Source organism: Pauljensenia sp. UMB10120 (genome assembly GCF_030212035.1).
In the GTDB taxonomy this organism is placed as follows: Bacteria; Actinomycetota; Actinomycetes; order Actinomycetales; family Actinomycetaceae; genus Pauljensenia; species Pauljensenia radingae_A.
In genome coordinates, this window is record NZ_JASODH010000002.1 from 115,343 (window position 1) to 173,013 (window position 57,671).

Sequence of the window (57,671 nt, forward strand, 5' to 3'; positions counted from 1 at the left end):
TTGGCATCGCCGCCTCCGGTGCCGCCCCCGGAACAGCCTGCAATAAAGGCTAGGGAAATCAATGCGCTAAGAGCAATTGTTCCTGTGCGCCGGTGACCTGCATGTGCAAAATGTGGGATAAACATTGCAATTGTCCTTCACAACGCTCTTTTTCGCATACTAACAGGCAGGGAACAGCATTGTGATGAAGATAAGGACAATCACCGACTCTGGTGGTTCAAGTGACTCTGAGGTGTCATCAATGAGTTCCACAGCGTTCACGGCAGCTTTACGAAGCAGGTTTGTGCCGGCGCCGTTCGGGACGTGTTCGATGCCACCATCGGAGGGGGCGTGAGAATTTTCAGGTCCGGCGTGAACTCTGATAGAGTAAGCATTCGTTGCACCGGTCGGTGCGGCAGTGGTGGCTGTAGTTCAGCTGGTAGAGCACCTGGTTGTGGTCCAGGACGTCGCGGGTTCGAGCCCCGTCAGCCACCCCACAGAAAGCCCCGTAGCCTTGAGGTTACGGGGCTTTCGCTTGAATACGCGGAGTCTTCACCTGTTGCAAGCGGTGAGCTCGTTTTCGACCTGACGGATCGTGTCCTCAGGAAAACGGTCGGGTGCCTGTTCGAACAGGATGCGTGCAGACATGTGCGCTGACGCCGGATGTGCTTCCACGAATGCCAAAAGCTCAGGTGCCAGTTTCTGCAGGATCGCGCGTGCCTGAGGAACTGCCAGGAGGCGATCGACTCGCATGTCGATCCCCACTCGGCGTGTATCTGTATAGGACTTCCACGTCATCGCAGCACCCTCGAGCGGGAAGGGGGAGAAAATGCGCCGCAGGAATGTAACGGAAGCTTGGAACCACTGCGCAACCGCCTCATCTGTGCTTCCCGCTTGCCCGTTAGCCGTGTGAGCCTTCGCCAGGCTGAGGCCGTGAGCACCCAGAAGGTACATGTGCGCCTCCACGGGCACGTTGTGCGCCATCAGCGCGCTGACCAGATCAGTCGTATTGGAAGCGGGAACCAGGCCGTCGCTTTGAGTGGTGAACACGAATGTGGGAGGAGTGGATTCGTCAACTGAATCGACCACATCGAGGATCTCTTTACCCATCAAAGGGCCGAACTCGGCTCGCGTGACGGGGTAACCAAGGACGAGGGCGTCCGGCCGGTCACCGCGCGTCGTTGCAATGGATGCCGCCAGGTGGCCACCCGCCGAAAAGCCAACTGCAGCGATCTGATGAGGGTCGCTGCCATACTTGCGTGCGTGTCGACGCACCCATTGCATGCATTCCTGCCCATCGTTAAAAGACTGCTCCCACGGTGCGTCCTGACCCACTGCGTAGCGGGCGACGAATGCGTTGAATCCTTCAGCTGCGTAGGCGAGCGCTACTGGCTCTGCTTCCCGGTCCGAGCAGAACTGGTAACCGCCGCCAGGGAAAATCAGGACTGCAGGGCGAAGACCTGTGGACAGCTCCTCGCTTGCGGACAGAGCGTAGCCGGTAATTGTGGCACTGGGAGTGATTGCTTGAGTAAAGACATCCATGGTGGTTTCGCATCCTTGGGGTACAACGTGTGAACTGATCATACGCCGACTTTGTGTCAGCCAGTCGAGTCATTGGAATGCTCTGTGTGTGATAGAGCAGTCCAGATGAGGGACATCTGCGTATTGAATGAGATAGCTGAAGCGACAGGTGTGCCGGTTGTTTTCACCGAAAACACTTGTATTGTCTAGAGTTTGTATGATAGTGTGATGTGAGACATGATCCACCTCAGTGTCGTGACGGTAGAGCCAGTGCAACCGGACAGGATCGACGATGACTTTTTCAATGTCCCCCGAAGAAATGAAACAGCTGTCGAACGATCTGAACCAGCTGTTTTCTGCGTTCTCCACTGTCAAGACGCCAGCTCACCCTGGGATCGGGGTGCTTGGTCAGCCGGAGCTGAGCGATGCATACGAAGCATTTTCCCAAGCCGCACAGACACGTGTTGGGGAAGTCGGGCAATGGTGTAACAAGACATCTGAGGCCGTTGCGACTGCCAGGAAGCAAAGTGAACAGACGGACGGGCAATGGGCCCGGAGTTTCAGATATGACCCAGAACGTCAACACAAATTCAGGTCGTGATCGCCATGCCGCTCTTTTCTCTTCTTATCGGTGATATTCCGGGAGATGCCGCCGCCATTAACGCAACAGCCTCAGGTGTGGAAACCACCGCACAAGTGATGGAAACGAATACTCAGGAACTGGAAGGAATTCCTGGCCGAATACGTGCATGGGAAGGGGAAGCGCGCGAATCGTTCGACAGCGCGCATCAAGAGATTCGAAAACAGGCGTTGCATGTGGTGGACGGAATCGGCCAGGCAGGCGATGCCTTCGTAGGATATGGAGCCTCGGTTTCAGCGCTTCAACGAAAAGCCGACGAACTCCATCACCAGGCGCTCACAATCGATGCGCAAATTGATGCGGCTCCGCCCCTGGAGAAACTGGCAACGATCGTAGCTGTTGCGCGTCAGGGGAACGGGCTGCTGTCGGCATTAATAGCTCTTAATGACTCGACAGAAGGGCGTGAGCATCTTCGGAACATGATCAAGCCCCATTACGATGAAAATGGAAAACTCGACGGCTATTTTGTGACGATCTATGATGATCCGCTTCATCCTGACGAAAGTCGGAAACGAACTGAATTCGTTGATGACGTATATGCGAGTGGAGCCCGTGGAAAAGACGGGAAAGCGAATGTGTATTCGCTGTTTGAGTCGGCCTATGGGCAAATGCATCAGGGCGGAACGATGCCTGGCAACAATGGCGGCATCACCGGTGGATGGCCTGGCCCTGCCACGAAGGAACTGTCCGGCGGGGACTATCACGTCATCGATAAGTCGAACGGCTTCCTGTTCTTCAAAGAAGGATATAAGCCCTGGGATCAGATGGAAGTCAGAGGTGCGCTTGAAGCTGACAAGCCTGTTACTGCGGAGACAGCAACGACAAGCGGACAATTCCATCCGGACAGGCATACCGCCGTGGTCCATGCCACAGACTCCAGCGGACGGGACGTCAACGTCGAACTTGTGGGACAGCACGCCTATCAGGTCAAGAGCGCGACAGCGGATACGGTCACGATTGTGAATCCATGGGGCCACAACTATCTGGAAGGTGGAGGAACAACTCCCACCGGTGAAATCACCATTTCCTGGGAAGACTTTGGAAAGTATTACGGCTCGATCGCGGTTGGAGATGGATATGCGAAGTAGATATGGGAGCAGGGGACAGGCCCTCCTGGCATGCGCTTTCGTAGTCGCGATGGGTGCCCTTGCCGGGTGCTCTGATGGAGAAACAGGACAAAGCGAGAGCACCCATCAGCAGTCGAAATCAGACTCAGAGCCAATCATCGGTGGAAATCACGGACAAAACGGGAGCAAGACTATAGTGTGTGACAACGGAATTGAACTGACGATCGGTGAGAATGCGCCGCTGTGGCTGGACAACGCCGGCAATTACACCGCGACGATCACTGCGCCGCAGGTGCAGGATCACTTTATGAAGACATATCTGAATGCCGGAAGCACACAGGGCGGTATCCAGGTAGTGCTACTGGCTGGAGAATCGGCAACTCTGGAATCCGTGGGGACATTTACCCTGATCAGCGTTGAACCGACCACGAGCATTGGCGTAGACCCCAATGGCAGTGCCACTTTCTGCTTTGAATCCGACGAAGGATTCGCCCTGGCTGACGACCTGCGCGAGCTCGAACGCAACCAATCGGAATAACCCATACAACCACGTGCAGCCTGTCGTCCGCGATCGCTTAGCGGGCTGCAGATGATGCGGGCACGCGGTCTCGCGCGCGGCGGCCTGCCAGCCCATGTCGCGGAGCAAGAACCCACGCCACAACAAAAACAACTGTCAGCGTGACAACAATCGTCGCCCCCGTCGGCAGATCACTGCTCCACGACAGATACACGCCGATCAGCGAGCACAGCGCCCCGATGGCAGGGCCAAGAAGCATCATCACGCCTAGGCGATCAGTGAGCAGACGTGCGGTGGCTGCCGGCGTCACCAGCAATGCCAGCACCAGAACATTTCCGATCGTCTGCACCGAAATGACAACCGTCAGCGAAATCACTACAGCCAGCAAGACGTCCACAGCCAGCGTCTGCATCCCGGCTGCGCGAGCACTTTCCCGATCCAGCCCAACCGCCAGGAAACGCTGATGCATCAGCGCAACCACAACCATGATCCCAGCGCTCACACCCAGAACAACGGGAACATCGGATGCAGGTATTCCGGTGATGGAACCGAATAGGAACTGCTGGAGCGAACCGGCGTAGCCAGGCGCCCTCGACATGATGAGCAAACCCAGAGCGAACGCACCAGCAAACAGTACTCCGATGACAGAATCTTCCTTCAAACGCCGATTGCCTGACAACAGAGCGACCAGCACCGCTGTGACGATGCCGGCGATCGCACCTCCCAGTACCAGAGATCCCTGAAGGACGAACGCGATGGCAAGGCCGGGGAACACAGAGTGGGCAACTGCATCACCCATGAACGCCATCCCTCGCAGCACAACGTAGGACCCGACCACACCGCAGACCACGGCGCAGCACACACAGATCAGAAGCGCCCGAGGCAGGAAAGCCAACAGGGGATTGTGCAGATCCTGCCAAAACTCGCTGAGCGTCAGCATGCGTCCTCCAGTCGTTCTGTCGGCAACAGGCGCAGCAGCGGGTTGTCGGAGCGAATGTGGAAGGCCTGCACCCACAACGTCGGATCAGCAAGCTCAGCGGCAGTGCCGTGCGCAATCACCGTGCGATTGAGCAGCAGCAGCTGATCGCACGTATGGAGCGCGGAGGCAATGTCATGCGTACTCATCATGATGGTGCGGCCTTCGCCGGTCAGCCGCTGAAACAGATCAGTCAGGAGTTCCTGGGTGGGCATGTCCAACCCCGTGAACGGCTCATCGAGGAACAGTAACTGCGGATTACCGGCGAGCGCCCGGGCAACCAGGACGCGCTGGCGCTGCCCGCCTGACAACTGTCCGATTGGACGGGAAGCCAGATCCGACAGCTCGACTCGATCCAGGGCGCGCGAGACGCGCTCATGGCGCTCGCGGCGTGCGATGGAATCGAAACGCCGCATCATGCGGAGCGTGCGCGATCCCTCGCCGGGGTGGAGGCGCGCAGCCATATCGACACATTGGCGCACGCTGATGGGGTACTCCCACGCGAATTCATGGCGTTGAGGAACGTACCCGATCATCGGCGCACTCAGATGCGTCCCTCCGGCTTGAACGCTGCCGGAGCTGATCGGCACCAATCCGAGCAGCGCGCGCATCAGTGTGGTCTTGCCAGCACCGTTCGGGCCGATGAGGCCGATCAGGCAGCCGGGAGGAACAGTGAAGCAGACATTGTGCAGAACCGAACGGCCCGCCAGTGACACATTCAGGCCCGACACGCTCAGCGCATCGCCTGCCGGTGACCTGTCCGCCGCAGCAGTTGGTACCGTGAGAGTCATGCCTATCGAGTGGTCCTTTCTGAATCCTGTGGATTGACGAGGGATGAGCCTGCGCGCTGCTTCCTGTGCGCCCTGCTCACAAGCCACGCCACGCCCGCACCCATCAGCACGACGGCTGCAATGATGGCGATCCACAGGGGAACGGACGTATTCGAATCAGACACGTCCCGCGGCCCTTTCAGAGCCGACTGGTCCTGTGAGGAAACACCGGGCGGCGCCGATTCAGCAGTGGATGCAGAATTGTCGCCAGCTTGTTCGCCTGCTCCAGACTGGTCGGAAGCGCCCTGAGAATCGGCAGGATCTGCAGTTGAGGGCACAGCACTGAGGGCGTCGTGCGGATCAGTCTGGCTGCCGACAGCGACACGCATGACAGCCTGAGCCGTCGCGTCAGACGACGCGTTGCCTGCACCGTCGTCAGCTGCCACACGCAGATGAACCAGGTACACGCCCGGCTCAGAAAATACCCAGTTGGCATGGACATGAGTATTGGCTTCCATCCATACCTCACCGGCAGGTGTGCTGCCCGCTGATCCGTCAGCGCTGTTCGCCCCCGAATCCGCCAGCACACGCGGCGCTCCGAACGTACCGTCCTGCAGGAACAGCCACATGCGGCCCGGCCCCTCGACACGTTCAACCGTCATCGTGGCGCCCGTTCCCATGCGCTTCAGTGCCGCCGAATCCTGCGTGTTCCACCCGACCCAGGGCACATCGACCTGCTGAGTTTGCGGGATCACCCAGGCGCGCTTACCCTGCGCGCCTTCGAGGAAGGCGTAATCGTCTGTATCCGGCACATCCATCATGGACTCATCGCTCACGTGGATGGCAACCGAATCCAGGGTGCGCCACAGTGGTGTGGCAGCCGAATCATCGCGCGCCAGGATCTGCCACGTGCCGTCGATGACGCGCGGACCGATGTCAACGTGTCCGCGCGAAATCACGGTCGGATCAGTGGAAACGGGTTCATCTGCCTTAACCGTCTGATCCAGGGCAGGGTCAGCCTCGTCCATCGGCGCAGACAAGGCGGGCAGGGCCAGGCAGGCAGTGGCGGCGAGGGCCCCCAGGGCGGCACTGGTCAGGCGTGAAATCAGGGATTGTGTCACGGTTACTCTTTCGTTGAATCAGCAGGGCAGAGGCATGTGCGCAGCGAATCGGCATTCGCGCGCATCATGTCGATGTAGGTCGGGGCGCGTGAATCCAGCGTGTCGCCGTACAGAGGGCAGACTTTCACGCCTGATTCCTCTGCAATCGTGCGCAGCGGTGAGCGCCCTCGGGCCAGGTTCGGCTCCAGGAAAACGGCGGGAATCTTCAGGTCACTGAGCGCTGCCTGGAGTGCTTGGCGGTCAGCGAGGGATGGCTCTGTGGCCGGATTGGGAGCCAGGAAGCCCGCCACGTCCAACCCGTACGCGTCGGCAAGATAAGCGAACGCATCAGTAGTGGTGACCAGGTGGCGTCGCTCGGGCGGGATCTGCTCAATCGTCTGGGCCATATAGGTGTCCAGGTCAGCCAGCTCGTTGAGGTAGGCGGCGCTGCGGCGCTGGTAGGTTGCGGCCCCTTCGGGATCAGCGCGCATCAGTTCGTCGCGAATGACCTGCACGTATGCGCGCGCATTCGATACGTCGTGCCACAGGTGCGGGTCGATCTCGCCGTGTGCATGCTTGCCGAGGACTGCCTGCGGCAGCAGATAAATCGGGTCGCCTGGATGGCCGAGGAATCGGAAGCCATCTGCCGGAATTGAGGTCAAAGTGGAAGCTGGAACTGACAGGACGGCGCGATCCAGGTTGATCCGCTCCAGGCTCGAATCCCCGCCCGCGTGTGAATCAGCCATGAGGGTCACGTCACCGCGTTCCAGGTCCACGGTCACATCCGCATGGCCAGAATCGACGACGGTGCGCCTTTCGCGCGCGGCAACTTCACCGGGGTCAATGCCCACAGCCACGACCAGTGTTCCATTGCGCAGGTTGCTGTCAGGCAGGCCGCGCCCGGGGTGGATGGTCGCTCCCAGCGTGAGGCGGTAGATCCCTGGCTTTGTGAAACCCCAGCTCATGTGCTGGTGCGCCTGGGCGGGAAGGCGCATCTGATCATCTGAGCATGCCTGTGTCTGTGAAGTCTCTGTCTGCCCGCCCGCAGTAAAGGCGATGCTGGGTGCACCGAACGTGGTGGTCAGCCACGCGCTCGCCACCGATCCTTCGGGTAGGTCTGCGCCGGTGCAATACAGGGATATTTCCGATGCTCGATCCGCTCCGTATTTCTCCCCGCTGCCGCTTACCCGCATGCCGAGCCACACCGTATCCAGTGCGCGATCTTCGACCAGCGGGCGTACTTTCGCACCGTATGCCGCGGCAACTTCCGCGATGGACACCGAGCGCGCCTGGGAAGGCAGGTTGGCGTCGAGCGCGCGGATTATGGCATGTTCTTCGAGCAGCAGGTAGTTCGAAAATGCCACGTCAGCGTAGGCGACGTCGCGGATGTCGCGCAGTGAGGGCTCATAGGTATGCGGATCTGCCCCATCGGGCACCAGTGCATTAACCGACACGCGCTCACCGCCGACCTGACGCACCAGGTCAGCCAGGATTCCTGTGGTTGTCACGACTTTGAGCGCGCCGGTTTGATCGGCACCTGCTTGCGCGCGTCCGATGCCGCTGCACGCGCTTATCGTGGCGACAGATGCCGCAGTGACGAGGGCGACCACCGTGCGTGTCAGCAGTGCGCGACCTGTGATGCGAAAGGTGTGTGCTGCAGCATGCAGGTGGGCTGGCCACCCTCGTCGTAATGTGTGGAACATGGCGATCAGCGGCATCTAGCGATCGCAGCGTGTGCGACGAGCAGCGTGGTGCATGCCCAGACCAGCCAGGCCCGCGATGAGCACGAGGCCGGCAAGAGCCAGAAAGCTGTTGGCGCCGGTTGACGCTAGACTGGTGGCGTTTTCCGGCAACTCACATGCTTTTCCGGAGGGGGTGCGGCCCACGATTTCTGTGACGACGTGCTGGCCGTTCTCATCCACATGGACGCCTGAGGCTGCGAAAGCTGCGGCATTGGTGGGGGTGAGTGTCTGGCTGATGGTCACGGAGTAATGGCCAGGAGCTGTGAAGACCCAGTTCGGATGCGCGTGAGTGTTGGCTGGCAGTGTGAAGGAATCACCGGGAGCGGTGAAGATTTTTTCGCCTACTCCGCCGCCAAGTCCTCCGGAGAAGAAGACGCCCAGACGGCCAGGACCTTGCACATCCTCGAGTGTCCATCGCACCTGACCGGTTGTGGCGCCTGACAGTTCGGGGCGCTGTGAGTTCATGCCGAGCCACGGCACACCGTGCTGCTGTGTGGAGCCGATCATCCACACGGGCGTTCCTGCGGTGGTGAGAAATGACAATGCTGAGGGTGCTTTGAGATATGCGGCGCCTCCCACGGCAAACGTCAGGCTCGACGGATTGACCCACGATGCGGGCTGACTGCGATCGTCTTTGAGCAGTGCCACGGCACGCCCGTTGGAGATGCCGACGCCGAGGTCGAAGTGTCCATCGGTCGCATCTCCTGAAGCGTTCGGGCCTACCGAAAAGTGCAGGGTTGTTGTGGCGACTGTGGAATCACCGTGGGGAGCAGATTGTGCCTGCGCAATCTCCGCTTCGGTGGCGGGTCGGGTGATTTCGGTGGCAATGCACTTCTCCGGTTCCGCTTTCGGAGTTGGTTGTGCTGCTGAGCCATTGTGTGCTGGTGAGTCTGCGTGCGGTTTCGAGACGGCTGCTGGCGAGTCAGGCTGTGCCTGTGAGCCAGTGCCCGTCTGTGAACTGCTTTCCGTTTGCGTGCCGTCGCCTGACTGCGTGCTGTCACCTGTCTGCGTGCCGTCACCTGTCTGCGCGTCGTCACCTGCCGGGGAGGTGCTTTCGTCCCCTTCAGGGGTTGCAGGTGTCGTGGCTGCCTCGCCCTCGCCCGGCTTCGAGCCAGGTTCATCAGTGCCCTGTGAATCTGAGGCAGGCTGTGCATGTCCTACGACGATCGTGTACGTATGTGGGGTGCTGTGAACCTGAGAGCCATCGGTGCGCGTGGCACGCGCGGTGACCTTGAGCATGTAGGTACCGGCATGTGTAAACAGCCAGTTGACGTGCGCATGCGCCAGATAAGGCTGCTCGATAGTGGAGCCGGCAGGATCCAAAGCGAGGGACTTGTCGGTCAGTACTGACTGAGGCGCACCGAAGGCTGGTGTCATCCACGCTGCGATCCGACCTCCCTGGGGACCTGAATACGAAATGTCGAAGTTCGCGCCCGTGTAGGAATCTCCCAACGCCAAAATGTCCCATCCCGGCCACAGCAGGTTGAAATCCTGCTTTTGCGGAAGCACATACGCCTCTGGTGCACCGGGCACACCCGCATCGGATGGAATCGCTGTTCTTGCAGCTTCCTTGACGACGAATGTGACATCTTCAGGGGCGTGACGGACGCCTGCGCCCGTAACGTCTTCTTTCACGTCGAGGTCGATTCCGCCTGAGGAGGCGGCACTGAGGTGAAAAATATCGACGTGACCGTGATCAAGGGTGAGTGTGTCGGATGCCGGCGACGGCATGGCGTTGCTGAGTGAGGCGACCACACTGAGCAGTGCTGCTGCCGCAAGGGCTTTGACGCCGCGGCGCCGAGTGAACGTGTGTGAATGGCGCATCAGACCTCCTGTTAAGAACGATTATCAATATGTATCAACACTAACATAGTGAGAATCAATCTCAAAAGGGTGGGGCGTCTAACAGAGCACACAGAACAGCGCACACAGAACAGCGCATAAGGAATCGGCCTCGCGTCGAACGCGAGGCCGATTCTGTTAGGACAGGGAACGGTGGAACTACTGCGCTGTCCGCGACAGGTCGGCATTCATCGGGTCAACTGCGCGCGAGCGCGTCACCAGTTTATGTCCGCCCCAAATGGCGAGGAAGAAGAACAGCCCGATATAGATACCGATGAACTTGATGACGGAGAATTCGCCGGCAATCACGTCGAGGGACTGACCTACCACGACGATCGCACACATCGCCAACGCAATGAGCGGACCTGCAGGATAGAGCAGAGCGCGGTAGGGCAGATCCTTCGGGTCCTTCCCTTGAGCCTTATATGCGCGACGGAAACAGAAGTGTGACCATGCGATTCCCATCCACGTGATGAAACCGGCCAGGCCGGACGCGTTCACCAGCCAACTGTAGACAACGCCGGAACCGACGCGAGATGTGGCGAAACATGCTGCGCCGATCAGGCACGTAGCGGCCAGAGCAGCCAGGGGAACACCGTGTGAGGTGACACGACCAAACAGACGAGGCGCCTTACGCTCCTTCGCCATTGAGTAGAGCATGCGAGTGGCGACGTAGACACCGGAGTTTCCTGCAGACAGAATCGAGGTCAAAATGACCGCATTCATTACACCTGCAGCACCGGCGATGCCGGCTCGCTCAAAGAGCAACGTAAAGGGTGACTTTGTGACGGCTTCAGTGAAGCCTTGTGCGGTGGAATCGTCTGCACTTGCGCCCTGCAGCAGCGACGGGTCGGTGTAAGGGATGAGGAAGGCAATCACCAGGATCGCGCCGATATAGAACAGCAGGATGCGGAAAAAGACCGCTCGCGTAGCCTTGGGAACGTTCTTCTCCGGATCTTCAGTCTCGCCGGCTGCGATGCCGATCATTTCTGTTCCCTGGAATGAGAATCCGGCGATCATGAAGACCCCCATGATTCCCCAGAAGCCGTTGACGAAGGGCGCCTCGCCAATCTGCCAGTTAGTCAAGCCGGGCGAATCGCCTCCCAGGATACCGACGATCATCAGCACACCCAGCGCCAAGAAGATCAAGACGGTCACGACTTTGATGGCGGCGAACCAGAATTCAGATTCACCAAAACCGCGCACACTGAACGCGTTGAGGGTGAACAGAATCAGCAGGAAGACGCCGGACCAGATCCACGGTGGAACTTGATCCGGCGGGAACCAGTACTGCATGACGATGGTGGCGGCAACGAGTTCGGCTGCCACCGTGATCGCCCAGTTGTACCAGTAGTTCCATCCCTGCGCGAAGCCGAAAGACTTGGAGACGTAGCGCGTCGCGTAAACCTCGAACGCACCGGAGGAGGGGCAGTATGTGGCCATCTCGCCCAGTGACTGCATGAGGAAGAAGACCATGACGCCGATTGCGCCGTACGCCAGCAGTGCGCCACCTGGCCCTGCGCCGGTGATGGTGCCACCTGATGCGACGAACAGGCCCGTTCCAATTGCGCCTCCGATGGCGATCATGTTGAGGTGGCGAGCCTTGAGGTTGCGTCGAAGGCGTGGATCGGCTTTGCCGTGGCTGCCAGTTTTTGGCGTCGCAGCAGAATCAGACATACGTTCCCCCTCGTTGAGTAAGCAGTCAGTCGAGAATCAGCAAAGAAGTCGACTGTCACCAGCATGTGAACACGGTAGGCCAAAAATCGCCCTCGTGGAAAAGTGTTCGTATGGTGGATACCTTGCGCAAGGTCGGATGAACGGCATCCAAATAGCGAAACTTACTGATAGGTATGCATAATCATGCGGACGTCGAGGGTTGCGCACGCTGGCGCCGTTTGAGGGTGGTAGCAATGCTTCGCGCGCCGTGAATCTGGCGTGATCGCTTGCAAAAGTGGGAGAGTACTTGACAGGATAAAGGCATGAAAACCACACGAAAACTGGCATTTGTCCCTGCGATCGCGTTGGCATTCACTCTCGGAGCCTGCAGCTCCCAAAATGACCCCGCACCAGTTGAATCTGAACCCACGTCAACTACTGCGACGAGCGAGGCAACTCAGTCTTCCTCGGACGATGACCGTGATGATGATGCTGATGACACCGCCGAATCTGGAGATGACGATCAGGCCTCTGCGGCATCAGGTGTTTCATCCAACGAGCAGGCTCTGGCGGCTGTGGCGGCTGCTGAGGGTGTGAACGGTGGCCGCGCCTATTCTCTGGAAACCAACCACCAGCGCTCCGAGTGGAAAGTGAAGGTTGTTGAGGGTAATGAAGGCCGTATCTACGTCATTGATCAAAGCGGCAATGTCGTGCGAAACGAGATCGACGACGACTTTGATGAAGATGACAAGCATGTCACGGATGCTGGAATCATCTCGCTGGCAGATGCGGTCAAGGCTGCTCTGGCCGAGCGTCCCGATGGTTACCTCGAATCCGCTGACTTCGACGACAATGACGACAACAAGTTCTACTTCGAAGTTGAACTCGAAAACGAAGCCGGCGGAGACTTGGCCGAATTTGACATCGACGCTGAAAGTGGCGCTGTGACAGTTGAGGGCTGATGCAGGTGAGCTGGAGATGATCCAGCGCATGTAGTCTGCGGAAAGTATGAGCTCGGGCCCACCGCTGTTGAAGGCGGTGGGCCCATTTCATGCCTCATTGACGAAGTGAGGCATGCAGCGCCCGTTTAACGATGAATTCATGATCGCGGTGGCAGCCGACTTTGAATCGGTATTCCCCCGCGTGCGTGAAGCCGAAACGCTCATAGAATCGCTGCGCGCGGTCGTTGCGTGACCAGACGCCCAGCCATAAGGCGTCCGGCTGACGCTCAAGAAGCCAGTCGACGGCGATGGACATGAGCTGTGTGCCCAGGCCTGAATTCTGCAGGCCTTGCCTGACATAGAGCCGCTTAATCTCCCCGTCGCCGGAGCGCACATCAGGGTGGGGAAATGAGCATGATCCGGCAAGCACATACGCGACCGGTTGAGAGGTCTCCTGCGCGTCGGGATTAGTGTCTCCACCATCGCCAGCATCGAACGCCAGCCAGACGGCGCATTGGGGGCCAGTGAGCAGCGTTGTGAGCGCGTTGGGCGAATAGGTCGATTCGAGGAAGTCCTGGAGGTCATCGGGCGCGTACAGATAACCGAAGGTCTGTGTAAATGTCGTGATGGACAGTTCCTGCAGTGCGGAAACGTCAGCGCGTGTGGCCTTGCGGATCGTGAATGGCCGGGACTGGGGCGTGTCGGTAGGGATGCTCATGTTCCCACGGTATCGGCCATAGCTTCATGCTCGCGCGCGTCCGTGACTGCGCACTTTGGTGCTCCCTTGGGGAGCTACTGTCCGTCGATCTTGTCGAGCTGGGAGTTGAGTCGCTGCACTTTCCCGCTCATCTCATCTGAGTGACCGGGGCGCAGGTCTGCTTTCAGCACCAGTGAGACCCGAGGGCTGACTTCGCCCACTGCTTCGCAGGCGCGGCGAATCACTGGCATGCATTCATCCCATGTGCCTTCGATGGTGGTGAACATCGAATTGGTTTCGTGGGGTAGGCCGCTGTCACGAATGACTTTGACGGCGCGCGCTACGATATGCGCCATCGAACCGTCAGGGCTGTCCGTCGTGGACGGGGAAATTGAAAAGGCAAATAACATGCCTTGAGGATATCGTGAAGTGCCACTCGAAGCATGCGAATTGCCCGCTTCAGAAGACCGCGTGCTTTCCGTTTTTGCCGCAGCGTCAGTGACGCCTTCACGCACCGAACGAGGGGGTAACCCTGTTTTTCGTTGTTTGTCTGGTTTCAATACATAGTTGACAGGTGTGTCGCGTCATCGTTGACACATGATTGAAACAAATAAGAACGAAGTAATCGTGTTGAGCGATGTTGAAGCAGGTATGAGCATCAGCGAGGCCGTGAAGTGTTTCGGGGTTTCACGTCAATGGGTCTATACCCTGATCCGGCGCTACCAACAAGACGGCCTGACAGGCCTGCAGCCCCGCTCACGTAGACCCCACCGTCGCCCCCACCAATGCCCACTCCACGTGGTGGATCACGTGCTGGGTTTACGCGCCACGCTGATCGAGCAAGGTCTTGATGGTGGGGCTGAAAGCATATGGGCGCGTCTTGACGAACACGAACGCCCCAGCGTGAGCACGATCTGGAGGATTCTCAAAAAGCACAACTGTGTTGTGCCGCAGCCCCACAAGAAACCACAGCATGGAAACGATTCGAAGCCGCAGCACCTAATGAAATGTGGCAATCCGGCTTCACGCACTGGCACACTCAAACCGAGCAAGTTGAGATCATCTCCTGGCTTGATGACCACTCACGGTTCCTCCTGCACGCAAGCGCACACCCGCGCATCACCGGCCCCATCGTGGTGGAAACCTTCACCACCACCACACGCACCTACGGGTACCCGCGCTCCACACTGACCGACAACGCCATGGTCTACAGCACGCGCCACGCGCGCGGAGCACGCGCCCAAAACCGCCAGCCCAACGCGTTTGAACAACTCCTTCACGACCTGTGCATCATTCAGAAAAACGGGCTCCTCGGCCATCCCACCACATAAGGAAAAATCGAACGTTACCACTACACGCTCGAAAAATGGCTCGCCGCCCAACCACCAGCCCCAACCATCACCAGCCTGCACAACCAACTCGACACATTCACCCGCATCTATAACCACGAACGCCCCCACAGAGCCTTCAACAGGCGCACCCCACACACCGTGTACACAACCACACCACCAGCACACCCCACCACCGAGCTATTCGAGAGGATCTGGCGAATACGACACGACACGGTCGACACCGCAGGCAAAGTCACCATGCGCCACTCAGGAAAACTCCTCCACCTCCTCGGCATCGGCAGACCCTACGCACACCACCCAGTCCTCATCCTCATAGCAGGCAACGACACCATCACAATCGACCGCACCACCGGAGAAATCATCGCCGAACACACCATCGACCCCACACACAACTACCAGCCCAAAAAAACACACCAGCACCGTCACACCTGTCAACAATGACGTGACACACCCACACACAAAAAGACCGGGACACCGTCAACAAACTGTCAACGATGCCCCGACACATCACAAAAACCGCCTACTCCCAGCTAGCCGGCAAACCCATCGAACATTTCCAGTCCTGTCAATGGAACGCCCTAATCAACCACGCTGTATTGGCGCAAACCAGATCCGGTTCATCTTTAGAACCGGGAAAGAAATCACGGTGGGGCTTTGAAAAGAAGGCAGGGTGTCAACATTGGATGCAAAATCGGACTCTACTAACTTAGAATTCTTTACCTGCCATGATCTTTCGACTTATCCATAGGGATACTGCGGTAAGTACGATCGTCGCGGTCAGTAGTATTCCTGCGTTTGTGAGTGGGGGTAGGGTTAAGGCTTTTGCTACCCATTCGAAGATTGCTTGTTTGTTGGAACCAACAAAGGATGATCCGGCGAATACCACGATGAATACCGCGACCAGAAAAAGCTTGGCTTTTTCCGGACCAAATTTGTAAAACAGTGGTAGCTGAATAATGGTCAACAACAAAGTGACCGCAAAGGCAAAGCTGGCCACCAAAACAGTATTTTTCCAAGGCATCTCAACCATTAAATAGGCAAGAACACCTGTAACCGCGAAAGCCACTACCCCAAGAGCGAGTGTAATCAGAAAATTTAAATTAACGAGTTCGTTTCTACTGATAGGTCCGGCAAGAATCGTTCGGTGCACCTTGGATTCAGCATCACGAGCAAAGGTGGCCGTAAAATAAAGCATTCCAATCATGCCAAAGATGAACGGAAAGATAATCAACTGGTTCGCATATATTCCTAGAGCGCAGGTTACGACTAGCACCAAACCTAAAACAGCTATGTACGTACGATTGGCAATAAGATCTTTATAAAAAGCGGCCCTCACTGATCTTCTCCTTTAATCGTGTAAACCATGATGTCCTCAATCGTCGGTCTAGTAGCTTGTACACCAGCAGGAACGGCCCCGGTGCGCACGATGACTTCTTGACCAAAATCATGACGGCGACGCCCTAATACTTGCGCGGAGTCAAGCTGGTTTGCTTGTTCATTGGTCAACGCCGCGATTCGCCAAGAATCTAAAAGTTCGTCTTTTTGTTCCATGAACTTCAATTTGCCCTCACGGATAAAAGCCACGTAGTCAGCGGCTTTTTCAATATCAGAAACAATGTGGGACGAAAACAGGATCGAATGGGTTGGATCTTCGATAAATTCGAGCATAATATCAAGCACTTCATCACGAATCACCGGATCTAGACCACTGGTAGCCTCATCAAAAATCAGCAAATCCGCTGCATGGGAAAGCGCCATCGCTAACCCCAGCTTCATCCGCATACCACGAGAAAGGTCACCAACTCGCTTAGACGAAGCGAGATCAAAACGTTGCTGATAACTAGCGTATGTTTCTGATTCCCAACTCTTGTACAGGCGCTTGCCAAGCTCGCCAGCATTCTTAACAGTAAAACTATCTGGCAGGCTAATATCGTCAAAAACTACCCCCACCCGCTCATGCGCTTGTGGGTTACCCATACCTGTAGGCTGCCCTAGCAGATCTATTGTGCCGGCATCAGGGTGAGCAAGACCTAAAATCAAACGCAGCGTCGTAGATTTACCAGCACCGTTCTCGCCCACGAAACCCACAATTGCCCCCTGGGGAACTTCAAGGTTAAGCGGACCGAGCGTAAATCCCGGATACTTTTTAACTAGTCCGTTGATTTCAATCACATTCATCGGATTCTCCTAATAAATCAATCAGCTCTTTCAGATCAGAAACAGACAAGCCAGCAATCCGAGCCGAGGCGAGGGCGGATTTCAAGTAGTCTTCGACTTTTTTACGCTGCTCTTCCTTGAGTAATTCAGTGTTTTTAGAAGCGACAAAGCTACCTCGCCCCTGTACGGAATCAATGAAACCCTCTAGCTCTAGCTCGTCATAGGCGCGCTTGGTAGTAATCACCGACACGCGAAGCTGTGATGCCAAACGCCGGATCGACGGCAGCTTGTCGCCGGGCGCTACCTGATCGTTGATTATTGCCGCCTTGAGCTGATTCTTAATCTGAGCGTAAACCGGATCAGAACTTGCATTACTAACGATGATATCCACGAACACCTCCTAGTGTTTATAGTGTACATGAACACTAGGATGAATTAGGTAGAACACTCCACATTCAGAGAAACATTTCAAACGCCATAACGCTCAACAGGGAAAACACGATACTCGGTAACGCAAAAGAGCACTTATCAGACCTGAAGTCCTAGCGAAAAGTAGTTGCTAGCCTTTTAGACACGCGGTAGTATGTTATACAAGGAACATGGTTAAGCAAGGAGGGGTTGTGTCTGAGTCACAGTTACGCAAGGGCGCTGTTGAACTGATTGTCCTTGGATTACTTTCGTCTCGTCCTTCTTACGGGGGGCAGCTTGTAGAGCGTTTTCGTGAAGAAGCGGGGTTGGAGATTTCTACGGGCACGTTATATCCGCTGCTTGCACGCCTCCGTAAATCAGGGTTGGTAGTTACGGCTTGGGAGGAGTCTCCGGTAGGGCCGCCGAGGAAGATTTATAAGCTCGCAAAATCTGGGAAGAATCGCTTATTGCAGATGCGCTCTGAGTGGGAGGCGCTTGATTGTGCTGTGAAGCGTACAACGCGGAAAGGAATACGGTGATGAAGTGGTTCGGTAAGGACATAGAAGGGCAGGCGCGAGTTTTGGGGATACCTGTCTCCGGGCTGTGGTTGGGGCGCTCTGATGCTGCGCTGGATGGTTTTGAACCAGAGAATCCGCGCTTGTTCATTCCTCGAAAATACGGACTGGGTTGGGACGTTAATCTGGGTGCTGTTGGTGTGCGTTTAGGGCTAATTCGACCCGATGATTCTCTACCGGACTTGGCCAGCTACGTCCCCACACGTCTAAAGCGCGGCATTAAGCTCACCACTATTGCCGGTGGGATTGGGGTTGGGTTCTTGGCGGTACTGCTCAGTCGCAAAGATCAGGTTCTCCTCCAGCGGTCAACACTCGGAGGGTCTGAAAGATTTATTAGCGGCAAGCAGGCTGCGCTAGCTCCAGTGGTTTTAACGACTGTTGCAGCACTAGCGCCACAGGTCTTTCGGCGCGATGACCCAGAATCCGAAGATGCCGTACGTTTGGCCAATCAGGCTGATTTGTTGGGTGTTGAAGCCTTGTCCATAGCCTGGCTTGCAGCAATGCGCCGGGCTGGTGACAAGCAGGAAATGAGCCGCCGGTCGATGGTGCCCATTGTTGCTTTATGGCCCCTCGTTGCTGGCGCTTGCCAACTCGCTTATATAAAAACCGCGTTAGCTAGGGTAAAAACCCGGCTACATAATTCAGGAGACAAGTAATGAACCCTATAGATAAACTGTTGGATTTGCCGACCCCAGCATTGATAGGAGTTTGCATCCTTATAGGATTGCAACTGGTAGCGGTGGTCTGGTCTTTGATTTGCTTGCTGCGTGATAAGCGAACTCACATTGCCGGTTTAAATCGCCTAGTGTGGCTCCTGGTTATCATCTTTGGCCAAGTGATTGGGCCAATCGTCTTTTTGGTTATGTACTTTCACGAACAAAGACAGCTTAAGGTGCAGCGTGAATATGAACAGAAAGCTACAGCCAAGCATCACCAGGTTGATGCGAGTTCAGTGGTGAGCAAGCTGTATCCGAAGGAATGAACATGGATTTAGCAGTCTGTACTAAAGATTTGTCCAAAATCTTCGGTAAGCACCAAGTACTAAACAACATAAATCTTCGAGTTCCTACCGGCTCCTGTTATGGGTTTGTGGGAGCGAACGGGGCTGGTAAAACCACCACCATGAGGATCCTTGCAGGACTGGCCGGAGCCAGTAGTGGTAGCGCCACCGTGCTGGGAGTTAGTCGAGGCAAACTTCCGGTCAAACCGATCCCTGGCGTGTCTTACCTGACTGATGTCCCCCAGATTAGCCCCTGGCTTAGAGCCAAGGATGCGCTCATCACTCTCGCCTGCCTTGGTGGAATCTCCCCAGACCTTGCAGCCGAAAGAAGCGACGAACTACTCAATCTGGTTAACCTCGACAAAGCCCCCGGAAGAATTGGCTCCTTTTCTAGAGGCATGAAGCAACGGATGGGAATAGCAGCAGCACTCGTTACTGCCCCGAAACTACTACTGATAGACGAACCAACCAGCGCTCTTGACCCGATCGGGCGAGCAGATGTTCTGGGGCTGCTACGCGAGTTAACCGGGCAGGTAACGATAGTATTTTCCTCCCACATCCTCAGCGATGTCGCTAAAGTCTCTACCCACGTGGGGATCTTGCATCGCGGTAGCCTGCTAGCTCAAGGACAGTTAGGCGAGCTGGTCAATCAGCAAACTAAACACGTTACGCTTGATGTCACGGTGCGTTCAGACGTTGCCACCGCCGTGGCGGAGGCTATCTACAGCCTCGACTCTGCCGCAAAGATTCACCCCACCTTTAGCGGCTTAGATGAACTTTTCACCAAACTGACTAAGGATGGCGGTAAAAAATCGTGAATACCTCGAGTTTCAGATTGATCTGGCGCTATCAAGCTGTCTGGATCCTACGCTCTTATGGGACATGGATGATAGGTGGGGTATTCGTTATCCTTGCTCTCACCCAAGGATTGTTTACCCAATACACGCCGCGAATCATCAGATTTCTGGCCGGATCAGAAGTAACCACGCTAATAGAGTCGCTACCTGAACCTTCCTGGCTGCAAGCCTACGCGGGATGGATAAAGAACCTTACCCAAATTCTTACCGTAATCCTCGTTGCAATGAACTCTTTTCGTTGCAGTGTGCTTACCGGCAATGGTGACATTCCTTTTATTTTCCCTGGTAGCGTGCAGCGCTCACACTACCTCATCAGCTTTGCTATCAGCAGCTGGCTATCTACCCTATTCCTTGCCGTCTTCAGCGCTACCCTAGCCTGGGCAGGAACGTCACTGTTATTCCCAGGCGCCAATCCCGCCCCGATCATATTGGCTAGTTTGGTATGGGCGCTACAAATCATTCTCATTCACGTAATACAGACTGCCGCAGCCACTGTTAAACCAGGCATCGGCATACCCCTTGCGGCCGGATTCGGAGCCTACCTACTAATAACGATGTCAGCGATATTTGTCCAGGAGGGCGACAAAACTCCCCTTGGCCTCGCACCCATAATAAACAACCTCGCTCAGGACACACTCGAGGCACCGTGGATCTGGCCAATCACCAGCAGCCTACTGCTAATCATTGCGCTACTTTTCATCGCCACTTACATATACAACAGAGCAGAACTAGACTAAGAGCCAAGCACGGGCGACGCAAATAGATCCAATTAAAAATAGAAATAGAACCACCATCGCAAGCACTACAGCGAACGCCACCTGCCATCCGTTAGCTAGTTAACCCCCAAAACCCTATTCGAACAGGGAAAACACGATACTAGGTAACGCAAAACCCAAACCCGCTAACGCAAGCGATTTTTCGCACCCCCCTAAGCGATACTCGCTAACGCAAAGGGGTGCTTATCAAATCCGATGTCTAAGTGGAGCGGGCGACGGGAATCGAACCCGCATGACCAGCTTGGAAGGCTGGGGCTCTACCATTGAGCTACGCCCGCGATGCCAGCGCCGATGGGCGTGACTGTTCACGTGAACGAATCGATCGTAACGTGCCGGGGCTGAAAAGTGAAATCGAAAAACCACGATCTATCCCACAATCCGGATTGAGTGCGAGAATTGGTTTTCGTTCAGCGGATGCATTATCATTTCCAAGCGGTGAGAAACCGACCGGGGTGTAGCGCAGCTTGGTAGCGCATCTGCTTTGGGAGCAGAGGGTCGCAGGTTCAAATCCTGTCACCCCGACCATTTTCGATTTATTGTCATTCATTCCGAATGTGCCGTTCTTCTTGGGTTCTTCAGCTGTCCCCGTTGCGTTCCGCTCCTCTCGAATTTTCGAGGGTGGCTGGCCACTGCCTCTTCCTGTGAATCCATCGGTTACCCCCTTGTATCCATCGCGGCGAGGCCTCTGACTTCAGCACTTTGTGCCTCTGTACACACTGCAGTGAGACCCCTGTATCCAGCACGCTGCCGTGCTCTTGTGTTGCCTCCTGATCTGCACGTTGACACTCCCACACCCATCAAATATTGTATTGAACCAAACATATTATTCGGTTGACCGAAAACCTAACTTGGGCGTATAGTGAGAGCCGTTATCGTTAAGGGCTGGAAGGGAATACGACCAGCGGCATCACACATAAGGGGAGAAAGAGTGAAGAAGAGAACTGCGTGCCTTCGAGCAGCGATGGTCGCCGTGGCGGCGGCTAGTCTTGCAGGCTGTGGCAATACCCAGGCGAACATGTCAGGAGCGACCGCCGCGAATGGTCAATCCGGCGCACAACGCTCCTCCAACACAGTGAATGTGGTGGCTACAACCACCCAAGTGTGCGATTACGTCACGCAGATCGCCGGCAACGCCGATGAGCACTCGACGCTGGCGCTCAACAAAACTGACGCACAGGGCGCCACTCATGCCTTAGGAGCGCCAGCCCAGTCAGCCGCCACCACGATTAACCTGACGTGCCTACTCGCCCCGAATGCCTCGGCACATGAACACGAGATGACCCCGGCACAGGCAGACGCCCTTGCTCACGCCGACATCATGTTCGTTTCTGGCGTCGACCTGGAACACTTCCTTGACTCAGCAATCCAGGCATCTGGCTTCCACGGGATCATGGGAGTGACATCGGGAGTTCTGACGGCAGCGGAAGTCGACGACCCTGCCTCGGTGACTAAGCGTGAAAGCGACCTGCCCTACACCATTGATCGCGGCTCGCAGAAGGTCGATGTGCAAAAGTGGCCGTTCCCGCCTGAAGATGGTGCCGCAACACCGGAGTTTCAGTACGACCCGCATGTGTGGACCAGCCCGAAGAACGCCGCCATCCAGGTGCGCAATATCGGTGAAATCCTCGGCAAAGCCTCGCCTGACAACAAGGACCTCTTCGACCGGCACGTTGCGCAGTACACGCAGACCCTGACCGACCTGGACGGATGGGTGCGTGAAGCGATCGATTCGGTTCCGCCTCAGCACCGCGTCCTCTTCACCTCTCACGACGCATTCGGATACTTCTCCAAAGACTACGGCGTGAAGTTCATCGGCGCAGCCCTGTCGGATTTCAACAGCCAACAGGACGCCACCGCTGACCACATCAAGAAAGCCGCCCAACAGGTCAAGGACTCAGGAGCGGTTGCGCTTTTTGCAGAAAACTCCAACAACTCGAAGTCAATCGAGGCAGTTGCTCAGGCCGCCGGTGTCAAAGCAATCGTCGGAGACGACGCACTATACGGCGACTCCCTCGGACCCGACGGGTCGGCAGGACAAACCTACGTCGGCTCCATCACTCACAACGTGACGACGCTGGTCCAGGCGTGGAACGGGAACGTACCACAGCTGCCTGACACGCTCGCAGAAAAATAGGCAACGGAGCAAGGAAAGGCTATGGGCGCGGCACTCGAATTCGACAACTGCTCACTGGCATACGGCAATAAGACAGTGCTCACCGGAGTGGATGGCAGCATCCAGGCAGGTGAAGCGCTGGCACTGATCGGGCCGAACGGGTCAGGAAAGACCACGCTGCTGCGCGGCATCATCGGATCCGTCCGCGTCAGCGCCGGTCACCTTCGAGTGCCGCCAGGCTCAACAGTGGGATACGTCCCGCAACAGCTCAACTTGGACCCCACATTCCCCATCACTGCTCGCCAGGTAGTTGCGATGGGATACCGAGGTCAGCGGAAACTGTTTGGGCGGCTCGGATCGACCGGCAAACAGCGCATCGAGGACGCCCTCGCCAATGTCGGGATGAGTGATCGTGGAGACGTCCGGTTCGGTGACCTGTCTGGCGGGCAGCGTCAGCGCATCCTGTTGGCGCGAGCCCTGGTCGCTGAGCCGGCGATGATCCTGCTCGACGAGCCGTTCAACGGGTTGGATGAGCCGAACCGCCGTGCCCTGCTCTCCATCATCACCAACGCCAAGAACCAGGGCGTAGCCGTCGTGATCTCCACGCATGACCTCATCTTGGCTGACGCTACCTGTGAACGGGCACTGCTGCTGGCAGGCAGGCAAGTGGCATTCGGGCCAATCGCACAGGTACTGACACCGGAGCTGGTGGCAACGGCATACGGCGGGTCGGTGCCCGTCGAACTCGCAGCGACCAGCGCAGGTAAAGAGGAACACCGCGCTGATCGGCGTGCTCGCATCGCGCACATAGCGACACAGGAGTCCGAGCATGTGGGCTGAATGGCTTGAAGGTCTACGGCAGTTTCTGCAGCCACTACCTGGATGGGGATTTATTGCGTCAGCTCCGTACACGTTCAGGCCATTTGTCTTGCTGATTATCCTGGCCTGCGCCAGCGGAGTGGTCGGCGTGCTGGTCAACGTGCGGTGTGCGGAGTTCAACGCAGAAGCACTGGTTCACGGCGTCTTCCCTGGCATCGTAGTAGGTGCCCTTTATGGCGGCATCGACATGATCGTGCCCGGAGCTGCGCTATGTGCATGCGCAGTCATCGCAGCACTGGTGTGGGCCGGGCAGCGCAGCCACATTTCCGAGGGATCCACCGCAACGATTCTGACGACCTTCTTCGCACTGGGCGTGGTGATCTCGCTGAAAAAAGGCGACATGTCCGGCCAGCTGGAAGCGCTCATGTTCGGCCGACTGCTGGACGTGACCGATGCGCGCCTGGCGCAGTCCGTCCTCTTCTGCCTGCTCGCCATCGTGATCGTCGCCCTGACGTGGCGCGGCCAGGTAATCACCGCCTTCGACCGCGATACCGCTCCGGTTCTGGGAGTCAACACCCTCCTTGTCGACATTGTTCTCAACACCGCGATCGCCGCCGTTGTTGTATCAGCCGCTTCCGCCATCGGCGTCCTGCTGGTGATCGGATATCTGGTGATCCCTGGGGCAAGCGCTCGACTGGTCGCCCGCACCGTCGGGTGGATGATTCCCGTGGGGATTGCGGTCGGCGTCGGTGGGGCGGTCCTGGGGATGCATGTTATGAACTTGCCGGTTTCGCGCCCAATCTCACCGCAGGCTGCTGTCTCGCTCAGTGTGTGTGCCATGTTCGGGCTGGTACTGGCTGTGCGCACGTTGTACCGCATGTGCATGCGCGCACTGGACACCGGGCACGCGACGCAGCCTGTCGCCCACCCGATTCAGGGAGTGCGCCCATGATCTCGATGTGGACCATCATCGCCCTGCCGCTGGTTGAAGCAATCGTTGTGGGAGCTCTGTGCGGCCTGGTCGGATCCCTCGCCGTACTCAGCCAGCGCATCTTCTTCACTGAATCAATCACCCATGCCGCGTTCCCGGGCGCCGTCATCGGCGTGGTCGGCGCGGCGCTGGTCTCGAGCAGCCATGAGGCTTTGTCTCTGGGACTGTTCATCGGTGCTGGCCTGGCCTCACTCGTCCTCGCGCTGTTGATGCATGGCGTATCGGCCCTGAAAGGAATTTCCTCGCAGGCGGCCGCCGGAATCACGCTCACCGTGGGGTTTGCCTCTGGCTACTTCCTCAATAAGTGGTTCGCGCCCCTGCCGCTGCGAATCGATGGCTTCCTGACAGGATCCCTGCTGGCATGTACGCGCATCGACGTTATCGCGGCCGCCCTCGTCCTTATTGTCGCTGGGGGAGTGTGGGCGTTGATGGGCGGGCGGCTGGTAGCAGTCAGCTTCGACGCGGTGAACTACCGAGCCAGCGGAGGGCGGCCTGACCTGATGCGCCTGATCACCCTGGGTCTGATTATCGCGACGGTGACGGTCATTATTCCGGCGGTCGGCACCGTCGTGTCAATCTCCTTAATCGCCGCCGCACCCACCGTCTTGAAGGGGCGCGTCGCATCGACGCCGCGTTTCGTCGCACTGTCCACGCTCGCGTCTACCATTATTGCCGTAGTTGGACTGGGGCTTGCGGTCGTGTGTGGCCTGTCAGCAGGCGGCACGATCGCGTTGGTTGCAGGAGGCTTCTTCGTTATTGTCGAGGCAGGCTCACGCATCGCTTCGTCGAAACTCGCATCTGCGATATAGGTCAAAAGACCCAATAGCCGCAGGTCATGGGTTAGTCTGTGCTCATAGGAGAAATCCTCCTACATAATGTCCGCGTGACGTCGTGTGAGCTTTGGCGACAACCTTGTCAACGCATCTGCAGGCACAGACGCCTGTCTTTTTATGCGCACGAGGGCACGGCGCTGCGCGCAAAAAGGAGAGAGCAATGGAAGGCACGATGCGCGCCCAGCGTCTGCATTCAGATCGCACCGTAACGATCGAGGATATTCCGATTCCCAAACCCGGTCCGAACCAGGTCCTCATCAAAGTTGCCTACTGTGGAATCTGCCATTCGGATATGGCGCTGATCGACAGTGATTTTCCCATGAAAATGCCGGAAATCACGCAGGGCCACGAGTGCTCGGGCACCATCGCAGAGATGGGATCGAATGTGCAGGGCTGGGAGATCGGCGACAAGGTCATCCCGCAGTCGGGTATGCCCTGCCTGAAGTGTCGCGAATGCCGCCGAGGTAACCGAGGCTCATGCCAAAACCTGCGCGTTATGGCATTTGACTATGACGGTGCATGGGCGCAGTACACAGTGGCCAACGCTGAAGGACTCACCCGCGTGCCCGATGGTGTGCCGATGGAACAGGCCGTGATCCTCGCTGATGCTGTGGCAACCCCGTTCGGAGCAGTCAAGCACACCGGCAAGGTCTCGATGGGCAACGCCGTTGCCGTGTGGGGATTGGGTGGAGTCGGAACCCACATCGTCCAGCTGTCCCGGCTGGCGGGTGCGTACCCTGTCATTGGTATCGACATCAACGAGGGTGTGTTTGATCGAGCCAAACGTCTGGGCGCTGACTTCACGTTCCGATCCGACGACCCCGAACTGATGGACAAGATCAAGAAAGCGACGGGTGGGCGCATGATTGACGTTGCGTTCGACGCTGCCGGTCTTCAGGTGACCTTCGAGCAGGCAGTGCAGTCACTGGACTACAGGGGGCGCGCCGTGCTGGTCGGGCTGTCACGCCAGGAATTCCACGGCGGAAGCCTTTACGATTTTGGCGTCAAGCGCCGTCAGGCCATAGGACACCTGGGCTACGAAGTAGTGGACATCTTCCTGCTTGCTGAACTCGTCAAGGCTGGGCGATTGGATCTGTCCGAATCGGTCTCTCAGATCATCTCGCTGGAGAATCTGGAAGAAGGCCTGGACATCATGCGCAATAAGACAGGTAACCCGATCCGTATAGTCGTCGATCCGTGGGCTGAAAGCTAGGGTGCCTCTCGGTGGCTGGCCGTTGGTCTGCAGCAGCATAGTGAGCCAGCCCCACCGATTCGACGCAAACTCACTGATCTGCCACAGTCGCCCTCGTTCGTCACAATGAGCGAGGGCGACTTGCGTGCGCCGCTCTACCTCGCCATGATCAAGTTGAGGGCGCGCGGCACGCATTCGATGTGCAAAGGCATGGGCATGAGACGCTCGCCGTCAGCAAATGCATCGAGGCCGCTGACTTCGATGTCAACACTGTGGGCACGGTACATGTGGACCTCCGGTACCTCCTCCAGGCGGTGCAGGAAGGTCTTCGGAACTTTGCTGATCGCTTCGAGGCGATTGAGCGTTTCCACCAGGCTGATCGACAGCAGGCCGTCGCGGGGGTCAGCATGCGGACACATCATGATGCCGCCGCCATACGTCTTGGTAATGGCAATGGCGTTGAGAATTGTCGGGACGTGATGTGTGCCTTTGCCGTCGATGCGGATCGTTGTGCGCAGGGGGCGTAGGCGTGCGAACTCGATGCCCAGTGCCAGCAGGTAGCGTGAATTACCCTTCGGCCATCTGATCTGGTTGGCACGATCGTTAATCATTGAATCCACGCCCGCGCACATAATTGTTGCAAAGTAGCGTTCTTCCCCGTTCGCGTGGCTCATGAGGCCCACATCAACGCTGTCGTGGTGGCCGTCCACAATGAGTGATGCGGCTGCTCTGGGATCGAAAGGAATGGAATATTCGCGTGCCAGGTCGTTACCGGTGCCAGCCGGTATGACACCGAAGAGTTTGCCTGTGCCGACCACCTCCTGCAATGCAAGGTTGATCAGCCCGTCTCCGCCGCACACCACAATCGCGTCAATGGTTGGGTCAGCGACAAATTCGCGAGTGCGCAGGCTCGTCGTCAGTGGCAGGTAGCTGGCAATGGAGACCACATCGATGCCGCGATTGGCCAGAAACTCAGTGGCGCGCCGTGCCGCATCCATCGACGATCCCAAACCTGCAACGGGGTTTGTAATCAGTGCGATCCGACGAATCGGGCTCTGTGGCCGTGAATGGGGATCGGTCATACATACTCCGTTCATTTCTTGTTCTACGCCACAGCGATCGTCGCTGTCAGTTGGGATGCATTTGATATAGTGTAGCGATTTAAGCGGGCGTGTCGAACAGGTATCCGCAGAAGCGCCGCCGTGTGACGCGAGGTAACCCCCCGTGCCACGTGCCCTATTCGCCTGAGGGCTTGCGGGCGCCAGGCAGGAAGAACGTCAGTGCACATCCCAGTCCGAGGGCTGCGCCGGCCACTCCCATTGCGCGCGACGCTCCGACGCTGAAAGCCTCCGACAGTTTGTCGATCACCTGATCGGTCAGTTCCGCTGGAACGCTTTCTGAACCGTCCGAGTCAGTCAGCGCCCGAATGGAAGCGCCAGCTGAAGGTGCGACAGACGCTTCGATGCCGTGACGTGCCTGCTCGGGCAGCGGCACATCGTCGAGGCTTCCCTGTACCTGTGAATTCACCGACGCAGCCAGGAACGTTGCAACCAGAGCAATTCCCAACGCTGTACCGACCTGACGTGTCGTGGACTGGGTGGCGGATGCCTGCCCCGACGTGCTGGGTGGCACATCAACCAGAATGACGGATGTGAGTTGCGCTGACGCCAACCCCAGACCAAAACCGTAGGCAACCAGTGCTGTGACGATAACTGCGATGGGCGTGTGGGCTGTCAGGCTGATCGCCAGGCTGAATACGGCAATGGATTCTATGGCCAGTCCGGCGCGCGCCACCCACGTTGCAGAAAAGAGACGCCCCAGTGGGGATGCTGAGCCACCTGCGATAAAGGCGCCTGCAGCCATTGCAGCCAGGACACCGCCTGATTGGAGCGGTGTGAGCATGCGGACGTTCTGAAGGTACAAAGGCAACGCGAAGAGCAGACCGAATTCTCCCACTGAAATTGCCGCAGCGGCCACGTTCCCTGCAGAAAAGCTTCGGAGCTTGAAAAGATTCAGATTCAGCAGGTGCGGCCCGTCCACTCGCAGCTGTCGCCGTTCCCACCAGATGAAAAAGCCGAGCAGGACGGCGGCCAGAGCAGCCGCCAGCGGCACAGGCGAGAGTGGCCATGACGCCCAGTCCTCATTGATCGGCTTCCACCAGCCCAGGTCACGCCCCTGAATCAGTGCGTAGACCAGAGCGGCGAAACCGATTGACGAGGTGATAAACCCGCCCGCGTCGAAACCGTGTTCGGAGCGTTCTCCATAAGTGTTGGGCACGAAGAAAATGCAGCCGAGCGCAACGATGATGCCGATCGGAACATTGATCAGGAAAATCCACGGCCAGGTGGTGCTCGTCGTGATCCAGCCACCCAGCAGAGGACCAACAGCGGCCATCCCTGAAATAACTGACCCCCACACGGCGAACGCAATCATGCGCCTCTTGCCTGTAAACGTCGCGTTGACAGTTGAGAGTGTTGTTGGAGAAACGGCCGCCGCTCCGGTGCCCTGCAGGAAACGTGCGATGAGCAGAGGAGTGAAAGTGCGCGCCGTGCCGGCAATGATTGATGCGATAACAAAGATGGCGATCCCTGCCAGAAGGATGTTGCGTCGTCCCCAGTTATCGGCCAGACGTCCCACGGTGATCAGCAGCGCCGAGAAGATCAGGGCGTAGCTCGTTGTCAGCCATTGAGCCTGCGTGAATGTGAGCTCAAGGTCACGCATGATTGTCGGCAAAGACACGTTGATGATGGTGCCGTCCATAACGATCAGTGACAGTGCCAGAGACAGGAAAACGAGTGCGATCCAGGGGTGCGCCAGTGTTGATGACCGAGATGGCGCAGTGGATGCACTTTTCCGGGAAGTCGGTGTCATGCCACGATTATGACACACTGTCATTAAAGTGGCGCGCGGTCATCCGCCCGATGATTCAAGCTGGAGTTTCGACACGGCGCCGCGGTCGCCCTCGTTCATCGTGATTGCCGAGGGCGACCGGAGTGCTACACGGAAGGCGTTAAAGCTAGACCAAAGATCGGGACCGCCAGAGCCAGTACGGTGCCCATCACCAGGAAGATGCCGACGATGTTAAACCAGAAACCTGCCTTGATCATGTCGACGATGCGCACGTAACCCGACCCGTACGCGATGGCGTTTGGAGGCGTGGCGACCGGGAGCATGAACGCACACGTGGCAGCCAACGCAGCCGGGATCACGAAGAGCAGGATGTTCATATCGCCGTACCCAAGGCCGATGGCGACGCCGCCGATAATCGGCAGGAACGCGGCAGCAGTTGCGGTGTTGGAGGTGAGCTCCGTCAGAGCCAGGACGAGCGCCGTGATGGCGAACAAAATCACGATGATGGGCAGGGTGCGCAACTGCTCAACTGAGTGGCCTACCCAGTTTGACAGGCCCGTGTGAGAGAACTGGCCAGACAGAGCCAGACCGCCACCGAACAGCAGGATGATATCCCAGGGTAGGTCCTTCATTGACTCCCAGTTCATCAAACGCACCCCTCGCTTCGGGTCTGCCGGAATGATAAAGAGCAGCAAGGAGATCCCCATGCCGATAATGGTGTCGATCCCCTTGATCTGAATGCCGAAAAACTTCAGGAAAAAGGGTAGGAACACCCACAAGATGGCGGCGGCCACGAAGAGGATGCCGACGAGCAACTCGCCGCTGCCCATCGGGCCGAGCTTCTTCAGTTCACTGCGAATGAGCTTCTTACCTCCGGGGATTTCCGAGATTTCCGGTGGGAACAGAACATATGTCAGCAGGAACCATCCGATCGCCAGGAACGTCACCGCCAGTGGGACACCTACCAGCATCCACTGTCCGAAACCGATCGAAATATCGTGGTTTTCCTTCAGGTATGCCACCAGGAGCGAGTTGGGCGGAGTGCCGATGATGGTTCCCAGTGAGCCGATCGAAGCGGAATAGGCGATGCCGAGCATGAGGGAAATGGCGAACTTCGAGTGATATAGCTGCGTCTGCTTACTGATCGTTTCCGAGGCATCTTTGCCTTTTTGAACGATTGCTGCCACGACGCCACCTTTTGTGGCGTCGCGAGCTGTGCCGGACACTGATTCAGCGTCGGCGGGTAGATCCTCAGAATCTGCCTGGCGGGAACCTTCGAGCTGGGAGACGAGCTGCAGCACCGACATGCCGATGGGCAGCATCATGACGGCGGTCGCGGTGTTGGACACCCACATTGACAGGAAACCAGTCGCGATCATGAATCCTGCGACCAGTTGGCGAGGTTTCGTCCCGACCATGTTGACCACGGTCAGCGCGATACGTCGGTGCAGGTTCCAGCGCTGCATGGCGAGCGCCAGGATGAATCCGCCCATGAACAGGTAGATCGTGTCCGAGGCGTACGGTCCGGCTGTTCCGGAAAAAGAATCGACCTGTAGGGCAGGGAAGACGACCATTGGAATCAGAGCAGTGGCGGCGAGCGGGATGGCTTCGGTCATCCACCAGATGCCCATGAGGATCGCGACCGCGGCCACGATGGGCAGGCCGTCAAGATTCATGGTGCTGAGCTTTTCGTCAGAAAGGCCCTGTGCTGCGATGTCGGCAGCATTGTCGGGCATGATGAAGTACACCAGTACGGCCAGAAGTGGACCTCCCAGCAGGCCCGCCACGCGCACAAGGTGGACGGTACGTGATGGCGCTACGTAGTCATCAGCTGCTGCATGCGATGACGATGTGTGAAGGGTAGGAATACTCATGGTGACCTTTCGTGACACAGAGGACGCGTCGCCTCGACGGAGAATCCCAGGACAGATGCGCGACGCGGCGTACCATCGTCGGTCCGCCGCCTGTATGCACAGTGGCGCATATAGGACTTTAGTCGCAGACATTATTGTATGGCGCGCCATGACGTGTGTCAGTCAATTGCGACGAGAAAAGTTACGAAAAGGACACAAAAGTAGGAAAAAGCGTGTTCTGTTCCGGTCGGTTCTGGCCGACTGAGAAGAGGGGGAGTGGACGCTATGTCACTTCTTCAACTCGATGGTCTTCTCCGGGACGGCCACCCGGGCGCGTACGCCCAGCTCCTGATCGAGCGATTCGACTAACGCCTGTGCAGCCTTATCTTCGCCATGCACGCACCACACTGAACGAGGCTGAGGCACCAGATCGCGTACCCAGTCCACCAGCTCCGAGCAATCTGCGTGTACGGAGAATTCCTCGTCGCGAATCACCTCGGCCTGCACGCTCACCCACGCGCCATGCATTTTCAGTTCGCGTGCGCCGTCCAGGAGCGCGCGCCCACGTGTGCCTACCGCCTGATAGCCGGTCAACACGACGGTATGAATCGCCTGGGGGAGCATGTGCTCGATATGGTGCAGGACGCGGCCGCCGGTGAGCATGCCGGAGGCCGACACAATGATGGAAGGCTCCTTAGGATCGTTGAGTTTTTGCGACTGTTCCTGGTCTCGCACCTCAATGAGATTCAGGTTGCTCAGCTTCAGGCCTCCCACTTCATCATTGAGTTCGCCGCGCGCACTGACAGCCTGGTAGAGGCGCAGGGACGCCAGCGCCATGGGGGAGTCCACGTAGATTGGCACCGAGGGGATCTGGCCGGCAGCGACCATGTCGGATAGTACTTTCAGCACTACTTCAGTGCGGTCGACGGCGAACGCTGGAACCAGAACGGAGCCGCCGCGATCGATGGTTCGGCAGATGGCGTCACGGAACACTTCGTGCTTTTCGTGTCCTGGATCAGTTTCAAAGTGTTCACGATCTCCATATGTTGATTCGAGCAGAACCGTCGGGGCGCCCTCGGGAATTTCTCGCGAGCGCAAAACGGGGTGCGTGGGCCGGCCCAGGTCACCGGAAAATAGCGCGTCACCTCCAGGTGTGTGGACGCGGATCGAAGCTGAGCCGAGGATGTGGCCGGCGCGCGTCCAGTGCGCACTGACCTGCCCGCCCACGTCAATGTCAGCGTCGAAATCGACAGCTCGCATCAGTGGCAGCGTGTCCTCAACGTCGTTGACCGTATACAGCGGTAACGGCCGGCGGTGCTTGGAATACCCGTAGGTGCGTGCATGTTCGGCGTCGCGTTCCTGCAGGTAGGCAGAATCTCGCAGAACGATATGTGCCAGGTCGATGGTGGACGGTGTGGCCCAGATGGTGCCGCTGAAGCCCTGCTTGACCAGGCGTGGCAAATATCCCACGTGATCCAGATGTGCGTGAGTGAGGAGAATATCCGAAATGGAATCGGCCGGGACTGGAAAATCAGACCAGTTCTTGCGGCGGAGTTTTTTCTCGCCCTGATACAGGCCTGAATCGATGAGAATCCGTCGCTCGCCTCGTGGGGAGTCAACGGTTAGAAGATGCTTGGAACCGGTCACGGTTCCAGCTGCGCCCACGAAAGTTAAGGTCGTTGGAGCCATACCTTTACTGTGACGCAGATTACGTTGCGATGGGGCGTTCAGTGGTGCGTGTCGCACATTCGGTAGATTCATCCCACATATGACGGATCCCTTGCAGACAACGCCTGGGACTTGTCGTAGAATCGAGGGGTTGTCATGTGCCCGAAATACGGGCTGAAATCGAAACAAGACGTTGGAGTGCACACACGTGAAGAGCACTGTTGAGACCCTCGAGCCCACCAAGGTGCGCTTGACCGTTGAGGCCGACCATGAAGAAATCAAGCCTCAGATGGACAAGGCATACAAGGAAATTTCGAAGCAGGCGAATATCCCCGGTTTCCGTAAGGGACACGTTCCGCCGCGCATTATCGATCAGCGATTTGGTCGTGCCGCCATCATCGAGCAGGCAGTCAACGAGGTTCTGCCTCGCCTGTACTCGCAGGCGGTCGTGGAAAACGAACTGCGCCCCATAGCTCAACCCAGCATCGAAGTCACCGAAATTCCGGCGACCAGCGGCCCGATCAGCGGCAAGCTCGTCTTCACCGGCGAGGTCGACATCGTTCCCGCCTTCGAAGTGCCCGAAATTACCGATGACATGACCGTTGAGGTTGACCCGGCGGATGTCACCGACGAAGACGTGCAGACCGAGCTGGACCGCCTGCGCGCACGTTTCGCCACGCTGAAGTCCGTCAAGCGCCAGGCTAAGACCGGCGACTTCGTCACCATCGACCTGACTGCAACGGTCGACGGTGAAGAGGTGGATTCGGTGTCCGAGGTTTCCTACGAAATCGGTTCCGGCACGATGCTGGATGGCCAGGACAAGGCTCTGCGCGGCACGCACTCGGGTGACGACGTGACCTTCACGTCCAAGCTCAAGGGTGGAGATCATGCCGGTGAAGAGGCGGAAGTTGTCCTGCACGTTCACTCCGTGAAGATGCGCGAAATGCCGAAGGTTGATGACGAATTCGCCCAGATGGCATCCGAATTCGACACTGCTGACGAACTCATGGAGGACATGAAGAAGCAGGCTGAGCAGACCAAGCGTTCTCAGCAGGCGCTGGACGCACGCGACCGTCTGGTCGATGCACTGCTGGACAAGGTGGAAATCCTCCTGCCTGAATCCGTCATCGACGAGGCTGTCAAGCAGCAGCTGGGTGACAAGCCCACCGCCAAGAAGAAGAAGGAAGCCCGCGAAGAGCTCGAACTCGAGTTCCGTCGCGACATCCTCTCCGACGAACTGGCCAAGAAACTGGAAGTCCAGGTTTCCCAACGCGAACTGATCGACTACCTGATGCAGATGTCGCAGACCTACGGCATCGACATCAACCAGCTGATCTCTTCGCCCGAGGAAGTCCAGACCGTGGTTGCACGACTGACCCGCACCAAGGCCATCATCGAGGCCCTGCGTCTGGTCACCGTGAAGGACACAAACGGCCAGGCCATCGACCTGACTGAGTTCTTTGGTGATGAAGAAGGCAACGATGATGCAGCCGAAGGCGCTGACGAAGCGGCTGAGGATGCAGCTGAGGCCGACGACGCAGCCGAGACTGAAGACGCAGAGGCAGCAGAAGCTGACGAGAAGTGATCGAGTAGCGGATCACCACTGACACGCGGGGCAGGAACCAGGAAGCGTTCCTGCCCCGCCTGCATGAGGTGAACATGTATGAGCGTGCGCCGTCAGCGAAAAGTGCCAATCCAGGCCGACGGCACAGTGCGAAACCGGTAGGTTGGACATCAGTGATGAAAAATGCCCGATGGAAGGACGTCAAGTGAGTGAACAGCGCGTGAGAGGCGCCGACGGTGCGCAGCCTCAAGGCTCGTTCGGAGATGCTGTCTACCAGCGTCTGCTCAAGGAACGCATTATCTGGCTGGGAAGTGCAGTGGAAGACGAAAATGCGAACGCAATCTGCGCGCAGATGCTGCTTCTGGCTGCTGAAGATCCCGACCGCGACATCTACCTGTACATCAACAGCCCCGGCGGCTCGGTCACCGGCGGCATGGCAATCTACGACACCATGCAGTACGTCAAGCCGGATGTTGTCACCGTGGCCATGGGTCTTGCAGCGTCCATGGGGCAGTTCCTGCTCACCGCAGGCGCACCCGGCAAGCGTTTCATCACCCCGCACACGCGTGTCCTCATGCACCAGCCCTCAGGCGGGGCCGGTGGTTCGGCCACCGACATTCGCATCAACGCCGAACTGATTCTCAAGATGAAGCGCGAACTGGCGGAAATCACCGCTGAGCGCACCGGTAAGTCCGTCGAGCAGATCCTTGCGGATTCCGACCGCGACCACTGGTTCAGCGCTCAGGAAGCAATCGAATACGGATTTGCCGACAAGATCGTCTCCACACCGCAGGAGATCGGCCACCGTGCCAACGACGCGCAGAACGGAGAGAACTGATATGTCCAGCACTGCTCCTTACTTTGACGCAATGGCCCGTCAGATGCCGCAGGCCCGCTACGTGCTGCCCACCTTCGAGGAGCGCACCGCCTACGGGTACAAGCGCCAGGATCCGTACGCCAAACTGTTCGAGGACCGCATCGTGTTCCTCGGAGTTCAGGTTGACGATTCGTCGGCTGACGATGTGATGGCTCAGCTGCTCGTGCTGGAGTCTCAGGATCCCGATTCAATGATCACGATGTACATCAACAGCCCCGGCGGCTCGTTCACTGCGATGACCGCCATCTACGACACCATGCAGTACGTCAAGCCTCAGATCCAGACCGTGTGCCTGGGGCAGGCCGCCTCGGCTGCCGCCGTGTTGCTGGCCGCGGGCGCGCCTGAACGCCGACTCGCACTGCCGAACGCTCGTATCCTGATTCACCAGCCTGCGATGGAAGGCATGCACGGTCAGGCCTCGGACATCGAGATCGTGGCCGACGAGATCGACCGCATGCGCAAGTGGCTCGAAGACACCCTGGCGAAGCATTCAGGCGTCAGCTCGGAGCAGGTACGCCGCGATATCGAACGCGACAAGATCCTCACTGCTGAGCAGGCCCGCGAGTACGGTCTGATCGACCAGGTGCTCGAGCCGCGCAAAGCCCAGTAACTGATCGCCGGCGCGTAGTATCGCTGGCTCAGATACGCGCGGTGCTGCTCGCATGTATCAGCAGGTGGTGCCAGTCACTTTGTCCAGCGCGCCGAGCTGTACGTGGACAAGTCGCCCTCGTCAATTATGTGACACCCGACTGGGAAACCTCACATGATTGGCGAGGGCGTTCTCACGCGCGCCGGTTCGCCCACTGCGGATGGCTCCATTAGGCTAGAAACACGCGCATGGAGGTGTGCGGATCGAATGGGAGGCGCGTCATGGCACGGTTGACGGATGGGGCAGAACTGCTCAAGTGTTCGTTCTGCGGCAAGACACAAAAACAAGTGCGCAAGCTGATCGGCGGCTCCGGTGTGTACATCTGCAACGAATGCATCGAACTGTGCAACGAAATCATCGAAGAAGAGCTGCAGACTGACAGCGCGCCCACGCAGACCCCGCTACCCAAACCGCGCGAAATCTTCGACTTCCTTGACTCGTGGGTCATCGGTCAGGACCGCGCCAAGCGTGCACTATCCGTAGCAGTCTACAACCACTACAAGCGCGTGCGCTCCAGGGAAGCCGGAAACGATGAGGATATGCAGGGCACCAAATCCAATATTCTCATGCTGGGTCCAACTGGAACCGGGAAAACCCACCTGGCCCGATCGCTTGCCCGCATGCTGCACGTTCCGTTCGTGATCGTGGATGCCACTGCGCTGACGGAGGCAGGGTATGTTGGCGAGGACGTTGAAAACATCCTGCTCAAACTTATCCAGGAAGCCGACGGCGACATCAAGAAGGCCGAACGCGGCATTATCTACATTGACGAGATCGACAAGATTGGCCGCAAGGGCGAAAATGCGTCGATCACGCGAGACGTATCGGGCGAGGGTGTCCAACAGGCACTGCTCAAGATTATTGAAGGGACCGTCGCATCCGTCCCGCCTCAAGGCGGTCGCAAGCATCCGCACCAGCAGTTCCTCGAAATCGACACATCCGGCATTCTGTTCATCGCGGCCGGCGCATTTGCCGGTATCGAGGAGATCGTGCGGGCGCGCCTTGGACAGCGCTCCACAGGTTTTGCCTCATCACTGAAATCCTCTTCCGAAATGGGTGACATTTACGAATCAGTCACGCCCGAAGATCTGCACAAGTTCGGCATGATTCCGGAATTTATCGGCAGGCTCCCGATCCTCACCTCAACGAAACTGCTCACCGAGCAGGACCTGGTTCGCGTCCTCACCGAGCCGCAGGCATGCCTCGTCGCCCAGTACCAGCACCTGTTTGAGCTGGATGACATGACGCTGGAATTTACCGAGGACGCGCTGATGGAGATCGCCTCTGAAGCCAACAGGCGAGGTACGGGCGCGCGCGGCCTGTCCACCATTATGGAAAAGACGCTGTCCGACCTGATGTTTGAACTCCCCAGTCGCGACGATGTCGGCACCGTCGTCATTACCCGCGATGTCGTCACCGGCGAGGGGGACGCGGAACTGTATGCCCCTGGTGAGGCGAAGACTCAAAGCGCGTAGCCGCCTTTGCCGGAGCGGGTATGCCCGGCAGGAAGACATGCACGCGTCGAAGACGACGCAGCACGTAAGACAACGAGGGGAGTGCTGATATGAACCAAACATCTGACCCGAGTGCCGCCAGTGCCGGCACGCAGCCCGCTATTCCTGTAGAACTCAGCCAGGCACGCGAAACGATCGACAATATTGATGCTGCGCTCATCCACATCCTGGCGGAGCGGTTTCGCTGCACGAAGCGCGTAGGGTTCATCAAGGCGGAGCACGATATGCCGCCTGAAGATCGGGCGCGTGAGGCGCGGCAAGTGGCGCGATTGCGGCGTTTGGCGGAAGAAAGCGGGCTGGATCCGGACTTTGCGGAGAAGTTCCTGGCCTTTATGGTGCGGGAGGTTATCCGACATCATGAACACATCAAGCGCAATTTTGGAAACGAGGAGTGAACGGGGCGTAACACGTAAATGACATCGTTCACAAAGTGGGGCCAGTGACCGTATCATAGAGATAGTTCGTCAGAACTGTAATCACGTCATACACTTTCGAGGATATGAGGGCAATGGCAATGAGCCAAAACACCAATACTCCCCCTAATTATGAGCAGGATAACCCTAATTATGGGCAGGAGAATCAGTACAATTCGTCCGGCTCCAATGCGTACGGATCCCAGTCTCAGCAGTACCAGGCTGGACAGCCATCGCCATACGGCCAGCCAGGGCAGTACCAGCAGGCAAGCCAGTATCAGCAGGGAGCAAATCCTGTGGACACCGGCAGCATCGGATGGGCGGTCCTGGGATTCTTCATCCCGATTGTCGGTCTGATTTTATGGTTAGTCTGGAAGGACCAGCGTCCGAACGATTCGCGCATGTCGCGTAACGGCTTCCTAGCATCGCTGATCGTGGGCGTTGTTCTCATGATCATATGGATCATCATTGTTGCGATAGTAGCAGCGAGCGGCTCCATGTCCTAATCCGCGGCACCAGAAACGCGCAAGGCGGCAGATATCCTCAGCGATATCTGCCGCATTTTTGCGTATTTCGAATTCTGCGATTCGAGATACGGCGATGAAATTCTAAAATTTCTCTTGACGTGAAGATAATAACAGGGGTATTGTCCAAAAGAAATATGTGAGCTGGAGGACAGGGAAGTAACTGGCTACATGAGGATTCACCCAGCCAGCATGTCAGCATGCCGCAGGCGAATCCAACCGTCACACAGCCACCTCATCGGACAAATCAGCAAGCCCGGAAGGGGACGTCATGAGAAAACGATTTGGCGCCACAATTGCCGCCGCGGCGTTGGTACTGACTGCCTGCATAGCACCAGGTCCTTCGCACGAACGCGGATCTGTCGAATTCATCACTATCGCCGCCGGCGGCACGTCTGGACCGTACTACCAGATCGGCGCCTCTATGGCTCAGATTTTCCGCAACGAACTAGGATCGGACGCATCCGTACAGGCAACGGGCGCATCCGTGGAAAACATCTCGCTCATCACCTCAGGGCGCGCCGAACTGGCCTTCGTCATGGGCGATGCAACACGACAAGCTGTCGAGGGAACCGGCCCATTCGAAGGACGCCGCCAGCTCAGTGAGCTCACCGCACTAACAGCGTTGTACCCCAACTACGTCCAGATCGTGACAACCGCCAGGACTGGGATCCGATCGGTGGAGGACCTGCGCGGCAAACGCGTCGGCGTGGGAGACAAGAACTCCGGTGTGGAACTGAACGCGCAGATGATTCTGGATGCATACGGCATGACCTATGACGACATCCAGGAAGACTTCCTGTCATACTCGGGCGCCATCGACCAGATCAAGAACGGCCAGACCGACGCAGCGTTCGTCACCTCCGGCCTGCCAAACTCCTCAATCATGGACCTTGCGACAACCGAAGACGTCGTCATCGTCCCCATCGAGGGTGAAGGATTCGCCAGGCTCAAGGAGAAGTATCCCTTCTTCGACCAGAGCGCGATCCCAGGTGGAACATACTCGCAGGCAGAGGACGTCCTCACCGCGTCGATTATGAACCAGCTGCTCGTCTCTCCGGACCTGGACGAGGAACAGGTCTACAAAATGACGAAAGCCCTGTTTGAAAACCTCGACACCCTGCACGCGTCTCACAAAGCTGCAACGGGAATCACGCTGGACAGCTTCGATGAAGGCGCAGCAGTCCCCATCCACCCTGGAGCGCTGCGCTATTACACAGAACAGGGGGTGGTAAGCAAAGATGCATCCAAAGACACTGCACAGTCTGAATAAGAGCCCGCGGATCGTGGCAGCCGTCGTCGGCATCGCCCTCGTCGCAACGGGTGCAATGTGCGGTGCGTATGCAGCCGCGCTCCATGCCGCACCCTCGATAATCATTGAAGACCAGGAAACCGGTCAGGAATATTTTCGATTCGCCGCCACTGACGACGAACCGATCACGATGAAATGGATCCATTCCATCGAAAAGGAACCGTGGATCGAGTACTACACCGTCCACGGCGACCACCTGCAGCTTGACGCCATCGACATCAAATCATACGGAGCGGGGGTGCCGGCCGACCCTGGAGGAGTGACCACCGTCAAAGACGGTGTCATCCACACCGAAGGAATCAACCGGACGATTCCGGAGCTGACGTGGGCGCATAGCCACGATACTCACACCACGCTCACCGTCGGAACTCATGTCATCGCCCCGACGGATCTGCCACATCATGCCCTCGTGCGACTACGAATTCAGGAGTAGAACCATGTCTCACTCACACACCACACAGGCTCACCCCTCACAGACGCACCCGACCCGGTCGAAACGTGACGACGAACGTGTCAGTGTCGACACGCACGACATTGATGTACACGCCGAAGACGTGCTTGAAGAATTTGACCGGGAATCGCGCGTTCGCCAGGTCGAGTGGAAACCGATGGCCATTCTCATCACAGCCGTCGCAGTCGCCCTGTCCCTGTATCACATGTGGACCGCCTACTTCGGTGCGCCGCCGGTGCTGATCCACCGATCGATCCACGTCGGCGTCATCTTGTTCCTGACATTCCTGCTGTATCCGCCGATCCGAAAGGGCGTGCGCTCGCGAGTCCCGTTTTATGACATCATCCTGGCCCTGGCTGCGCTGTCGACGGCCGTTTACGTGATAACCAACTACGACGGGATTGTGCGTCGGTTCGGTGAACCCTCGACTGCAGACCTTGTCTTTGCGACGATTCTGGTTGTTTTGGTCATTGAAGCGGCGCGCCGGCTGACCGGCTGGGCCATGCCGCTGCTGGCGATCGCGTTCGTGATATACGCGCTGTACGGGCGATTGTTCCCCGGAATCTTCCGTCACCGCGGGTATTACCCTTCCGACACGTTCAACTTCCTGTATTTGACGACCGAAGGAATCTACGGCACGGCAATTTCTGTGTCCGCCACCTACATCTTCCTGTTCATCCTGTTCGGAGCGGTCCTGCAGAAGTCAGGCATGGGTGAGTTCTTCAATGACATCGCGCTGGCTATTGCCGGTCAATCCCGTGGTGGCCCCGCGAAGGTGTCGGTCATTGCCTCTGGCTTCCTTGGGTCGATCAACGGTGCCGCCGTGGCGAACGTGGTAACAACCGGTGCTTTCACGATTCCGCTGATGAAACGCGTGGGCTATAAGTCGACGTTTGCGGGCGCGGTGGAAGCCTCGTCATCTGTTGGCGGCCAGATCCTGCCGCCGATTATGGGCGCTGCAGCATTCATCATGGCTGAGACCTTGGGCATGCCATACAGTGAAATCGCGATTGCCGCGTTGATCCCCGCCTTGCTGTACTACCTGGGCATCATCGCGCAGGTACATTTGAGGGCAACGAAGGAAGGCCTGAAGGGTATTTCTCGTGACTCGTTGCCTCTGGTGCGAGACGTTATGAAAGAACGCGGTCACCTGGTGATCCCGCTGCTCTTCCTGATCTACATGCTGTTCTTCTCAGGACGCACCATCTTGTTCTCTGCGCTGCTGACGATTCTGGTGACCATAGTGGTCGCAGAGCTTCGCCCGGCTACGCGCATGTCAGTCAAAGACATCATCGAAGCGCTGGCAAACGGTGCCAAAACAGCAATCTCCGTGGCTGTGGCCTGCGCGGCCGTTGGCATCATCGTCGGTGTTGTGACGATGACGGGGTTCGGTGTCAAACTGGCGAATGCAATCGTAGCATTCGGCGCAGGATCAATCTTGCTGTCACTGGTGCTGACGATGGTGGCCTCGATCATTCTGGGCATGGGCCTGCCGTCGATTCCGACCTACATCATCACCGCAACGATGGCTGCACCTGCGCTTGGTCAGCTGGGCGTGCCTCCGCTGGTTGCACACATGTTCGTGTTCTACTTCGGCTTGTTCGCCAACATCACGCCGCCTGTCGCCCTGGCTTCCTTCGCCGCTGCCGGCCTGTCGGGGGCTGACCCGATGCGCACGGGCTTCCAGTCGATGAAACTCGCCCTGGCCGGATACGTCATTCCGTTCATCTTTGTGTTCAACCCGGTTCTGTTGCTCCAGGACGTGAACTGGCTGGAGGGTATGAAGGTAACTGCCACGGCTGTTGCAGGCGTGCTCCTGCTGGCGATCGCCGTCGAAGGCTTCTTTATGGAAAAGGTACCGTTGCTCATGAGAGCAGTGTTCCTGGGCGCAGGCCTATCCATGATGTCGCCTGAACCGATCACCGACCTGATCGGCATCGCGGCAGGTGCGTGTGCACTGGCGTTCATGATGATGAAGGCCAAGAAGAACGATAACCTCTCACTCAAAGCCATTTAGCGGCGGTTCGGCCGATCGCGCCGTGGCAGTCGATCATGATGCAGACGGCCGGCCCCTCATCGGGCGTGCTGTGGTGATGGGGCGGCTGGCCAACCCATCAGCTGCATGAATTGGGGACGGCTGAGCATCGTGATCTGGCTGTGGCCGTGATATTCCGCGGCTGCGTGCAGCCGAAAGCGGCTGGGATGATCTGCTGATCAACGGGTCAAGGTAATTGAAGGGCTGAATCGTCAACCAGTCAAGGTATGAGGCGTAGGATTCAACATCTCACGATATGAGAACGTTGATGTAGTGCGGAAAAGTCGATGTTCAACGGTCGGCTGTGCGAAGTGAGCGGCCCTCTTACCTTGACGGGTTGACGCGCGGCGGTGCGTTGACCTTGACCGGTTGACTAGGACCTTGACCCGTTGACGTGCGACTGCGCGAACATCGCAAACGGTTGGCTTCTTGCCCGCGCCCTGCACGAGAGCGCGGGCAAGAAGCACACGAACGCTACTTATCCTGGTCCTCTTCAAGCGGTCCGCCGTAGATGTCGTTGATGACAGCCTCGAAGCGCTTGGTCACAACCGCACGCTTGACCTTGAGCGAGGGCGTCAGCATGCCGTTAGCTTCCGTGAAGTCAGAGGTCAGCACGCGGATCGCTCGAATCGACTCGGCACGCGACACATGTGCGTTCGCACGTTCAACTGCTCGCTCCAACGACGCCTGTACCTCCACATTGGTCGAGGCTTCAGCAACGGACATCGCTGGCAGGCCGTGATTCTTCAACCACACCGGCAACATCTCCTCATCCAACGTGATGAGAGCAGCGACGAACGGACGCTTGTCACCTACGACCACAACCTGACTGATCAGCGGATGAGAACGAAGTGGATCTTCCAGCGTGGCAGGTGAAACATTCTTGCCGCCTGCCGTCACGATCAGCTCCTTGGCTCGACCTGTGATGCGCACATACCCATCACGATCCAGCGACCCCAGATCACCGGTGCGGAACCAACCGTCCTCAGTCAACGCCTGAGCTGTCTCGTCGGGCATATTGTGGTAGCCCTGGAAAACCGAACACCCCTTGATGAGGACTTCTCCCTGATCAGAGATCTTGATCGACAGCGGCGGAAGCGGCGGTCCGACCGTGCCAATCTTGGTCAGACGCGGTGTATTGACCGACACCGGCCCAACCGTCTCAGTCAGGCCGTAGCCTTCCAACACAGGCAGTCCGATACCGCGATAGAAGTGAGCGAGATGAGTGGACAGGGGAGCGCCGCCGGACACGATGTAGCTGGCATTGCCGCCCACAAGCTTCAGGAGCTTTTGATACACCAGCTTGTCAGCCACCATGCGCTGGGAACGCAACGAACGCGAGGGGCCTTCGGGAGTATCCAACGCGCGCGAGTATTCCACCGCCACATGTGCAGCCCAACGGAATACTTTGCGCTGAGGGCCCGAGCCCGCCTGAGCGTCCGCCGAGTTATAGATCTTCTCCAGCACTCGCGGCACAACCAGCAGGTAGGACGGGCGGAAAGAGGCCAGATCCGGCAGCAGGTTCTTCGTGTCAGGGCTGTGCCCCAGCACACCTCCACCTGAAATCTGGAAGACCTGCAGGAAACGCGCAAACACGTGTGCCAACGGCAAGAACAATAAGAGGCGTGAATCGTCACCCGCCGCGATCTCCGGCATCCAACGGTGCGAGTTCACCGCCAGCTCAGTGAAGTTGCCGTGCGTGAGCACCGTGCCTTTGGGCCGTCCCGTCGTGCCCGACGTGTACACGATCGTGGCAATCGAATCGGTGGTGAGCTGCGCCATGCGACCAGTCAGCACTGTGCGCCGAACCTGAGCGCCACCATCCTGGATGGTTTGGATCGCCTCGGAATCCAGCGACAGCACGGTGACATCCTGAGATTGCGAGCTGGCCGCGGCACGCACCAGTTCCGCCATCGTGATGGTCTCAGTGATCGCCACGCGCGCCTGCGTGTCTCTGAGGATAAAGGCGATCTGCTCGATCGACGACGTCTCGTAAATCGGAACGGGCACCAGTCCTGCACACCAGCAGGCAAAATCCAACAGCGTCCACTCGTAGCGCGTATGCGACATGACGGCGACCCGATCACCGAGTTCGAGCCCCATTGCAATCAGGCCGGCAGATGTGCGCTGCACATCCTCGTAGAAGTGCGCGGCACTCATCGGACGCCACGTGTCCCCCATCGAGAGCTTGCGCTCAATAATCGGCTTGCGCGGTGAGCGTTGCACCCTGCGCTGCAGCAGGTAGGGAATCGTGGTGTGCTCGTCGATCCGGACCAGGACAGGCGCCCGCCACTCGAGTGCATCGGTTGAGACAGGTTCGCTCTCGTCCTCGCTCTCGCCCGCGTCAATCGAGTCTCCTGACGGCAGGCGGAGCTGAGACGACGTGAAAGCAGACGTTGCCTCTTCCACACCAATTGACGAGGGAGACTCCTGTCCTGCCGGCTCGACGACTACCTGTTCATCGGCATTCGAATCGGGCTCGCTGGAGCTGTGCGCCATGACTACTTCTTTCTTTTGGCCGGAGGCTCACCCAGGGTCACGTCAGCAACCTTGACACTGTGGGTCTCATGCGAATCATCGCCGCTGTCGGGTGTTGACGCGGATTCTTCAAGAGTCAGCGTACCCGTCACCTTCGTAGCAGAGCGCAGATCGGATTCCACCATTTCGAGGGCAGGAATCATGTCGGCAGGAGCCTGCACCGTCACAGCCAGGAACGGCGTACGCGGAGAAACCTTGGCTTCCGACTTGACGCGGCGCATGACGATCAGCGCTGCCGACGCAGCATCCAGAACAGTCGGGTCACCCTCGGGGCCGGACAGCTCATCGAGGGTAGGCCAGGACGCGCGATGAATGGAACCTTCCTGATACCACGACCACACCTCTTCCGTGACGTAGGGCAGGAAGGGTGCGAGCAGACGCACAGCAGCGTTGATGACCAGGGCCAACGTCGCGCGTGCCGACTGAGCTTCCTCGTCCGACCAGGCGCCGTCGTGGTTGTAGGCACGCTCCTTGACCAATTCCACGTAGTCATCGCAGAACGTCCAGAAGAATGATTCAGTGACCTCGAGGGCACGCGCATGGTCGTAGGCTGCAAATGCGCTGCTGGCAGTGTCGATGACGGAACGCAGGTGTGCCAGAACAGACTGGTCAAGTGGCTGCGTCACATGCGAGGCATCAAGATCCACCTCACCGGAATCGTCGCCCATCGTCAGCGCGAATTTCGAGGCGTTGAGAACCTTGATAGCCAGGCGGCGACCGATCTTCATCTGCGACTCGTCGAAAGCTGAGTCCACACCCAGACGGGCGGAAGCCGCCCAGTAGCGAACCGCATCCGACCCGTACTTTTCGAGCAGGCCCATCGGCGTGACGACGTTGCCCTTCGACTTCGACATCTTCTTGTGGTCTTTATCGACGATCCAGCCGGATAAAGCCGTGTGCTGCCAGGGCAGTTCGCCAAATTCGAGTGCGGCACGCACCACCGTGGAGAAGAGCCACGTGCGGATGATGTCCTGCCCCTGCGGGCGAAGGTCCATCGGGTAAACGCGGGTGAACAGGTCCTCGTCTTCCAGCCAGCCGGCTGCAATCTGTGGGGACAGGGACGAGGTCGCCCACGTGTCCATAATGTCCAGCTCGGCTGCGAAGCCACCGGGCTGGTCACGCTGATCCTCCGTGTATCCGTGGGGCGTGTCGCTGGACGGATCGATCGGCAGGTCAGCTTCATCAGGAATGATCAGCTGGTCGTACAGCGTTGTGCCATCCTCGTCGATCCTGTACCACAGCGGGAACGGCACGCCGAAGAAGCGCTGACGGGAGATGAGCCAGTCATTGTTGAGGCCACCCACCCAGTTCTCATAGCGCACCCGCATGAATTCGGGGTGGAAGTCCAATGCGTGCCCGCGCTCAATGAGCTCCTCATTGAAGTCCTTACCCGTTGATTCATGCGTCCATGGGCGCCCACCGTTGCGGATGTACCACTGGCGGGACGTGACGATTTCCAGAGGCTTTTCGCCGCGCTCAAAGAAGTTTGTCTGACGCTGCGTCTCAGTGGGTTCACCACTCATTTCACCGGACTCACGCAGGCGGTCAACCACTTCCTGACGCGCTGAGAACGTGGTCTTTCCGGCCATCGCCTCATACGCCTGGCGGCCGGCGGGATCCGTGATCCATTCGGGCACGTCGGTTGCGATGCGGCCATCTTTGCGCAAAATAGCTCGCAACGGCAGATCAAGGTCGCGCCACCAGTCAATGTCAGTGGTGTCACCGAACGTACAACACATCGCGATGCCCGCGCCCTTATCCATCTCCGCTTCCGGGTGGGCAAGGACAGGCACTTCCACACCGAAGACGGGCGAGGTAACCGTGGTGCCGAACAACGGCTTGAAACGCTCATCGTCAGGGTGAGCGATCAGGGCAACACAGGCTGCCAGCAGTTCGGGTCGCGTGGTCTCAATGTAGACATCGCGACCGTTTTCAACCGGTGCACCCTGCTCAGCGGCTTGGCGTGCGGCCCCCTCGTCAGTGATGTGGAATGCGAGGCGGTGGTAGAACCCTGGGTATTCGCGTGATTCGAGCTCAGCCTGGGCCACGGCAGTCTGGAACGTGATGTCCCACAGGCCGGGCGCCTCCTGCTGGTAGGCCTCGCCGCGCGCCAGGTTACGCAGGAACGCTGCCTGGGCAACCTTGCGGGCATGTGCGCCGATGGTTTGGTAATGCTGCTTCCAGTCGACCGACAGGCCGAGGCGACGCCACAGCGCTTCGAACTGCTTCTCGTCATCGATGGACAGGCGCTCGCACAGCTCCACGAAGTTCTGGCGACTGATCGGCTGCTGGTCGCGAGCCTTAATGGATTTTCCGCCACCGGTGTGCGGGGGCTGGAAGTCGGGGTCGTAGGGCAGTGACGTGTCGACGCGCACGCCGAAATAATTCTGAACGCGGCGTTCAGTTGGCAGGCCGTTGTCATCCCACCCCATTGGGTAGAACACTTCCTTGCCCATCATGCGCTGGTAGCGGGCAACCACGTCAGTGTGCGTGTAGGAAAAGACATGCCCCACGTGCAGGGATCCGGAAACGGTGGGCGGAGGAGTGTCGATCGAATAGACCTGTTCACGCGTGGCCGTGCGATCAAATGAGTACGTTCCGGCGTCTTCCCAACGGCCGCCCCACTTGTCCTCTAATCCATCTGCTGTCACTTTGTCGGGCACCTGACCCAGGTGCGGTCGCGATGACAGGGGTTGCTGTGTGGTCATATGAGTCTGACTCCATCCGATACGCGTATAACTCTGCCCTTAGCCTACGAGGTTAAGGCGCTTGCCACCAAAGACGTCCAGCATCCAGTGGTGTCTACCTCAACTCACCGTCGCGCTGGACTGCCGCATCGACAGCGGCGACCAGTGCATTCGACAGGCCTGCTTCTTCACTTGCGAGCAGTCCTGCAATGGTGGTGCCACCGGGCGAGCAGACCTGATCGATCAGCTGAGCAGGCACGATGCCGTCTTCGGCTCGGTCAAGGACCAAACTGGCAGACCCGGCAACCGCCTGGGCTGCAATGGTGGTCGCCTGACTCTTCGACAGGCCGTATTTCACACCGGCGCGCGCGAGCGCCTCAATGATCTGAAACACCCAAGCCGGTGAGCATCCTGCCAGTGCGCTGAATACTGCGAACTTGTCTTCGTCAATGACGAGGGTGGTGCCCACCGCGTTCATCAGTGCGCGAACGGCGTCAAGGTAGGTGCCATTTGTGGTGAAGGAGGCGGCGGTAGTCGAGGCAGCCTTGTTGGCACACAGTGCACTCATGGACTGGCCGATCTGCGCATTCACATTCGGCATGACGCGCACAATCGGAACATCACCCAGCGCTGCACTGAGCGTATCAATCGGCGTGCCGGCAGCCAGGGACGCCACGCATACCCCGCCGCGCTCGGCGATTGTTGGAGCCAGCGCGGTGCACACGTCACGAATCGCGTAGGGTTTGACGGCCAGGACGACGATGTCGCATTCGGCGGCGATACGCTCATTGGTCGCAGACTGTCCGCCCAGCTCATCGGCCAGTGCGGCTGCCCTGCCGGAGCCGGCATCTGAAAACATCAGGGAGTCGATGGCCTCACTGTGAGCCGCTCCGCGAGCAATTGCTCCTGCCATTGATCCTGATCCAACGAAACCTATACGCATGATCTTCTCCTTCGTCGCGTGCGCGCGTCGCCCTCGTCAATTATTGCCAGCGGACGAGGGCGACTCAAAGCGGGCGGCATGACCGGCGTGACGTTACTTGCGGCGCGTGCCGAAAATACTGCGGGTGATTTCGCGCCCAATCTGAGTGCCGGCGGACTTGATCACGTTGGCCAGTGCCGATTCCATGGATCGTTGGCGGCGCTCGCGGGCTTTCTGAGCGCGTTGCTGCTCACGTTGGGCTTCCTTCTCCCAGCGGGCTCGCTCCTTTTCCGCCTCTCGTTCGGCCTTCTTGCGAGCCTTCTCCTGTTCCTTTTCCAGCTCGGCCTGCTTTTCTTCTGCGGCCCGCTGGTCGATCGCTTTCTGGGTGCGCTCAGCCAGCTCTTCGGTGGCAGAGCGCGGGTCAACAGGCGTGGCGTAGCGGGCGACCAGATCTGAGGCCGACAACAACGTAGAGATCGTCGCGTCGGACGCCTCTCCCATGACCGATGCGGGAGCCCAGATGCTGAACGGTGCGGGCGGTGTGGGGCGGCCTTTCGGGTCGAGTACCGTCACCACCGCTTCACCTGTGCCGAGCGTGGTCAGGATCTCCGCCAAGTCCAGGTCAGTGGTGGGGAAAGTCTTGACGGCATCCTTGAGGCGGCGCTGATCGTCCGGTGTGATGGCACGCAGCGCATGCTGGATGCGCGAACCGAGCTGTGCGAGCACGTCAGAGGGGATGTCCGTGGGGGACTGGGTGACGAAGACGATGCTGACGCCCTTGGAACGGATCAGGCGCACGGTGTGGACCACCTGACGCACGAACTCCTTGGTCGCATCGGTGAACAGCAGGTGTGCTTCGTCAAAGACGAATGTCAGGCGTGGCTTGTCCAGGTCACCGACCTCGTCGAGGCTGGAGAACAAGTCAGCGAGCAGCCACATGATCAGCGCGGAGATCAGGGCCGGCTGGCGGGACATGTCGCCTACTTCCAGCAGGGAGATAATCCCGCGCCCGTCACTGTCGGCCTTCATCAGGTCAGCCGTGTCGAATGCGGGTTCCCCGAAGAACTGGTCACCCCCTTGGGAAGCAAGGGCGGTCAGCGTGCGCAAGATGACACCGGCGGTCGCTTTGGACACGCCGCCGATCCCGCTGAGCTCCTCTTTGCCTTCAGGGGAAGTGAGGAATGTGATGACTGATTGCAGGTCACCGAGGTCAACAAGTTCCAGACCGTTCGTATCGGCCCACGAGAAAATCAGTTGAAGTGCCTGCTCCTGCGTGGTGTTGAGCTGGAGCGCGCGGGCCAGAAGCAGCGGCCCGAAATCGCTGACGCGTGTGCGCACCATCGCGCCGGGAACAGGGGCGTTGGAGCCTGCCGGTGTGAGCAACTGTGTGGGGAAGGAAGCCGGTTGCCAGTCCTGCCCGTTGGCGGTCGTGCGCGCAGCAAGCTTGTCGTTGGCGGTACCCTTTTCGGCAAGGCCGGTCAGATCGCCTTTGACATCGACGAGGGCGACCGGGGTTCCCGCTGTTGACAGTCCTTCTGCCAGGAGCTGGAGGGTGCGAGTCTTGCCAGAGCCGGTGGCGCCGGCTACGAGTAGGTGACGGTTGAGGATGGACAGCGGTATTGTGGCGGTCGCCTGGGGTAGGTGAGTGTCGCCGTCTAGCAGCGTACCGACCGTGATGGTTGGAGCCGATGTGGTGTCCGCGAATGCGTAGGCGGCGCTGATAGTGTCAGCCAAAGGTGAAGAGGCAGGAGGCGTCGTGTCTTCTTGAGGCTTATCGGGCGCGTTGTCTGTCGTGCCTTCTGGTGCCTGCTGGGGCGCGTCTGCTGCTGAGTCCTTGTCTGTTGCTGAGGCCTTGTCGGCGGATTCTTGCTCCTGCTCAGATTCGTCAGCGTGCGGTTGCACGTCGTGGGGCTTGTCAGAAGGCGGGTTGTCGTCCTGTGCGTTCTCGGCGGGGTTTTGGGCTGGGTCTGCGGGCGCCTGCACTGATCCGCCCTGCGCTTCCAGTGCGGCGAGGCGGGCTGCGGCGGCCTCAGCTTCTGCTCGGGCGGCGCGTGCTTCAGCTTCGGCCGCCTGAGCGCGAGCCTGTGCGAGTTGAGCTTCCAAGTCGGCGTTGTTTTCACTCATATCTCGAGTCTAAAAGCTCACCGCAAGGATCAGGGTGAGTTGGCGCCCGCAATTGACTGAGCACCGTCGATCCATTGTCCGGCTTGTGTTGTTGAGCCGTCAGAGGGGCGATTTCCGGAGACGTAGTAGATCGTCAGATCGCCTTTGGGAAGAATCGTCAGTTCGACGAATCCACCGTTTTCTTCATCGTGCCAGTTAAATGTGGTGTCCGATTTGGCATCTTGAGGCGTGATATCGGTGAAGTGGCTCAGACCTGCTGGGGGGAGGACACGGTCGCCGATTTCACGCGCGCTGTCAGCAGGAATTGCGTTGCCGGCCAGGACTGCAGTGCTGACCTCAAAGCCAACGATGGCTCCGGTTTCTTTCTCTGTCGTTCGTCCGTCCAAAGAAGGCCCCTTGAGCTCAGAGAAAGACCCAGCTCCGGATTCGGAGAGTTCGTCGAGAAGCTGCTTAAAGGCGGGGAGAACTTCCGTTTGAACGCTTTCAATTGTCTGGCGCTTCTCAAAGGGGGCGCTGCCATCCCAGAACTCGTTAGTCACTGTTTGCTCCTTTGTGGTACACGACGCTGCTGTCAACGCTGCAATTGTCAGTACGGATAGAAAGGGAATGCTCGGAGCGTGCAGTCTTGTATGTGCTGCAAACACCATCTACTTCACTCCCGCGATTACACGGCCGAAGTCATTCATTGTCGCAGACCCTTCTTCAAAGTAAGAACTGTGCTGCGAAAACGGGTCGACCCATTCCCAGAAGGTATCAGGCTTAGCAGTGGAATCTGCGAGATGCTCGATGCCGTCAAGCTTGTTCGGGTTCTTGCCGAAGGAAAAGTCCGGTCCTATCCCTTGCACTCGATCTCGGTATTGGGCGTGCGAGACGTGCGCATGCGGTCCCGGATCTCCTCCTGAATCAGCGGGCAGGTTATATTCACGGATGTCCTGCACACCCGATCCAGGGGAGCCAAACATCACGAGATCGTCAACTACCCCTGTCCTCGTGTCCTTCACTGCCATACCGGAAGTAGTCGAGCCATACGAATGGCCGAGAACAGTCTGATGCGGGTCACCATATTCGCCTGCCTCACGCGAGACCTGGATTCCTTCAACGAAAGAATTGAGCCTGTCGGCACCTGCGTGTGCTTTAGATGTGGACGCAACATCTGACAAGTCCGGAGCATCGTAGCCGAGCCATGCAATAGTTGCGACATCGCCATTATTGTTCTTCAAAGCCTTGCTCTGCATGACGTCTGTCTTGGCCGTGTACGAGTCGAGACTATCGTGAACTGTAGTGTTCATACCGGGAACGAAAGTCGCAACGTGCTTAGCGCTGTCAATATCTCCATGAGCGACAGCGGCTTTCAATCGTTCTCCAGAATCGTCTAAAACGAGTAAGGACAATTCCGGGTCGGAATTAAGTGTGGACTCGACAGCGCGAAGATCTTCCAGTTTCTCTTGAGCTCGCTGCCATTCACTATATTCGAGTGATGCAAAACCCGATGGCCCCAAGCGTTCTTGAGCATCAAGGTATTTCTTGCGAGCTTCCTTCTCGGCTTGCTCAGCTTCAGAGAGCATGGCAGGAAGACGAATCTTATTGGCTTCATCGCGTGCGGATCCAGGCAGGCCGTCCAGCCCTCCGATGAGGTCTGGATGATTTTTGATGAGGGCATCTTGTTCATCTTCAGATAGAGCATTCCACCACGTTGCGATTTCTGCTGGTGACCAGGTGGCAGGGTCAGGCAAATCTGATAAACCCGGACTCGTAGAGCTGCTACTCTCCGAATTTCGATAAGAGCCTTCTGCCACGGCGCGAGTGCGATGTGCATACTCGCTGTCCACTTCTGTTGCTCGCTGAACTGCACGGTTGATGTTTGCAATCGTAGCCTGACATTCCGCTTCGTTCCGCGCCGCCTCAATGGCATAAACGTCTGGGGGGAGAGTGGACGGTGGCGGGGGATGAGATGCCGATCCATTTGCATGGATCGCCACACCATCGATCTGTGCCTGAGTGATGCATTCATGAACGAGAGTCCTGACTTCATTGACGCCATCAGCAGCATCTGCCGTTGCCATCATGAGCTCGGCAGTGTCATTAATGACGCGGCTCAGATGTTCAATGATCGTGCCTAATTGATCGCGCGCTGAGTCTGCAGCCTCACCAACAGACTGGATCTCGTTTCGTGCTGCGGCTGCTTCATCCGCCTGAGCTCGGAACTTATGGTAGGAATCAGTCAGGTTGTTCGCCGCTTCAATGACCGGGCTGTCATTCCAATATTGAATATCGCTCCACGAGGGCATTGCGACCTCCTACTTCACTGTGTGAACAGCGGTGTCCCCACCTGTGCCGCCATCAGTGGCTCTAGCAGGTTCTGAGTACGCTGGCGGCTCTACAGTGTTGCCTGAAAATCCGTTAGTAATGCTGTTTTCTGTGGCGTTGAAGCTGTTTTGAGTACTCATAGAAGCATCGCTGAACCGAGACAGCAAATTGGCGGTAGCTTTTGAGCGTTCCTCGATATTCGCGCCGGCCTCCGCCGCGGCTGAAGGTGACGATGCGCCGGGCATTGCTGATGAAAGTCCTGAAAGTGCATCCGCCACTGTGACGGAGCGGACATCGTCAGCGATAGATGCAGTTGAATTGGAGAGCTTGCCGAAATCTCCTGGCACAACATGTAAATCTGTCACGGTAGTCCTCTGTCTCCTTGTCAGCGGGCGTTTTCATGGTAAGAGATGCATGCCCTCGAGTAAAGAGGTTGGAATAAATCGCTTGTGATGTGGACAGTGCCCAGATATCCACATGAGGCACTGCGCGCTGGAGTTATCCACACTCGCACTGCCGCTGTTCCGAGACAGTCCGCAGTATCCATACAGTGCCCACATGGACCTCCTTCAACGCCGTCGTCTCAAAAAGCTGACACACGCTGTGTACGCCCAGGCAGCGTCTGAACGCGGCGACGAAACACCCGAGCAGCGCATCCGTATTCTGCCATCGGCGCCGGCAGTCATTGTCCTGGTCCTCGTCATTGTCCTTGTCAGCGCAATCTCAGTATGGCGCTTTCGTTCAGCTCCAGATACCGCCCATAGCCTCGACGAATCATCGCCAAACGAAGCACCGGCTGCTCAGTCCGCCCAGTCCTCCTCGGCTGTTACGGGCGTTGACGAGGGCGATCTACTCACCCCATCTGACACTGCCAGCGTCACCGTCTACGTGACAGGGCAGGTCGGGCAGCCGCAAGTCGTGGAGCTTCCCGACGGCTCACGAGTCATCGATGCGGTCGATGCTGCGGGCGGTCCACTTGCTGATGCCGACCTTGAATCGCTCAACATGGCGCGCGTGCTGGTCGATGGTGAACACATTGCCGTGACCAAACCAGGTGAAAGCCCCCCACCCGGTGCTCAGACAGGCACTCCGTCAAGCAATGACTCTGATGGCAACCCGGTAGGCAACACGGCACCATCCTGTATCAACATCAACACCGCTGAATCTGCCGAACTCGAAAATCTCGACGGCGTGGGACCAGCCATTGCGCAACGCATCATTGACTATCGCCAGACAGTTGGTCGCTTCGATTCAGTCGAACAGCTCGATGATGTCTCTGGCATTGGACCGGCAATGCTTCAGAAGATTTCGACAGGTGCGTGTGTGTAAGCGCGGCGTTGCCACCGACAGAAACGCCCGCTACTGGGCACTCGCATCGGACTGGGCTCCATCAGTCCACTGTTCGGCTTGAGTTGTCGAACCATCCGTCGGGCGCATGCCTGAAATGTAATAAACAGTCATGGAACCATCGGGTAGAATCGTCAGTTCGACGAATCCACCGTTATCCGGATCAAACCAGTTGTACGAGACCTCGCCGGTGTTGTCATCATCGGGTGTGAGGTCACTGAATTGGGTCATTCCGAGCGGGGTCACAATGTCGCCTGTGATCCGGCGAGCCTCTTCAGGCGGAATTGCGTGGCCAGCGGCAATGGCAGTTGCAACTTCAAAAGCCGAGATCTTGCCCGTGTCGCGATCAGTCGCACGACCCGTCAGCGACGGGCCCTCGAGCTCTGAAAATTGTCCGGCTCCAGCTGCGGACAGGTTGGCGAGGATTTCCTGGAATGCGGGCAGGATAGTGCGCTGAACATCCTCGATTGTGGCGCGCTGCTCGAGGGATAAGGATCCATCCCAGAATTGATTATCCGTCGTCGGCTGCGAGGAATGACACGACGTCAGCGCAAACGCAACCATGAGTGTGACAAGTGGAAACATCAGGAACGATCGCACCCGCGTTCTCAGCGCATCAGTGCGGGACTTGGTGTGAGCGCGCTGTAAGCGTGCTGCACTCAGTGCGCGGACGATCCTCGTTGATGCGCGCAGGTGCAAGAGTTCTGGAGATGGTCCCGGAGGCGTCCGTATCGCAGCGTCGTGAGCATCAGGAGCAACGTATGGTGGGTTCAAACGGGTGTCCTTGTCATGAGCGCGGTTAGATGAGTCCTACTGTAAGCGCGCTGCGTCGCCCCTGTAAATCGAACGACAACTTAATCCGACCGGGGTTTTGTCGTGTGGAAAACCACCGCCGTCCACAGTCACCACACGTGTGCAGCGCTCACACACAGGCGAAGGACACACGGTGGTAGGCGGTGAGACGAATGCATACCCTCGTCCTCATGCAGCACTTTTTCTTGATTGAATCATCGGCTCGCACTCGCCGTTGCCATGCCGGTCAGCCGTTTCCCGGGGCGCCACCGTCACTGAAGGCCATCCGATGAGTTCACCGAGGATTTATCCGCGCATGCGTGATATGCGTGTCACGCCGGTTGCCGCCAGCATCTGGATCACCCTGCTCATCTGTCTGCGCATCCCGATCCACCTGAAGGATGCGGTGGTAGTGACCGGTGTCCTTGTGGCACTCGCAGCAACACTGGCCGCGTGGCGTGTTCGTGATTGGCACAATGAACGAGGGAGGCCTCGCCCTCGCCGGATGCGCACTCCTGTCGGATCGTTACGGTTGGGATGGGCGGCAATACTTATCGCATCGGGTGCGGCTGCAATAGTTGCCGGCAGTGCCTGCGATGCTCATGCGCGGGATCCGACCGTGCGCCTCATCGACTCTGGGCGCACCTACGTGACGCTCCGCGTGCGCCTGATCGATGACCCAGCTGCGATGGCAAGCCGGTGGAACCGGACACGCTTCTACGCAGACGCGCGCGTCGAACAGGTTGAAGTGTCTCACGGTCAATGGCAGCCCTCGAACGTGAATGTCATGTTGATGGGTGCAGGGATTGGAGAGTATGTGCGCGATGATCGCGTACTCGTGCGCGGCAGTATTGACTCGCAGTTTCGCTCCGACCCGCCGTTTGTGGGCGCGATGGAGGCTGAGAACATTGAGCTGACTGAACGCCCGGGCGGATGGGTCTCGATTGTCCGTCATGTCAGATCATCGATGCGTCAGGTGTGCTCGACGCTCACTGTGCAAGGCCAGGCGCTGGTTCCCGGCGTCGCCATTGGTGATGATCGCGCCATGAACGAGGAGCTTTCGGACGCAATGAAGACGTCGTCGCTGACGCATCTCACGGCCGTGTCCGGAACTCACATCGCGATCATGTTGTCACTGATCGTCAGCGCAGTGCCAGGGCGAGGATTGATCCGCGCTGGCACGACCCTTGCGGCAATGAGTCTTCTTGTGGCAGTTGTCGGACCGCAGCCCTCGGTCATACGCGCGGTGTTGACCGCGAGCGTCGGAGTCGCAGGCTTGTTGCTCAAACGGCCTGGGGGAGCGCAGGCAGCGCTGTCCACCGTGGTCGTACTGGTTTTGCTGATTGACCCGTTTTCTGCCCGGGCAGTGGGGTTTGCGCTGTCCGTCCTTGCCACGTGGGGTGTTGTCGGCCCTGCTCAACAGTGGAACGAAGCTGTCAAGCATGCGGTGCGCAGCGATGCCTGGTATGCGCGCTGTATCAGACGCCTGCTGCAGGCGTGCTGTGTTCCACTTGCCGCTCAAATCCTGGTGGCGCCTGTCCTCGTACTGATGTCGCCGCTTCTACCAGTGTGGGGTGTGATTGCGAACGTTTTGGTCAGCCCTGTCATCGCGCCAGCGTGCGTCTGCGCCCTGATGACAGCGGTGTGTGCGCCGTGGTGGCCCGCTGCAGCAACCCTGATGGCGCACGTTGCACAAATATTCACGGGATGGATCGCGTGGGTCGCTACATGGGTGTCGTCATGGCCGATGGCGAACGTGTCATGGCCACAGGGGATCGAGGGAACTATCGTCCTGGCCAGCGCAGCAATCGGAATGCTGAGTGTGTCCACCGTGGTACGCAGATGCCGTCGACGCATGTCACACTAGTGGCATACCCTGAATCTAAAAAACGACACGGTGAGGAAGCGGAGGAGGATGGCAGATGGCGCGTCGATCCCAGTCACGCTCAAGTGACCCGATCAAACTGGCACCTCTTGTGCTGGTTAAAGGATCCGAAGCTTTCCTGGCAGACCGTGCCGTCAGTGAGCTTCGACGCCAGGCCACTGAACGCGACGCTTCAGTTGAACGCGTGGAGATTTCGGCCGCCACGTATCTGGCTGGACAACTCGATGTTGTCACCTCACCGTCCCTGTTCGGTGAACCCCGCCTGATCGTGATCCCTAATTTTGAAGTCACCAATGACGAACTGATGGTGGATCTGCTGGCCTACATTGACAACCCGGCAGACGACGTGTGGATGATTGTCCGACACAACGGCGGTAACCGTGGCAAGAAAGTGCTCGATGCGCTCAAGAAAGCACATGTGCCCACGATCGCGGCAGATCCGCTCAAATACGACAACGAAAAAATCGACCTCGTCATGTCCGAGGCGCGCCGCCTGCACCGACGCATCGAAGCTGAAGCTGCGCACATGCTCGTCGGCGCTCTGGGATCTGACCTGGCGGAAATGATGAGCGCACTGTCCCAACTCATGAGTGACGTCGAAGGGACGATCACGACGCAAGCCGTCCACCGTTACCATTCAGGCCGAGTGGAAGCCTCCGGCTTTGACGTTGCTGACGCTGCACTCGCAGGTCGGACAGCTCAGGCGCTCACACTGCTACGCCACGCTCTGGCAACAGGTGTCGCGCCGCTGATGATCGTCGGCGCACTGGCATCGAAGTTTCGGTCGATGGCGTACACAACCGCTCCGCGTGGCGCTCTGCAGTCTGTGTCGATGAAT

General features: G+C 58.1%; 53 protein-coding genes, 3 tRNA genes and 1 pseudogene (2 of these 57 running past the window's edge). 30 read left to right on the forward strand and 27 right to left on the reverse strand.

The window, feature by feature from the left end; genetic code table 11:
• On the reverse strand, positions 1-125 hold the beginning of the coding sequence (locus QP093_RS02330) for a hypothetical protein (protein ID WP_285014440.1). It extends 1,171 nt beyond the left edge of the window; 125 of the gene's 1,296 nt are visible here — the first part of the coding sequence; the start codon lies at positions 123-125; its stop codon lies beyond the left edge, outside the window.
• Between the two features lie 275 nt (positions 126-400).
• Between QP093_RS02330 and QP093_RS02335 the strand changes: the two genes are divergently transcribed.
• A tRNA-His gene (locus tag QP093_RS02335) sits at positions 401-476 on the forward strand.
• A gap of 55 nt (positions 477-531) precedes the next feature.
• Here QP093_RS02335 and QP093_RS02340 read toward each other — a convergent pair.
• Entirely contained in the window at positions 532-1,563 is a 1,032-nt protein-coding gene (locus tag QP093_RS02340) for an alpha/beta hydrolase (protein WP_285014441.1), read from the reverse strand.
• Between the two features lie 534 nt (positions 1,564-2,097).
• Between QP093_RS02340 and QP093_RS02345 the strand changes: the two genes are divergently transcribed.
• Entirely contained in the window at positions 2,098-3,228 is a 1,131-nt protein-coding gene (locus QP093_RS02345) for a hypothetical protein (protein WP_285014442.1), read from the forward strand.
• A 175-nt stretch (positions 3,229-3,403) separates the two neighbouring features.
• On the forward strand, positions 3,404-3,745 hold the full coding sequence (locus QP093_RS02350) for a hypothetical protein (RefSeq protein ID WP_285014443.1): 342 nt from the start codon (positions 3,404-3,406) through the stop codon (positions 3,743-3,745).
• Positions 3,746-3,782: 37 nt separating this feature from the next.
• Here QP093_RS02350 and QP093_RS02355 read toward each other — a convergent pair whose 3' ends face one another.
• From QP093_RS02355 to QP093_RS02380, 6 genes are all read right to left on the reverse strand, one after another.
• Complete coding sequence (locus tag QP093_RS02355; RefSeq protein ID WP_285014445.1) at positions 3,783-4,664, reverse strand: anchored repeat-type ABC transporter permease subunit; 882 nt, start codon at positions 4,662-4,664, stop codon at positions 3,783-3,785.
• A complete protein-coding gene (locus QP093_RS02360) occupies positions 4,658-5,491 on the reverse strand; it encodes an anchored repeat-type ABC transporter ATP-binding subunit (protein WP_285014446.1) in 834 nt (277 codons plus the stop codon). The genes QP093_RS02355 and QP093_RS02360 overlap by 7 nt, the downstream gene beginning before the upstream one ends.
• A gap of 2 nt (positions 5,492-5,493) precedes the next feature.
• Positions 5,494-6,591: a choice-of-anchor M domain-containing protein gene (locus tag QP093_RS02365; protein ID WP_285014447.1), complete on the reverse strand. Its 1,098-nt coding sequence runs from the start codon at positions 6,589-6,591 to the stop codon at positions 5,494-5,496.
• Between the two features lie 2 nt (positions 6,592-6,593).
• A complete protein-coding gene (locus tag QP093_RS02370; protein ID WP_285014448.1) occupies positions 6,594-8,273 on the reverse strand; it encodes an anchored repeat ABC transporter, substrate-binding protein in 1,680 nt (559 codons plus the stop codon).
• Positions 8,274-8,288: 15 nt separating this feature from the next.
• On the reverse strand, positions 8,289-10,136 hold the full coding sequence (locus QP093_RS02375; protein WP_285014449.1) for a TIGR03773 family transporter-associated surface protein: 1,848 nt from the start codon (positions 10,134-10,136) through the stop codon (positions 8,289-8,291).
• A gap of 177 nt (positions 10,137-10,313) precedes the next feature.
• Positions 10,314-11,831, reverse strand: a complete 1,518-nt coding sequence (locus tag QP093_RS02380) for an amino acid permease (protein WP_285014450.1) — start codon at positions 11,829-11,831, stop codon at positions 10,314-10,316.
• 302 nt (positions 11,832-12,133) lie between these two features.
• On the opposite strand from QP093_RS02380, the gene QP093_RS02385 reads away from it, so the two are divergent.
• Positions 12,134-12,772: a PepSY domain-containing protein gene (locus QP093_RS02385; RefSeq protein ID WP_285014451.1), complete on the forward strand. Its 639-nt coding sequence runs from the start codon at positions 12,134-12,136 to the stop codon at positions 12,770-12,772.
• 94 nt (positions 12,773-12,866) lie between these two features.
• Here QP093_RS02385 and QP093_RS02390 read toward each other — a convergent pair whose 3' ends face one another.
• On the reverse strand, positions 12,867-13,469 hold the full coding sequence (locus QP093_RS02390) for a GNAT family N-acetyltransferase (RefSeq protein WP_285014453.1): 603 nt from the start codon (positions 13,467-13,469) through the stop codon (positions 12,867-12,869).
• A 74-nt stretch (positions 13,470-13,543) separates the two neighbouring features.
• Positions 13,544-13,858 carry a thiamine-binding protein gene (locus QP093_RS02395; protein WP_058236347.1) on the reverse strand — a complete coding sequence of 105 codons (315 nt, stop codon included), beginning with the start codon at positions 13,856-13,858 and terminating at the stop codon, positions 13,544-13,546.
• 187 nt (positions 13,859-14,045) lie between these two features.
• On the opposite strand from QP093_RS02395, the pseudogene QP093_RS09995 reads away from it, so the two are divergent.
• A pseudogene (locus QP093_RS09995) lies at positions 14,046-14,315 on the forward strand (helix-turn-helix domain-containing protein); the annotation flags it as partial.
• Here QP093_RS09995 and QP093_RS02400 read toward each other — a convergent pair.
• Positions 14,268-14,423: a hypothetical protein gene (locus QP093_RS02400; RefSeq protein WP_285014454.1), complete on the reverse strand. Its 156-nt coding sequence runs from the start codon at positions 14,421-14,423 to the stop codon at positions 14,268-14,270. The pseudogene QP093_RS09995 and the gene QP093_RS02400 sit on opposite strands and share 48 nt — an antisense overlap.
• On the opposite strand from QP093_RS02400, the gene QP093_RS02405 reads away from it, so the two are divergent.
• Together QP093_RS02405 and QP093_RS10000 are read left to right on the forward strand one after the other, a co-directional pair.
• Positions 14,387-14,779: a DDE-type integrase/transposase/recombinase gene (locus QP093_RS02405; protein WP_350309950.1), complete on the forward strand. Its 393-nt coding sequence runs from the start codon at positions 14,387-14,389 to the stop codon at positions 14,777-14,779. The two genes, QP093_RS02400 and QP093_RS02405, sit on opposite strands and share 37 nt — an antisense overlap.
• A 6-nt stretch (positions 14,780-14,785) precedes the next feature.
• Positions 14,786-15,241, forward strand: a complete 456-nt coding sequence (locus tag QP093_RS10000) for an integrase core domain-containing protein (RefSeq protein ID WP_350309951.1) — start codon at positions 14,786-14,788, stop codon at positions 15,239-15,241.
• 265 nt (positions 15,242-15,506) lie between these two features.
• On the opposite strand, the gene QP093_RS02410 is transcribed toward QP093_RS10000, so the two are convergent.
• The 3 genes from QP093_RS02410 to QP093_RS02420 are packed head-to-tail and all read right to left on the reverse strand — an operon-like array spanning position 15,507 to position 17,348.
• Positions 15,507-16,136 carry an ABC-2 transporter permease gene (locus QP093_RS02410; RefSeq protein ID WP_285014456.1) on the reverse strand — a complete coding sequence of 210 codons (630 nt, stop codon included), beginning with the start codon at positions 16,134-16,136 and terminating at the stop codon, positions 15,507-15,509.
• Positions 16,133-16,978, reverse strand: a complete 846-nt coding sequence (locus QP093_RS02415) for an ABC transporter ATP-binding protein (RefSeq protein WP_285014458.1) — start codon at positions 16,976-16,978, stop codon at positions 16,133-16,135. Before QP093_RS02415 ends, QP093_RS02410 begins: the two co-directional genes overlap by 4 nt.
• Positions 16,965-17,348 (reverse strand): GntR family transcriptional regulator, encoded by a 384-nt coding sequence (locus QP093_RS02420; RefSeq protein ID WP_285014459.1) that lies wholly within the window; start codon positions 17,346-17,348, stop codon positions 16,965-16,967. The genes QP093_RS02415 and QP093_RS02420 overlap by 14 nt, the downstream gene beginning before the upstream one ends.
• Before the next feature lie 208 nt (positions 17,349-17,556).
• Here QP093_RS02420 and QP093_RS02425 point away from each other — a divergent pair, with 208 nt between their 5' ends.
• Genes QP093_RS02425 through QP093_RS02445 form a run of 5 tightly spaced genes read left to right on the forward strand, consistent with a single transcriptional unit; the run spans position 17,557 to position 20,534 of the window.
• Positions 17,557-17,904, forward strand: coding sequence for a PadR family transcriptional regulator (locus QP093_RS02425; protein WP_257590396.1), 348 nt, complete (start codon positions 17,557-17,559; stop codon positions 17,902-17,904).
• Positions 17,904-18,596 carry a DUF5808 domain-containing protein gene (locus tag QP093_RS02430; protein WP_285014460.1) on the forward strand — a complete coding sequence of 231 codons (693 nt, stop codon included), beginning with the start codon at positions 17,904-17,906 and terminating at the stop codon, positions 18,594-18,596. The genes QP093_RS02425 and QP093_RS02430 overlap by 1 nt, the downstream gene beginning before the upstream one ends.
• Positions 18,596-18,922: a PLD nuclease N-terminal domain-containing protein gene (locus QP093_RS02435; RefSeq protein ID WP_092648400.1), complete on the forward strand. Its 327-nt coding sequence runs from the start codon at positions 18,596-18,598 to the stop codon at positions 18,920-18,922. Before QP093_RS02430 ends, QP093_RS02435 begins: the two co-directional genes overlap by 1 nt.
• A gap of 2 nt (positions 18,923-18,924) precedes the next feature.
• Positions 18,925-19,758 (forward strand): ABC transporter ATP-binding protein, encoded by an 834-nt coding sequence (locus tag QP093_RS02440; protein ID WP_285014463.1) that lies wholly within the window; start codon positions 18,925-18,927, stop codon positions 19,756-19,758.
• Positions 19,755-20,534: a hypothetical protein gene (locus QP093_RS02445; protein WP_285014464.1), complete on the forward strand. Its 780-nt coding sequence runs from the start codon at positions 19,755-19,757 to the stop codon at positions 20,532-20,534. Before QP093_RS02440 ends, QP093_RS02445 begins: the two co-directional genes overlap by 4 nt.
• Positions 20,535-20,777: 243 nt before the next feature.
• On the opposite strand, the gene QP093_RS02450 is transcribed toward QP093_RS02445, so the two are convergent.
• Positions 20,778-20,851: transfer RNA gene (locus QP093_RS02450), tRNA-Gly, on the reverse strand.
• A gap of 170 nt (positions 20,852-21,021) precedes the next feature.
• Here QP093_RS02450 and QP093_RS02455 point away from each other — a divergent pair.
• From QP093_RS02455 to QP093_RS02480, 6 genes are all read left to right on the forward strand, one after another.
• Positions 21,022-21,098 (forward strand) — tRNA-Pro (locus QP093_RS02455).
• Positions 21,099-21,534: 436 nt separating this feature from the next.
• Entirely contained in the window at positions 21,535-22,707 is a 1,173-nt protein-coding gene (locus QP093_RS02460; RefSeq protein WP_082628482.1) for a metal ABC transporter substrate-binding protein, read from the forward strand.
• A 21-nt stretch (positions 22,708-22,728) separates the two neighbouring features.
• On the forward strand, positions 22,729-23,526 hold the full coding sequence (locus QP093_RS02465; RefSeq protein ID WP_285014465.1) for a metal ABC transporter ATP-binding protein: 798 nt from the start codon (positions 22,729-22,731) through the stop codon (positions 23,524-23,526).
• Entirely contained in the window at positions 23,516-24,457 is a 942-nt protein-coding gene (locus QP093_RS02470; RefSeq protein ID WP_285014466.1) for a metal ABC transporter permease, read from the forward strand. The genes QP093_RS02465 and QP093_RS02470 overlap by 11 nt, the downstream gene beginning before the upstream one ends.
• Positions 24,454-25,305, forward strand: coding sequence for a metal ABC transporter permease (locus QP093_RS02475; RefSeq protein WP_058236351.1), 852 nt, complete (start codon positions 24,454-24,456; stop codon positions 25,303-25,305). The genes QP093_RS02470 and QP093_RS02475 overlap by 4 nt, the downstream gene beginning before the upstream one ends.
• 184 nt (positions 25,306-25,489) lie before the next feature.
• Positions 25,490-26,542 carry a zinc-binding dehydrogenase gene (locus QP093_RS02480; protein ID WP_285014468.1) on the forward strand — a complete coding sequence of 351 codons (1,053 nt, stop codon included), beginning with the start codon at positions 25,490-25,492 and terminating at the stop codon, positions 26,540-26,542.
• Positions 26,543-26,676: 134 nt separating this feature from the next.
• Here QP093_RS02480 and QP093_RS02485 read toward each other — a convergent pair whose 3' ends face one another.
• From QP093_RS02485 to QP093_RS02500, 4 genes are all read right to left on the reverse strand, one after another.
• Positions 26,677-27,603 carry a diacylglycerol kinase family protein gene (locus QP093_RS02485; protein ID WP_285014470.1) on the reverse strand — a complete coding sequence of 309 codons (927 nt, stop codon included), beginning with the start codon at positions 27,601-27,603 and terminating at the stop codon, positions 26,677-26,679.
• 154 nt (positions 27,604-27,757) lie between these two features.
• Positions 27,758-29,392 carry an MFS transporter gene (locus QP093_RS02490; protein ID WP_285014471.1) on the reverse strand — a complete coding sequence of 545 codons (1,635 nt, stop codon included), beginning with the start codon at positions 29,390-29,392 and terminating at the stop codon, positions 27,758-27,760.
• A 125-nt stretch (positions 29,393-29,517) separates the two neighbouring features.
• Entirely contained in the window at positions 29,518-31,245 is a 1,728-nt protein-coding gene (locus tag QP093_RS02495) for an SLC13 family permease (RefSeq protein ID WP_285014472.1), read from the reverse strand.
• A 267-nt stretch (positions 31,246-31,512) separates the two neighbouring features.
• The gene (locus tag QP093_RS02500) at positions 31,513-32,913 is read right to left on the reverse strand and encodes an MBL fold metallo-hydrolase RNA specificity domain-containing protein (protein WP_285014473.1); all 1,401 of its coding nucleotides are present in this window, start codon (positions 32,911-32,913) and stop codon (positions 31,513-31,515) included.
• A gap of 187 nt (positions 32,914-33,100) precedes the next feature.
• On the opposite strand from QP093_RS02500, the gene tig reads away from it, so the two are divergent.
• The 9 genes from tig (at position 33,101) to QP093_RS02545 (ending at position 42,213) form a co-directional block, all read left to right on the forward strand.
• The gene (gene tig, locus QP093_RS02505) at positions 33,101-34,477 is read left to right on the forward strand and encodes a trigger factor (RefSeq protein WP_285014474.1); all 1,377 of its coding nucleotides are present in this window, start codon (positions 33,101-33,103) and stop codon (positions 34,475-34,477) included.
• Positions 34,478-34,661: 184 nt separating this feature from the next.
• On the forward strand, positions 34,662-35,294 hold the full coding sequence (locus QP093_RS02510) for an ATP-dependent Clp protease proteolytic subunit (RefSeq protein WP_285014476.1): 633 nt from the start codon (positions 34,662-34,664) through the stop codon (positions 35,292-35,294).
• Between the two features lies 1 nt (position 35,295).
• A complete protein-coding gene (locus QP093_RS02515; RefSeq protein WP_285014478.1) occupies positions 35,296-35,943 on the forward strand; it encodes an ATP-dependent Clp protease proteolytic subunit in 648 nt (215 codons plus the stop codon).
• Between the two features lie 260 nt (positions 35,944-36,203).
• Entirely contained in the window at positions 36,204-37,457 is a 1,254-nt protein-coding gene (gene clpX, locus QP093_RS02520) for an ATP-dependent Clp protease ATP-binding subunit ClpX (protein WP_058236359.1), read from the forward strand.
• Between the two features lie 89 nt (positions 37,458-37,546).
• Complete coding sequence (locus tag QP093_RS02525; protein WP_058236360.1) at positions 37,547-37,891, forward strand: chorismate mutase; 345 nt, start codon at positions 37,547-37,549, stop codon at positions 37,889-37,891.
• Positions 37,892-38,004: 113 nt separating this feature from the next.
• The gene (locus QP093_RS02530) at positions 38,005-38,415 is read left to right on the forward strand and encodes a PLD nuclease N-terminal domain-containing protein (RefSeq protein ID WP_285014480.1); all 411 of its coding nucleotides are present in this window, start codon (positions 38,005-38,007) and stop codon (positions 38,413-38,415) included.
• Between the two features lie 289 nt (positions 38,416-38,704).
• Positions 38,705-39,706: a TAXI family TRAP transporter solute-binding subunit gene (locus tag QP093_RS02535; RefSeq protein WP_285014481.1), complete on the forward strand. Its 1,002-nt coding sequence runs from the start codon at positions 38,705-38,707 to the stop codon at positions 39,704-39,706.
• Between the two features lie 13 nt (positions 39,707-39,719).
• A complete protein-coding gene (locus QP093_RS02540; protein WP_285014483.1) occupies positions 39,720-40,178 on the forward strand; it encodes a DUF1850 domain-containing protein in 459 nt (152 codons plus the stop codon).
• A 4-nt stretch (positions 40,179-40,182) separates the two neighbouring features.
• On the forward strand, positions 40,183-42,213 hold the full coding sequence (locus tag QP093_RS02545; RefSeq protein WP_285014485.1) for a TRAP transporter permease: 2,031 nt from the start codon (positions 40,183-40,185) through the stop codon (positions 42,211-42,213).
• Between the two features lie 492 nt (positions 42,214-42,705).
• On the opposite strand, the gene QP093_RS02550 is transcribed toward QP093_RS02545, so the two are convergent.
• The 7 genes from QP093_RS02550 to QP093_RS02580 form a co-directional block, all read right to left on the reverse strand.
• Entirely contained in the window at positions 42,706-44,730 is a 2,025-nt protein-coding gene (locus QP093_RS02550) for an AMP-dependent synthetase/ligase (RefSeq protein ID WP_285014487.1), read from the reverse strand.
• 2 nt (positions 44,731-44,732) lie between these two features.
• On the reverse strand, positions 44,733-47,477 hold the full coding sequence (gene valS / locus QP093_RS02555) for a valine--tRNA ligase (RefSeq protein WP_285014489.1): 2,745 nt from the start codon (positions 47,475-47,477) through the stop codon (positions 44,733-44,735).
• Between the two features lie 94 nt (positions 47,478-47,571).
• Positions 47,572-48,399, reverse strand: a complete 828-nt coding sequence (proC, locus tag QP093_RS02560; protein ID WP_285014490.1) for a pyrroline-5-carboxylate reductase — start codon at positions 48,397-48,399, stop codon at positions 47,572-47,574.
• A gap of 93 nt (positions 48,400-48,492) precedes the next feature.
• A complete protein-coding gene (locus QP093_RS02565) occupies positions 48,493-50,502 on the reverse strand; it encodes a helicase HerA-like domain-containing protein (protein ID WP_285014491.1) in 2,010 nt (669 codons plus the stop codon).
• Positions 50,503-50,531: 29 nt separating this feature from the next.
• The gene (locus QP093_RS02570; RefSeq protein ID WP_285014493.1) at positions 50,532-51,041 is read right to left on the reverse strand and encodes a DUF4853 domain-containing protein; all 510 of its coding nucleotides are present in this window, start codon (positions 51,039-51,041) and stop codon (positions 50,532-50,534) included.
• Between the two features lie 108 nt (positions 51,042-51,149).
• Complete coding sequence (locus tag QP093_RS02575; protein ID WP_285014494.1) at positions 51,150-52,790, reverse strand: alpha/beta hydrolase; 1,641 nt, start codon at positions 52,788-52,790, stop codon at positions 51,150-51,152.
• 9 nt (positions 52,791-52,799) lie between these two features.
• Entirely contained in the window at positions 52,800-53,174 is a 375-nt protein-coding gene (locus tag QP093_RS02580) for a hypothetical protein (protein WP_285014496.1), read from the reverse strand.
• A gap of 193 nt (positions 53,175-53,367) precedes the next feature.
• Here QP093_RS02580 and QP093_RS02585 point away from each other — a divergent pair, with 193 nt between their 5' ends.
• Positions 53,368-54,138: a helix-hairpin-helix domain-containing protein gene (locus QP093_RS02585; protein WP_285014497.1), complete on the forward strand. Its 771-nt coding sequence runs from the start codon at positions 53,368-53,370 to the stop codon at positions 54,136-54,138.
• Positions 54,139-54,168: 30 nt separating this feature from the next.
• Here QP093_RS02585 and QP093_RS02590 read toward each other — a convergent pair whose 3' ends face one another.
• The gene (locus QP093_RS02590; protein WP_154955693.1) at positions 54,169-54,741 is read right to left on the reverse strand and encodes a DUF4853 domain-containing protein; all 573 of its coding nucleotides are present in this window, start codon (positions 54,739-54,741) and stop codon (positions 54,169-54,171) included.
• 523 nt (positions 54,742-55,264) lie between these two features.
• On the opposite strand from QP093_RS02590, the gene QP093_RS02595 reads away from it, so the two are divergent.
• Complete coding sequence (locus tag QP093_RS02595; protein WP_285014498.1) at positions 55,265-56,815, forward strand: ComEC/Rec2 family competence protein; 1,551 nt, start codon at positions 55,265-55,267, stop codon at positions 56,813-56,815.
• A 55-nt stretch (positions 56,816-56,870) separates the two neighbouring features.
• On the forward strand, positions 56,871-57,671 hold the 5' portion of the coding sequence (holA, locus tag QP093_RS02600; RefSeq protein ID WP_285014500.1) for a DNA polymerase III subunit delta. Its footprint extends 183 nt past the window's final position; only the first 801 of its 984 coding nucleotides appear in the window; the start codon lies at positions 56,871-56,873; the stop codon falls past the right edge of the window.

Bases quoted from the DNA above. Each gene is read 5' to 3' on its own strand.
- QP093_RS02340 (WP_285014441.1), bottom strand. From the start codon at position 1,563: ATGATCAGTTCACACGTTGTACCCCAAGGATGCGAAACCACCATGGAT.
- QP093_RS02355 (WP_285014445.1), bottom strand. From the start codon at position 4,664: ATGCTGACGCTCAGCGAGTTTTGGCAGGATCTGCACAATCCCCTGTTG.
- QP093_RS02360 (WP_285014446.1), bottom strand. From the start codon at position 5,491: ATGACTCTCACGGTACCAACTGCTGCGGCGGACAGGTCACCGGCAGGC.
- QP093_RS02370 (WP_285014448.1), bottom strand. From the start codon at position 8,273: ATGTTCCACACATTACGACGAGGGTGGCCAGCCCACCTGCATGCTGCA.
- QP093_RS02375 (WP_285014449.1), bottom strand. From the start codon at position 10,136: ATGCGCCATTCACACACGTTCACTCGGCGCCGCGGCGTCAAAGCCCTT.
- QP093_RS02380 (WP_285014450.1), bottom strand. From the start codon at position 11,831: ATGTCTGATTCTGCTGCGACGCCAAAAACTGGCAGCCACGGCAAAGCC.
- QP093_RS02385 (WP_285014451.1), top strand. From the start codon at position 12,134: ATGAAAACCACACGAAAACTGGCATTTGTCCCTGCGATCGCGTTGGCA.
- QP093_RS02390 (WP_285014453.1), bottom strand. From the start codon at position 13,469: ATGAGCATCCCTACCGACACGCCCCAGTCCCGGCCATTCACGATCCGC.
- QP093_RS02395 (WP_058236347.1), bottom strand. From the start codon at position 13,858: ATGTTATTTGCCTTTTCAATTTCCCCGTCCACGACGGACAGCCCTGAC.
- QP093_RS02400 (WP_285014454.1), bottom strand. From the start codon at position 14,423: ATGCTGTGGTTTCTTGTGGGGCTGCGGCACAACACAGTTGTGCTTTTT.
- QP093_RS02415 (WP_285014458.1), bottom strand. From the start codon at position 16,978: ATGAATGTGATTGAAATCAACGGACTAGTTAAAAAGTATCCGGGATTT.
- QP093_RS02425 (WP_257590396.1), top strand. From the start codon at position 17,557: ATGGTTAAGCAAGGAGGGGTTGTGTCTGAGTCACAGTTACGCAAGGGC.
- QP093_RS02430 (WP_285014460.1), top strand. From the start codon at position 17,904: ATGAAGTGGTTCGGTAAGGACATAGAAGGGCAGGCGCGAGTTTTGGGG.
- QP093_RS02435 (WP_092648400.1), top strand. From the start codon at position 18,596: ATGAACCCTATAGATAAACTGTTGGATTTGCCGACCCCAGCATTGATA.
- QP093_RS02440 (WP_285014463.1), top strand. From the start codon at position 18,925: ATGGATTTAGCAGTCTGTACTAAAGATTTGTCCAAAATCTTCGGTAAG.
- QP093_RS02460 (WP_082628482.1), top strand. From the start codon at position 21,535: ATGGTCGCCGTGGCGGCGGCTAGTCTTGCAGGCTGTGGCAATACCCAG.
- QP093_RS02465 (WP_285014465.1), top strand. From the start codon at position 22,729: ATGGGCGCGGCACTCGAATTCGACAACTGCTCACTGGCATACGGCAAT.
- QP093_RS02470 (WP_285014466.1), top strand. From the start codon at position 23,516: ATGTGGGCTGAATGGCTTGAAGGTCTACGGCAGTTTCTGCAGCCACTA.
- QP093_RS02475 (WP_058236351.1), top strand. From the start codon at position 24,454: ATGATCTCGATGTGGACCATCATCGCCCTGCCGCTGGTTGAAGCAATC.
- QP093_RS02480 (WP_285014468.1), top strand. From the start codon at position 25,490: ATGGAAGGCACGATGCGCGCCCAGCGTCTGCATTCAGATCGCACCGTA.
- QP093_RS02485 (WP_285014470.1), bottom strand. From the start codon at position 27,603: ATGACCGATCCCCATTCACGGCCACAGAGCCCGATTCGTCGGATCGCA.
- QP093_RS02490 (WP_285014471.1), bottom strand. From the start codon at position 29,392: ATGACACCGACTTCCCGGAAAAGTGCATCCACTGCGCCATCTCGGTCA.
- QP093_RS02495 (WP_285014472.1), bottom strand. From the start codon at position 31,245: ATGAGTATTCCTACCCTTCACACATCGTCATCGCATGCAGCAGCTGAT.
- QP093_RS02500 (WP_285014473.1), bottom strand. From the start codon at position 32,913: ATGGCTCCAACGACCTTAACTTTCGTGGGCGCAGCTGGAACCGTGACC.
- QP093_RS02515 (WP_285014478.1), top strand. From the start codon at position 35,296: ATGTCCAGCACTGCTCCTTACTTTGACGCAATGGCCCGTCAGATGCCG.
- clpX (WP_058236359.1), top strand. From the start codon at position 36,204: ATGGCACGGTTGACGGATGGGGCAGAACTGCTCAAGTGTTCGTTCTGC.
- QP093_RS02525 (WP_058236360.1), top strand. From the start codon at position 37,547: ATGAACCAAACATCTGACCCGAGTGCCGCCAGTGCCGGCACGCAGCCC.
- QP093_RS02530 (WP_285014480.1), top strand. From the start codon at position 38,005: ATGGCAATGAGCCAAAACACCAATACTCCCCCTAATTATGAGCAGGAT.
- QP093_RS02535 (WP_285014481.1), top strand. From the start codon at position 38,705: ATGAGAAAACGATTTGGCGCCACAATTGCCGCCGCGGCGTTGGTACTG.
- QP093_RS02545 (WP_285014485.1), top strand. From the start codon at position 40,183: ATGTCTCACTCACACACCACACAGGCTCACCCCTCACAGACGCACCCG.
- QP093_RS02550 (WP_285014487.1), bottom strand. From the start codon at position 44,730: ATGGCGCACAGCTCCAGCGAGCCCGATTCGAATGCCGATGAACAGGTA.
- valS (WP_285014489.1), bottom strand. From the start codon at position 47,477: ATGACCACACAGCAACCCCTGTCATCGCGACCGCACCTGGGTCAGGTG.
- proC (WP_285014490.1), bottom strand. From the start codon at position 48,399: ATGCGTATAGGTTTCGTTGGATCAGGATCAATGGCAGGAGCAATTGCT.
- QP093_RS02565 (WP_285014491.1), bottom strand. From the start codon at position 50,502: ATGAGTGAAAACAACGCCGACTTGGAAGCTCAACTCGCACAGGCTCGC.
- QP093_RS02575 (WP_285014494.1), bottom strand. From the start codon at position 52,790: ATGCCCTCGTGGAGCGATATTCAATATTGGAATGACAGCCCGGTCATT.
- QP093_RS02585 (WP_285014497.1), top strand. From the start codon at position 53,368: ATGGACCTCCTTCAACGCCGTCGTCTCAAAAAGCTGACACACGCTGTG.
- QP093_RS02590 (WP_154955693.1), bottom strand. From the start codon at position 54,741: ATGTTTCCACTTGTCACACTCATGGTTGCGTTTGCGCTGACGTCGTGT.
- QP093_RS02595 (WP_285014498.1), top strand. From the start codon at position 55,265: ATGCGTGATATGCGTGTCACGCCGGTTGCCGCCAGCATCTGGATCACC.